This window comes from Bosea sp. BIWAKO-01, from assembly GCF_001748145.1.
In the GTDB taxonomy this organism is placed as follows: Bacteria; Pseudomonadota; Alphaproteobacteria; order Rhizobiales; family Beijerinckiaceae; genus Allobosea.
The window spans coordinates 2382501-2438046 of sequence record NZ_BCQA01000001.1 but is presented as its reverse complement, the minus strand read 5'-3'; the positions used below and the strand labels follow the sequence as shown (position 1 = coordinate 2438046).

General features: G+C 64.8%; 56 protein-coding genes, 1 tRNA gene and 2 pseudogenes (1 of these 59 running past the window's edge). 31 read left to right on the top strand and 28 right to left on the bottom strand.

The window, feature by feature from the left end; translation table 11 throughout:
- The 7 genes from BIWAKO_RS11240 to BIWAKO_RS11210 form a co-directional block, all read left to right on the top strand.
- Window positions 1-939, top strand: partial view of an HlyD family secretion protein gene (locus BIWAKO_RS11240; protein ID WP_069878749.1) — the 3' portion only. 249 nt of this gene lie to the left of the window's left edge; 939 of the gene's 1188 nt are visible here — the last part of the coding sequence; the start codon falls outside the window, past its left edge; it ends in the stop codon at window positions 937-939.
- A gap of 147 nt (window positions 940-1086) precedes the next feature.
- Window positions 1087-2664 carry a DHA2 family efflux MFS transporter permease subunit gene (locus BIWAKO_RS11235; RefSeq protein WP_069882376.1) on the top strand — a complete coding sequence of 526 codons (1578 nt, stop codon included), beginning with the start codon at window positions 1087-1089 and terminating at the stop codon, window positions 2662-2664.
- Window positions 2665-2809: 145 nt separating this feature from the next.
- Window positions 2810-3349: an iron response transcriptional regulator IrrA gene (gene irrA, locus BIWAKO_RS11230; protein WP_069878748.1), complete on the top strand. Its 540-nt coding sequence runs from the start codon at window positions 2810-2812 to the stop codon at window positions 3347-3349.
- The gene (locus BIWAKO_RS11225) at window positions 3346-3633 is read left to right on the top strand and encodes a (2Fe-2S)-binding protein (protein ID WP_069878747.1); all 288 of its coding nucleotides are present in this window, start codon (window positions 3346-3348) and stop codon (window positions 3631-3633) included. The genes irrA and BIWAKO_RS11225 overlap by 4 nt, the downstream gene beginning before the upstream one ends.
- 124 nt (window positions 3634-3757) lie before the next feature.
- Window positions 3758-4243: a bacterioferritin gene (gene bfr / locus BIWAKO_RS11220; protein ID WP_069878746.1), complete on the top strand. Its 486-nt coding sequence runs from the start codon at window positions 3758-3760 to the stop codon at window positions 4241-4243.
- 245 nt (window positions 4244-4488) lie between these two features.
- The gene (hemP, locus tag BIWAKO_RS11215) at window positions 4489-4671 is read left to right on the top strand and encodes a hemin uptake protein HemP (protein WP_069878745.1); all 183 of its coding nucleotides are present in this window, start codon (window positions 4489-4491) and stop codon (window positions 4669-4671) included.
- A gap of 68 nt (window positions 4672-4739) precedes the next feature.
- The gene (locus tag BIWAKO_RS11210; RefSeq protein WP_069878744.1) at window positions 4740-5282 is read left to right on the top strand and encodes an MOSC domain-containing protein; all 543 of its coding nucleotides are present in this window, start codon (window positions 4740-4742) and stop codon (window positions 5280-5282) included.
- A 20-nt stretch (window positions 5283-5302) separates the two neighbouring features.
- Here the strand turns inward: BIWAKO_RS11210 and BIWAKO_RS11205 are convergent, their stop codons facing one another.
- The 5 genes and pseudogenes from BIWAKO_RS11205 to BIWAKO_RS11185 form a co-directional block, all read right to left on the bottom strand.
- The gene (locus tag BIWAKO_RS11205; protein WP_069878743.1) at window positions 5303-6118 is read right to left on the bottom strand and encodes an inositol monophosphatase family protein; all 816 of its coding nucleotides are present in this window, start codon (window positions 6116-6118) and stop codon (window positions 5303-5305) included.
- 200 nt (window positions 6119-6318) lie between these two features.
- Complete coding sequence (locus BIWAKO_RS37095) at window positions 6319-6963, bottom strand: cold-shock protein (protein ID WP_069878742.1); 645 nt, start codon at window positions 6961-6963, stop codon at window positions 6319-6321.
- A gap of 90 nt (window positions 6964-7053) precedes the next feature.
- Window positions 7054-7752: a carbonic anhydrase gene (locus tag BIWAKO_RS11195; protein ID WP_069878741.1), complete on the bottom strand. Its 699-nt coding sequence runs from the start codon at window positions 7750-7752 to the stop codon at window positions 7054-7056.
- Window positions 7753-7823: 71 nt separating this feature from the next.
- Window positions 7824-8140 (bottom strand): annotated as a pseudogene (locus tag BIWAKO_RS37550) (DUF167 family protein).
- 1 nt (window position 8141) lies between these two features.
- Window positions 8142-8432 carry a YggT family protein gene (locus BIWAKO_RS11185; RefSeq protein WP_069882375.1) on the bottom strand — a complete coding sequence of 97 codons (291 nt, stop codon included), beginning with the start codon at window positions 8430-8432 and terminating at the stop codon, window positions 8142-8144.
- Window positions 8433-8550: 118 nt separating this feature from the next.
- Between BIWAKO_RS11185 and BIWAKO_RS11180 the strand changes: the two genes are divergently transcribed.
- The 7 genes from BIWAKO_RS11180 to BIWAKO_RS36620 all read left to right on the top strand — a co-directional run bounded on the left by BIWAKO_RS11180 (window position 8551) and on the right by BIWAKO_RS36620 (window position 17031).
- Window positions 8551-8626: transfer RNA gene (locus BIWAKO_RS11180), tRNA-Ala, on the top strand.
- 416 nt (window positions 8627-9042) lie between these two features.
- On the top strand, window positions 9043-9561 hold the full coding sequence (locus tag BIWAKO_RS11175; RefSeq protein WP_069878740.1) for a lytic transglycosylase domain-containing protein: 519 nt from the start codon (window positions 9043-9045) through the stop codon (window positions 9559-9561).
- A 224-nt stretch (window positions 9562-9785) separates the two neighbouring features.
- On the top strand, window positions 9786-11708 hold the full coding sequence (locus BIWAKO_RS11170; protein WP_069878739.1) for an AI-2E family transporter: 1923 nt from the start codon (window positions 9786-9788) through the stop codon (window positions 11706-11708).
- A 133-nt stretch (window positions 11709-11841) separates the two neighbouring features.
- On the top strand, window positions 11842-12816 hold the full coding sequence (locus BIWAKO_RS11165) for a ketopantoate reductase family protein (protein ID WP_069878738.1): 975 nt from the start codon (window positions 11842-11844) through the stop codon (window positions 12814-12816).
- A 161-nt stretch (window positions 12817-12977) separates the two neighbouring features.
- Window positions 12978-14234, top strand: coding sequence for a DUF763 domain-containing protein (locus BIWAKO_RS11160; protein WP_084651259.1), 1257 nt, complete (start codon window positions 12978-12980; stop codon window positions 14232-14234).
- A 66-nt stretch (window positions 14235-14300) separates the two neighbouring features.
- Window positions 14301-15875 (top strand): S10 family peptidase, encoded by a 1575-nt coding sequence (locus BIWAKO_RS11155; RefSeq protein WP_069878736.1) that lies wholly within the window; start codon window positions 14301-14303, stop codon window positions 15873-15875.
- A gap of 139 nt (window positions 15876-16014) precedes the next feature.
- Complete coding sequence (locus tag BIWAKO_RS36620) at window positions 16015-17031, top strand: PAS domain-containing protein (protein ID WP_069878735.1); 1017 nt, start codon at window positions 16015-16017, stop codon at window positions 17029-17031.
- Window positions 17032-17241: 210 nt separating this feature from the next.
- Here the strand turns inward: BIWAKO_RS36620 and BIWAKO_RS11145 are convergent, their stop codons facing one another.
- From BIWAKO_RS11145 to BIWAKO_RS11120, 6 genes and pseudogenes are all read right to left on the bottom strand, one after another.
- On the bottom strand, window positions 17242-17685 hold the full coding sequence (locus BIWAKO_RS11145; RefSeq protein WP_069878734.1) for a YeeE/YedE family protein: 444 nt from the start codon (window positions 17683-17685) through the stop codon (window positions 17242-17244).
- A pseudogene (locus tag BIWAKO_RS11140) lies at window positions 17682-18088 on the bottom strand (YeeE/YedE family protein). Before BIWAKO_RS11140 ends, BIWAKO_RS11145 begins: the two are co-directional and overlap by 4 nt.
- Entirely contained in the window at window positions 18082-18378 is a 297-nt protein-coding gene (gene bigR / locus BIWAKO_RS11135) for a sulfite-sensing transcriptional repressor BigR (protein WP_069882373.1), read from the bottom strand. The pseudogene BIWAKO_RS11140 and the gene bigR overlap by 7 nt, the downstream one beginning before the upstream one ends.
- Window positions 18379-18410: 32 nt before the next feature.
- The gene (gene blh, locus BIWAKO_RS11130) at window positions 18411-19709 is read right to left on the bottom strand and encodes a bifunctional sulfur transferase/dioxygenase Blh (RefSeq protein ID WP_069882374.1); all 1299 of its coding nucleotides are present in this window, start codon (window positions 19707-19709) and stop codon (window positions 18411-18413) included.
- 80 nt (window positions 19710-19789) lie between these two features.
- Window positions 19790-20485, bottom strand: coding sequence for a L,D-transpeptidase (locus BIWAKO_RS11125; protein ID WP_069878733.1), 696 nt, complete (start codon window positions 20483-20485; stop codon window positions 19790-19792).
- On the bottom strand, window positions 20482-21099 hold the full coding sequence (locus tag BIWAKO_RS11120; RefSeq protein ID WP_069878732.1) for a DsbA family protein: 618 nt from the start codon (window positions 21097-21099) through the stop codon (window positions 20482-20484). Before BIWAKO_RS11120 ends, BIWAKO_RS11125 begins: the two co-directional genes overlap by 4 nt.
- A gap of 176 nt (window positions 21100-21275) precedes the next feature.
- Between BIWAKO_RS11120 and BIWAKO_RS11115 the strand changes: the two genes are divergently transcribed.
- Window positions 21276-21941 (top strand): response regulator, encoded by a 666-nt coding sequence (locus tag BIWAKO_RS11115; RefSeq protein WP_069882372.1) that lies wholly within the window; start codon window positions 21276-21278, stop codon window positions 21939-21941.
- Between the two features lie 10 nt (window positions 21942-21951).
- Window positions 21952-23295 (top strand): ATP-binding protein, encoded by a 1344-nt coding sequence (locus BIWAKO_RS11110; protein ID WP_069878731.1) that lies wholly within the window; start codon window positions 21952-21954, stop codon window positions 23293-23295.
- A 58-nt stretch (window positions 23296-23353) separates the two neighbouring features.
- Here BIWAKO_RS11110 and BIWAKO_RS11105 read toward each other — a convergent pair whose 3' ends face one another.
- Genes BIWAKO_RS11105 through BIWAKO_RS11095 form a run of 3 tightly spaced genes read right to left on the bottom strand, consistent with a single transcriptional unit; the run spans window position 23354 to window position 26015 of the window.
- The gene (locus BIWAKO_RS11105; RefSeq protein ID WP_069882371.1) at window positions 23354-23782 is read right to left on the bottom strand and encodes a DUF411 domain-containing protein; all 429 of its coding nucleotides are present in this window, start codon (window positions 23780-23782) and stop codon (window positions 23354-23356) included.
- Window positions 23783-23802: 20 nt separating this feature from the next.
- Window positions 23803-25254 (bottom strand): ATP-binding protein, encoded by a 1452-nt coding sequence (locus BIWAKO_RS11100; RefSeq protein ID WP_069878730.1) that lies wholly within the window; start codon window positions 25252-25254, stop codon window positions 23803-23805.
- Window positions 25251-26015, bottom strand: a complete 765-nt coding sequence (locus BIWAKO_RS11095) for a response regulator (RefSeq protein ID WP_069878729.1) — start codon at window positions 26013-26015, stop codon at window positions 25251-25253. Before BIWAKO_RS11095 ends, BIWAKO_RS11100 begins: the two co-directional genes overlap by 4 nt.
- A 172-nt stretch (window positions 26016-26187) precedes the next feature.
- Here BIWAKO_RS11095 and BIWAKO_RS11090 point away from each other — a divergent pair, with 172 nt between their 5' ends.
- Genes BIWAKO_RS11090 through BIWAKO_RS11065 form a run of 6 tightly spaced genes read left to right on the top strand, consistent with a single transcriptional unit; the run spans window position 26188 to window position 30505 of the window.
- Complete coding sequence (locus BIWAKO_RS11090; RefSeq protein WP_069878728.1) at window positions 26188-26403, top strand: hypothetical protein; 216 nt, start codon at window positions 26188-26190, stop codon at window positions 26401-26403.
- Window positions 26400-27908 (top strand): TolC family protein, encoded by a 1509-nt coding sequence (locus BIWAKO_RS11085; RefSeq protein ID WP_244523413.1) that lies wholly within the window; start codon window positions 26400-26402, stop codon window positions 27906-27908. Before BIWAKO_RS11090 ends, BIWAKO_RS11085 begins: the two co-directional genes overlap by 4 nt.
- Window positions 27909-27926: 18 nt before the next feature.
- A complete protein-coding gene (locus BIWAKO_RS11080; protein ID WP_069878727.1) occupies window positions 27927-29363 on the top strand; it encodes a multicopper oxidase family protein in 1437 nt (478 codons plus the stop codon).
- 32 nt (window positions 29364-29395) lie between these two features.
- Complete coding sequence (locus BIWAKO_RS11075) at window positions 29396-29884, top strand: cupredoxin domain-containing protein (protein ID WP_069878726.1); 489 nt, start codon at window positions 29396-29398, stop codon at window positions 29882-29884.
- A gap of 31 nt (window positions 29885-29915) precedes the next feature.
- A complete protein-coding gene (locus BIWAKO_RS11070; protein WP_069882369.1) occupies window positions 29916-30209 on the top strand; it encodes a copper-binding protein in 294 nt (97 codons plus the stop codon).
- 8 nt (window positions 30210-30217) lie between these two features.
- On the top strand, window positions 30218-30505 hold the full coding sequence (locus BIWAKO_RS11065) for a hypothetical protein (RefSeq protein ID WP_069878725.1): 288 nt from the start codon (window positions 30218-30220) through the stop codon (window positions 30503-30505).
- Window positions 30506-30625: 120 nt separating this feature from the next.
- On the opposite strand, the gene BIWAKO_RS11060 is transcribed toward BIWAKO_RS11065, so the two are convergent.
- The 4 genes from BIWAKO_RS11060 to BIWAKO_RS11045 all read right to left on the bottom strand — a co-directional run bounded on the left by BIWAKO_RS11060 (window position 30626) and on the right by BIWAKO_RS11045 (window position 34444).
- Entirely contained in the window at window positions 30626-32137 is a 1512-nt protein-coding gene (locus BIWAKO_RS11060) for a tripartite tricarboxylate transporter permease (protein ID WP_069878724.1), read from the bottom strand.
- A 7-nt stretch (window positions 32138-32144) separates the two neighbouring features.
- Complete coding sequence (locus tag BIWAKO_RS11055) at window positions 32145-32618, bottom strand: tripartite tricarboxylate transporter TctB family protein (protein ID WP_069878723.1); 474 nt, start codon at window positions 32616-32618, stop codon at window positions 32145-32147.
- 102 nt (window positions 32619-32720) lie between these two features.
- The gene (locus tag BIWAKO_RS11050; RefSeq protein ID WP_069878722.1) at window positions 32721-33689 is read right to left on the bottom strand and encodes a tripartite tricarboxylate transporter substrate binding protein; all 969 of its coding nucleotides are present in this window, start codon (window positions 33687-33689) and stop codon (window positions 32721-32723) included.
- Window positions 33686-34444, bottom strand: coding sequence for a FadR/GntR family transcriptional regulator (locus BIWAKO_RS11045; RefSeq protein WP_069878721.1), 759 nt, complete (start codon window positions 34442-34444; stop codon window positions 33686-33688). The genes BIWAKO_RS11050 and BIWAKO_RS11045 overlap by 4 nt, the downstream gene beginning before the upstream one ends.
- Before the next feature lie 108 nt (window positions 34445-34552).
- Here BIWAKO_RS11045 and BIWAKO_RS11040 point away from each other — a divergent pair, with 108 nt between their 5' ends.
- Both BIWAKO_RS11040 and rnk read left to right on the top strand, forming a co-directional pair.
- The gene (locus BIWAKO_RS11040; RefSeq protein WP_069878720.1) at window positions 34553-35458 is read left to right on the top strand and encodes a dihydrodipicolinate synthase family protein; all 906 of its coding nucleotides are present in this window, start codon (window positions 34553-34555) and stop codon (window positions 35456-35458) included.
- Between the two features lie 554 nt (window positions 35459-36012).
- Window positions 36013-36441 (top strand): nucleoside diphosphate kinase regulator, encoded by a 429-nt coding sequence (gene rnk / locus BIWAKO_RS11035; RefSeq protein WP_069878719.1) that lies wholly within the window; start codon window positions 36013-36015, stop codon window positions 36439-36441.
- A gap of 23 nt (window positions 36442-36464) precedes the next feature.
- On the opposite strand, the gene BIWAKO_RS11030 is transcribed toward rnk, so the two are convergent.
- On the bottom strand, window positions 36465-37502 hold the full coding sequence (locus BIWAKO_RS11030) for a DmpA family aminopeptidase (protein WP_069878718.1): 1038 nt from the start codon (window positions 37500-37502) through the stop codon (window positions 36465-36467).
- Window positions 37503-37591: 89 nt separating this feature from the next.
- Window positions 37592-38917 (bottom strand): aminotransferase-like domain-containing protein, encoded by a 1326-nt coding sequence (locus tag BIWAKO_RS11025; protein ID WP_069878717.1) that lies wholly within the window; start codon window positions 38915-38917, stop codon window positions 37592-37594.
- A gap of 97 nt (window positions 38918-39014) precedes the next feature.
- Between BIWAKO_RS11025 and BIWAKO_RS11020 the strand changes: the two genes are divergently transcribed.
- From BIWAKO_RS11020 to BIWAKO_RS11000, 5 genes are all read left to right on the top strand, one after another.
- Window positions 39015-39977 (top strand): type 2 periplasmic-binding domain-containing protein, encoded by a 963-nt coding sequence (locus BIWAKO_RS11020; protein WP_069878716.1) that lies wholly within the window; start codon window positions 39015-39017, stop codon window positions 39975-39977.
- 76 nt (window positions 39978-40053) lie between these two features.
- Window positions 40054-40944, top strand: a complete 891-nt coding sequence (locus BIWAKO_RS11015) for an ABC transporter substrate-binding protein (RefSeq protein WP_069878715.1) — start codon at window positions 40054-40056, stop codon at window positions 40942-40944.
- Entirely contained in the window at window positions 40941-41864 is a 924-nt protein-coding gene (locus BIWAKO_RS11010) for an amino acid ABC transporter permease (RefSeq protein WP_069878714.1), read from the top strand. Before BIWAKO_RS11015 ends, BIWAKO_RS11010 begins: the two co-directional genes overlap by 4 nt.
- Window positions 41861-42640 carry an amino acid ABC transporter ATP-binding protein gene (locus tag BIWAKO_RS11005; RefSeq protein WP_069878713.1) on the top strand — a complete coding sequence of 260 codons (780 nt, stop codon included), beginning with the start codon at window positions 41861-41863 and terminating at the stop codon, window positions 42638-42640. Before BIWAKO_RS11010 ends, BIWAKO_RS11005 begins: the two co-directional genes overlap by 4 nt.
- Before the next feature lie 108 nt (window positions 42641-42748).
- A complete protein-coding gene (locus tag BIWAKO_RS11000; RefSeq protein ID WP_069878712.1) occupies window positions 42749-43942 on the top strand; it encodes a M20 aminoacylase family protein in 1194 nt (397 codons plus the stop codon).
- Between the two features lie 140 nt (window positions 43943-44082).
- Here BIWAKO_RS11000 and BIWAKO_RS10995 read toward each other — a convergent pair whose 3' ends face one another.
- The 8 genes from BIWAKO_RS10995 to BIWAKO_RS10960 form a co-directional block, all read right to left on the bottom strand.
- Window positions 44083-44784 carry a GntR family transcriptional regulator gene (locus tag BIWAKO_RS10995; protein ID WP_244523412.1) on the bottom strand — a complete coding sequence of 234 codons (702 nt, stop codon included), beginning with the start codon at window positions 44782-44784 and terminating at the stop codon, window positions 44083-44085.
- 38 nt (window positions 44785-44822) lie between these two features.
- A complete protein-coding gene (locus BIWAKO_RS10990) occupies window positions 44823-46187 on the bottom strand; it encodes an MmgE/PrpD family protein (protein ID WP_069878711.1) in 1365 nt (454 codons plus the stop codon).
- A 15-nt stretch (window positions 46188-46202) separates the two neighbouring features.
- Entirely contained in the window at window positions 46203-47582 is a 1380-nt protein-coding gene (locus BIWAKO_RS10985; protein ID WP_069878710.1) for an MmgE/PrpD family protein, read from the bottom strand.
- 39 nt (window positions 47583-47621) lie between these two features.
- The gene (locus tag BIWAKO_RS10980; protein WP_069878709.1) at window positions 47622-49019 is read right to left on the bottom strand and encodes an MmgE/PrpD family protein; all 1398 of its coding nucleotides are present in this window, start codon (window positions 49017-49019) and stop codon (window positions 47622-47624) included.
- Window positions 49020-49073: 54 nt separating this feature from the next.
- On the bottom strand, window positions 49074-49853 hold the full coding sequence (locus tag BIWAKO_RS10975; protein WP_069878708.1) for an amino acid ABC transporter ATP-binding protein: 780 nt from the start codon (window positions 49851-49853) through the stop codon (window positions 49074-49076).
- Window positions 49853-50953 (bottom strand): amino acid ABC transporter permease, encoded by a 1101-nt coding sequence (locus BIWAKO_RS10970; RefSeq protein WP_084651256.1) that lies wholly within the window; start codon window positions 50951-50953, stop codon window positions 49853-49855. The genes BIWAKO_RS10975 and BIWAKO_RS10970 overlap by 1 nt, the downstream gene beginning before the upstream one ends.
- Before the next feature lies 1 nt (window position 50954).
- Window positions 50955-52214 (bottom strand): amino acid ABC transporter permease, encoded by a 1260-nt coding sequence (locus BIWAKO_RS10965; protein WP_244523411.1) that lies wholly within the window; start codon window positions 52212-52214, stop codon window positions 50955-50957.
- Between the two features lie 66 nt (window positions 52215-52280).
- On the bottom strand, window positions 52281-53324 hold the full coding sequence (locus BIWAKO_RS10960) for an amino acid ABC transporter substrate-binding protein (RefSeq protein WP_244523410.1): 1044 nt from the start codon (window positions 53322-53324) through the stop codon (window positions 52281-52283).
- A gap of 212 nt (window positions 53325-53536) precedes the next feature.
- Between BIWAKO_RS10960 and metC the strand changes: the two genes are divergently transcribed.
- Window positions 53537-54772: a cystathionine beta-lyase gene (gene metC / locus BIWAKO_RS10955; protein WP_084651255.1), complete on the top strand. Its 1236-nt coding sequence runs from the start codon at window positions 53537-53539 to the stop codon at window positions 54770-54772.
- Between the two features lie 76 nt (window positions 54773-54848).
- The gene (locus tag BIWAKO_RS10950) at window positions 54849-55448 is read left to right on the top strand and encodes a glutathione S-transferase family protein (protein WP_069878707.1); all 600 of its coding nucleotides are present in this window, start codon (window positions 54849-54851) and stop codon (window positions 55446-55448) included.
- Window positions 55449-55546: the final 98 nt, after the last annotated feature.

Genomic DNA, 55546 nt, shown 5'->3' with positions numbered 1-55546 from the left:
ATCGTTTCGACTGACGACGCCTATGTTGGCGCCGAGATGGCCACGATCTCGGCCAAGCTCGCAGCCAATGTCGCAACTGTCGCCGTCAAGCAGAACCAGCAGGTCAAGGCCGGCGAGCCACTCGTCACCCTCGACGATGGCGACCAGCGCATCGCACTGGAAAGCGCCCGCGCCAAGAGCGCGACGGCAGCCGCGACGCTGCTGCGCATCGACAGCCAGATCGAGGCCGGCCGTGCCAGCCTGCTCCAGGCCCAGGCGCAGCGCGACTCGACCCAGGCCGATATCATCCGCACCGCCGCCGATTTTGACCGCGCCAACAGCCTTGCCGCCAAGTCCTACGGATCGCAGGCGACGCTGGATGCGGCGACGGCAGCGCGGGACCGGGCCCGCGCCGCACTGGCCAGCGCCGAGGCCGGGGTCTCCGCGGCCGAAGCCAATATCAAGGTGCTGGAGGCGCAGCGCAACGAAGCCTCCCGTCAGATGGACGAGCTGAAGGTCGCCGAGGACAAGGCCGCCCGTGACCTGTCCTTCACCAGGATCGCCGCGCCGATCGACGGACTGGTCGCCAACACCAATGTCCAGCTTGGCGACCTCGTCAGCGCCGGCAAGCGGCTGATGTCGATCGTCCCGCTCGACCAAGTCTACATCGATGCCAACTTCAAGGAGACGCAGGTCGGCGGCCTGAAGATCGGCGACAAGGCAAGGGTCACGGTCGACGCCCTGCCCGATCAGGTCTTTGACGGCGTCGTCAGCGGCATTTCCGGCGGCACAGGTTCGGTGTTCTCGCTGCTGCCGCCTGACAACGCCACCGGCAATTTCACCAAGATCGTCCAGCGCGTTCCGGTGCGCATCACGCTCAGCCCGGAAGCCATCGCGCGCCATGCGCTGCGCCCCGGCATGTCGGTCGTGGTGAAGATCGACCCGCGCCCTCAGGCCTGAACGGAACCACAAGACCCATTCCGGACCGCGCTTAGCCACGATCCGGAATCCATGCAGCCGTAACGCCCACCGATTGCCCCCGGCTTTGCGCGGCCGATGCCGCGTGGCCGGGGTGACGGTCCGGAGCGCCAGGAAGACGAGGCCGTCATGGCCACTGCGACATTGACAGCCGGCACGCCGCCGGCCTCCGACGCCATCCCGATGCGGCGGATCTTCGCCTTCCTGGCGATGGTCTTCGGCATGTTCATGGCGATCCTCGACATCCAGATCGTCTCCGCGTCGCTGGCCGAGATCCAGGCGGGCCTGTCCGCCAGCGCCGACGAGATCGCCTGGGTCCAGACCGCCTATCTGATCGCCGAAGTGATCATGATCCCGCTCTCCGGCTATCTCAGCCGGGCGCTGTCGACCCGCGTCTTCTTCTCGATCGCCGCAGCCGGCTTCACGATCTCGAGCGTGCTGTGCGCGATGTCGTCCTCGATCAACGAGATGATCCTGTGGCGCGCGGTCCAGGGCTTCATCGGCGGCGGCATGATTCCCGGCGTCTTCGCGGCTGCCTTCACCATCTTCCCGGCCTCGAAGCGGCCGATCGTCTCGCCGCTGATTGGGCTTGTCGCGACGCTCGCGCCGACGATCGGCCCGACGGTCGGCGGCTATCTCAGCCATGCCTTCTCCTGGCACTGGCTCTTCCTCGTCAATGTCATCCCCGGCATCGGCGTCACCATCGCAGCCTGGACGCTGATCGATTTCGACAAGCCGCAGCCCGGCCTGCTCAAGCGCTTCGACTGGCTCGGCCTCGCCAGCATGGCCGCCTTCCTCGGCAGCCTCGAATATGTGCTGGAGGAAGGCACGCGGCTCGACTGGTTCCAGAGCCACGAGATCGTGTTCTTCACCGCTCTGATGCTGGTCGGCGCGGTCCTGTTCTTCTGGCGGGCGCTGACACGCGAGGATCCGCTCGTCGATCTCTACGCCTTCACCAATCGCAACTTCGCCTTCGGCTCGCTCTTCAGCTTCACGATGGGCATCGGCCTTTACGGGCTGACCTATCTCTACCCCGTCTTTCTCGGCCGCATCCGTGGCTACGACGCGCTGATGATCGGCGAGACGATGTTCGTCACCGGTCTGTGCATGTTCCTGACGGCGCCCGTCGCCGGCAAGCTGTCGCAGAAGCTCGATCCACGCGTGATGATGATGATCGGTTTCGCCGGCTTCGCCGCCGGCACCTATCTCGCATCCTTCATCACCAAGGATTGGGACTTCCACGAGTTGCTGCTGCCCCAGATCCTGCGCGGCGTCTCGCTGATGCTGTGCATGGTGCCGATCAACAATCTTGCGCTCGGCACCTTGCCTCCGGCCCAGCTCAAGAACGCATCGGGCCTCTACAACCTGACGCGCAACCTTGGCGGCGCGGTGGGCCTGGCCGTCATCAACACGCTGCTGAACACCCGCACCGACCTGCATATCACCCGGCTGCATGAAGCCGTCGCGGTCGGCAGTCAGGTCGCGGAAGAGCGGCTGGCCCAGATGATGCAGCTCTTCGCCGGCTATGGCGCCAATGCCGAGGCGATGGCGCTCGCCAAGATCAGCCAACTCGCCCACCGCGAGGCCTTGGTCATGGCCTTCGGCGATGTCTTTCTCGGACTGACCTGGATCTTTGCAGGTCTGGTCGTGCTGGCCGTGTTCATGCGCAAACCGCCGAAAGCGGCGCCCGCCGAGGCCGGGCACTAGCCGCGCCGGGACCTGGTGCACCGTGTCGCAGTCGGTCCCAGATTGACAACTGCGCGCGATCCCGCCAAATATAGCAATGATATCAGTAGTTTAGATGTTTTCTAAACTACGGGGCCGGCATGCCGGCGATGTGGAAGGCGTACCGATGAGCGTTTTGCCCGTGAAGGATCCCAGCCAGGCCCGTGCTGCCGCGGAACAGATTCCGTGGCCGCAGAAGAGCCCTGCTTCCTGCCCGATCAGCGCGGTGAAAACGCGGCTACGCAATGCTGGCCTGCGTCCGACAAGGCAGCGCATGGCGCTGGGCTGGTTGCTCTTCGCCAAGGGCGACCGGCACGTCAGCGCCGAGATGCTCTATGAGGAGGCGCTGCGCGCCCGCGAACCTCTGTCCCTTGCGACCGTCTACAACACGCTGCGGCAGTTCTCGGAAGCTGGCCTGCTGCGCCAGGTTTCGGTGTCCGGCCCCAAGACCTTCTTCGACACCAATGTGTCGGAGCATCACCATTTCTATAACGAGGATGACGAAACCGTCGTCGACATCCCTGGCTCGGAAATCCAGGTTTCCGGCCTGCCCGTCGCTCCGGAAGGCATGATGATCTCGTCCGTCGAGGTCATTGTCCGCCTGCGCAACGCCGATGGCGCCGAAGTCGAGACGCGGGTCGCCACCGGGGCTGGGCACCACGCGTGATCGTCTGCTCCTGCAACGTCCTGTCCTGCCGGCAGATCAAGGGAACCATTGCCCCCGATGGCACTGGGCCGGTGACGGCTGGCGAGGCCTATGACTGTCTGGGCTGCAGCCCGGACTGCGGACGTTGCGCCCGAGCCGTCAGGGCCATTCTTGCCGAGGCCCGCGCCGCCTGCGCCAGCCAATGCCATTCCTGCGCCAGTCGCGACGTCGAATGCGCGGTGCATGTCTCCGTCACCCAGATGATGGACGGACTGGCCGTAGAGGAAGACACGATCGCAGCCTGAGGCTCCGCAGCTGCGGTCTACGTCGATATTTCCCAGCCCCGGCGACACTTATCCCTTTCATTCTCCGGATTGCCGCTCTACATTAGGATCATTCTAATGTGATGCGAGCCCGAGGAGAGCTACGATGAAGGGTGACAAGAAGGTCATCGAATACCTCAACAAGGGGCTCCGCTCCGAGCTGACCGCGATCAATCAGTACTGGCTGCACTACCGGATGCTCGACAATTGGGGGCTGAAGGAGATGGCCAAGACCTGGAAGAAGGAATCGATCGAGGAGATGGTCCATGCCGACCGTTTCGTCGACCGCATCCTTTTTCTCGAGGGCTTCCCCAATCTGCAGACGCTTGATGCGCTGCGCATCGGCGAGAACGTCAAGGAAGTGATCGAGTGCGATCTCAAGGCCGAGGTCGAGGCCCGCGCGCTCTATCAGGAGGCTGCCAAGTATTGCCGCGAAGTCGGCGACTACCCGTCCGAGGACCTGTTCAAAGCACTGATGAAGGATGAGGAAGGTCATATCGACTTCCTCGAGACCCAACTCGACCTGATCGAGCGCGTCGGTATCGAACTCTACACCCAGAAGCATATCGGCGGACTCGAAGCGGACCACTGATCCCTGAAGCATTCCGACGCCAGTCGCGAGCCGGACCTGCCCCGCAGGTCCGGCTTTTTCGTAAGGAAGCAGTTGTTCAGAGTCGGAACAGGACCACCCGCCTTGACGACGCGGTTGAAAGCGACCTAATTCATAGGCTGATACCGACGTAGTTTGTAATGATTATCGTTCAATACTGAAGCTCTACGGAAGATCAGCGCCGAACCTTATCTGCCTTGAGCAGATTATCGACTTGGATCGCTGCGATGAATTCCGTTCCGCCATCTGATCTTGCTGGCAAAACAGCCCGTCTTCCCGAACAATCGGACGTTCCGGTCGTCGACGTCCGTCAACTGGTCGGCACTGGACGCGAGGTCATCCTGATGCATCTTGGCGAAGCCTATCGCCTGCGCGTCACCGCCCGCGACCGGCTCATCCTGACCAAATAGCTTCCCGCTCGCCAAGCCACGCGCTCCGTGCCAGAGAGCCTGCGAAGCGACCTCGCGGAGGCAGGCGAATGTCAATGAAGGTTGTCTCGGTCGGGCGGGATGCGGGACATGCATTCAGCAAGCCCATCGGAGACAGCATCCGGCTCCTGACCGGCCTGGGCGTCGAGGGGGACGCGCATTGCGGCATCACCGTTAAGCACCGCTCCCGCGTCGCAATCGACCCCTCGCAGCCAAACCTGCGCCAGGTTCATCTGATCCATGCCGAGCTTTTCGACGAACTGAAACTGGCTGGCTTTGACCTCGCGCCCGGCGACCTCGGCGAGAACGTCACCACCTGCGGCATTGATCTTCTGGGGCTGCCTGTCGGTGCCCGGCTGCAGCTTGGCAAGACCGCCAGCATCGAGATCACCGGCCTGCGCAACCCTTGCGCCCAGATCGAGGCGTTCCGTCCCGGACTCCTCGCCGCTGTCCTCGGGCGCGATCCCGAGGGCCGCCTCGTTCGCAAGTCCGGCGTCATGGCGATCGTTCTGGCAGGCGGCGAGATTCGTCCGGGCGATGCCATCAGCCTGACCCTGCCTGCCCTGCCGCATCGCGCGCTCGAACGGGTCTAGTCGAGCGCTCGCAGCCGGGACTAGATCGCCCCTGAGAGCCCACGCCAATCGAGGAGCGCAGCGTCGGCAGCTTGCCAGTGATCAGGCGTACGGGCTGCCAATAGGCCATGACCGTCTTGTCCGGCGCGATAGGGTGAACCATCCCAGCGCGCGATGTGGCCGCCAGCCTCGCTTAGGAACAACGCTCCGGGCAGATGATCCCATGGCAGCGTCCGCCAGAAGACGGCGAAATCACGGTCGCCAGCGGCTATGGCAGGATACTCGGCCCCCGCGCAAAGCAGCGGTGGTACGATCAGGGGCACGCGATCCAGGCGCGGCTCGATGGCCTCAAGCACGTCAAGCGGTAGGAAACGGGTGGAATTCGAGCCCGTCCGTAGTGTATCCGGCTTCCCACCAGCGACCACGGGCACTCCATTGATCTGCGCACCGCTTCCCAGCTCCGCGACATGAAGCTGGTTCGACAGCGGGTCGAGCATCCAGGCTGCGACGGTCTCGCCTTCGCGTAGCAATGCGAGCATGACAGAAAATGGTCCTCGGCCGGAAACAAAATTTCCCGTGCCGTCCAGCGGGTCAATCAGCCACACGGTGCCCTGACCGAGAGCGTCAGCCAATGCAGGGGTCCGTGCACAAGCTTCCTCGCCCACGATCCTGGCGGACGGATCGAGCAGCAGCAATTGTTCGCCAATCAACCGTTCCGCATGGTGATCGGCAGCAGTGACGAGCTCTCCCGGCGACTTTTCCACGATGTCGCGCGCGGTCAGATTGCGAAAGCGTGGCAAGATCGCCTCTGCAGCTGCCTCATGCAGGATTGTCGATACTCTTTCGATCAGACTCATCGATCTCGGCTCCCTATGTTGGGCTTTCCTTCCGGGTCTCGTCGATTCGACAAAGTCCGCCTACCGCATGTCGGCCAAGCCGGCACCGCGTTTCAAAGGAAGCCCTTCCGAACCGTCGTCTGATTTGCCAACACTGGCCGCGAAACAAAAAGGCCCGCCGAACCGGCGGGCCTTTCTTCAAACCGCGTGAGAACGCGCGATCAGATGAAACTGACGTTCGCAGCTTCCGGGCCCTTCTTGCCGGCGCGGATCGAGAAGCGCACGCGCTGCCCGTCCATCGGCGGCTGCAGGCCGCTGCGGCTCAGCGAGCTGACATGCAGAAACACATCCGGCCCGCCATTATCCGGCGCGATGAAGCCGAAGCCGCGATCGGAGTTGAAGAACTTCACGGCGCCGTCATAGGGCCCTTCCATCGGGGCGTTGTTGCGATCGCCATAGCCGCCACGATCGCCGCGGTCGTAACCGCCGCCACCGTAGCCACCACCACCGCCATAGCCGCCGCCACCACCGAAATCGTCACGCGGCGGGCGCGGCGAGAATGGACGCGGAGCGCGCTCGCCACGCGGGGCGGCGGGCGTCGCGGTCGAGGCATCGATCTCGTGCACGGCTACGACCTGAAGACCGCGGCGGCCTTCGCCGAGATCGGCAACGATCGTCGCGCCCGGCTGCAGATCCTGCGGATCGAGCGGACCGATGGACGAGACATGCACGAAGACGTCGCCGGATCCGTCGGCAGGAGAGGCGAATCCGAAGCCCTTCTCAGGGTCGAACCACTTGATCTTGGCTTCGATATTTTCGTGGGTGACGAAGGGAGCGGGAGCCGAGGGCTTACGACGATCGAACATGCGAGCTTCAAAAATCAGTGACCGGGAAGCGACAATCTAGCGCAAGCCGCGCCCGCCGTCATCGGGGGCGGAGCAGCTAAATTTTCGCCTTCATTCGGCTTCGCTGCAGCGGATAGTCTGCACCTTTTTGGGCATCTCGCCAATGGCCGGAAGGAATTGTCCGGTCGCGGGATCGAGCACCATCAGAACACCCGTCGCGACCGCGAAATAGGCGCCGTGCAGCTTCAGCCGGCCCTTGCCCTCGAGTATGCTGATGCAGGGAAAGGTCCGCAGATTGTCGAGCGACTGCTGGATCGATGCCAATGCCAGGCGCTCGACATAGCCATCCAGGTCCTCGTTGCGGCCGCGGCCGCCACTGCGCTGGGCCGCCGGATTGATCAGCGCGATCCATTTTCCGATGAAGTCGCCGGGCGAAAGCGGCCCTTGCGCATCATCGGCAAAGGCCCGGATGCCACCACAGCGGCCATGGCCCATGACGACGATATGCTCGACCTTGAGCGCCTGAACGCCATATTCGAGCGCGGCCGAGGTGCCGTGCATCTGGTCGTCGGGCGAGAATGGCGGAACCAGATTGGCGACGTTGCGCACCACGAACATCTCGCCGGGGCGCGCATCGAAGATGGTCTCGGGCGCGACACGCGAGTCGCAGCAGCCGATCAGCATGATTTTGGGAGTCTGGCCGGTCTCGGCGAGCTCCTCATAGCGGCTCTTCTCATGCGAGAAACGTTCATCGAGGAAGGCACGATAGCCTTCCGTGAGCCGATCAGGAAAAGACTGGGGTATGTCCATCGCCCCTGTTCGGACAGGAAACCGCTGCATTCGTCAAGAGATTTGTGCAGCGCGGGAGGAGCGAAGGCTCGCTAGCCCGATGCGAGGAACTGTTCCAGGCGCGCCGCGAGCAGGTCGGCTTCTCCCGCGATCAGCAGAGTCTTGAACCGCGCCGTACTGCCCGCAGCAAGCGTCACCGCAGAGCGCGAGACCGACAGGCTGCGTGCCAGCAGGGCGACCAGTGCCGCGTTGGCTCCCCCTCGCTGGGCGCGGCCCGCACCCGTGCCTTGAGCACGGCGCGGCCGTCGGCGAGGACCTCGATGCCATCGACCCCGTCGCGCCCACCGCGCGGGGTCAGCCTGACGCTCAGCCGCAATCCCCCGGGCGTCGCCGTCCAGGGAACGGCCATCTCAGAATACGGCAGGGTACAGATAGCGCTCGATCACGCGCTCGATGAAGAAGATGAGCAGCAGCAGGATGATGGGCGAGATGTCGATACCGCCGAGATTGGGCAACATGTTCCGGATCGGCCTGAGCACCGGCTCGGTCACCCGATAGAGGAAATCCCAGACCGAGGAGACGAACTGATTGCGGGTGTTGACGACGTTGAAGGCGATCAGCCAACTCAAAACCGCTGATATGATGAGGAGCCAAGTGTAGATGTTCAGCGCGAGCATCACCACGTCGAGAACGGCACGCATCGACATTCCTCTTGTCGTCTTAAGGCTGGTGACGCGGAAAGATTTCGCCATCGCCGAAAAACTCCCGGCGCAGGCGATTGACATTCACGCGACGCAAGGCCTAGAAGGCCAGCGCCTTGGGGCTGTAGCTCAGATGGGAGAGCGCTGCAATCGCACTGCAGAGGTCAGGGGTTCGAATCCCCTCAGCTCCACCAGGCTTTTCCTGGTGGAATTCGGCTAGCAAACCAAAGACTTGACGTGTTCGCGCGTCCGGCTCGTCGTCAGCGACGCACCAGTTCACCACCGCGCTTTTTTGCTGTCCTTTCCCCGCGTTTGGTTGGCGGTCGGATTGCTTCATGGAGCTAACCCACTGGCCGGATGACACTGGCGGATAGCGCAGCCCGAATGCTCCAACTGGTCGCGCCCACGAAATCCCCGAAGTAAGTATCGAGCGTCGTTGAGCGAGACGCCACCCGTCACGTGTCGCCGCAGAGGCGCCGCAAGTCCGCGAATTTTGGACCCCAGGGTAGGTTGAGCCTAGGATCAGGTGCAATTGGCGTTCCCGTGAGCAGGTTGATCAGCGATGGAGGCCAGATTGCAGTGGCAAAGACGTCTTGTTGCAGCCGGTTTCATGCTGCTGTCTGCCGGGCTTGCAGGATGCACCGTCACCGACGAAGCCTCCATGGAGGTGGCGCAACCGCTCGCTTACTCCGGCGAACAGCCCGTTGACCCGCAGCCAGCCTCGGACCGGGCAGGAATCGACCGGCTCATCGAACGACATTCCGCGCGTTACGAACTCCCTGCGGATTGGGTCCGTCGAATCGTCAAGCGCGAAAGCAACTATCGCCCGACTGCCCAGAAGAATGGCCATTTGGGCCTGATGCAGATCAAGCACGCGACGGCGCGGAGCATGGGTTATGCTGGCCCAGCGGCGGGGTTGCTCGATCCCGAAGTCAATCTCACCTACGGGATCAAATACCTGCGGGGAGCCTGGCTCGTGGCCGATCGCGACCAGGCCCGTGCCGACCGCTACTATCGGAACGGGTATTATTACGACGCCAAGCGGAAGGGGCTTCTCGAAGCAACCGGTCTCGGCAAGGACCGTACGCGATCATCCAAATCCCGCCACGCGACGGACAAAGCCCCCTGATTCGTTAGCGAAACGCGGCCATCCGCCTGCAGGCACCAGTCCTGCGCCGTCTCACGCCGGGACGGGCTTCAGCATATCCGGATCGTTCTCGAACACTGAGAGGCGGGGTGCGACGGCAAAGCCTTGGAACATCGGGTGCGATCTCCCGTTCAGCACCGGTGACCATCAAGCGTACCCCCTCTTTCGCGGTGAGTGGACGAACCGTGGCTGACGAGCATCAACTTATGCGTCCCGTCGCCGCTCTCGCGCCCGCCCGGGCGATCGATGGTGGCCTTGGCAATGTCGCCATTGGGGCCTTGATCGTGACTGCGCTCTATCTCGGGCGCGATGTCTTCGTTCCAATCGCCCTCGCTATCCTGTTCAGTTTTGTCCTCGCGCCGCTCGTCAAAGGGCTCCAGAAACTGCGGGTTCCACGTTCGCTCGCCGTCATCACTGTCGTTCTCATCGCCTTCTCGGCGCTCGGCGCCTTGACCGTGGCCATGGTCAATCAGGCAACCCAGCTCGCCGGAGAGCTCCCGGTCTATCAAAGCACGATGCGGGAGAAGATTGCTTCGCTCCGGGGCGCCGGCCCGGGCAGCGGTGTCCTCTCGCGCGCCGCGGATGTCCTGCAGGATCTGGGCAAGGAACTCGATAGGCCAAAAGCGAACGAGGGATCGTCCTTGAATTCCCCGGTCCGCCCCCCTGACGCGCGGCCAATCCCCGTCGAGGTCCACCAGCCGGAGCCCGGCGCCCTGGAGACGCTGCGCGCCTTTCTAACCCCTCTCATCCACCCGCTCACGACCACGGGTATCGTCCTGATCTTCGTCGTCTTCATCCTCCTGCAGCGCGAGGATCTGAGAAACCGGTTCATCCGGCTGACGGGGACCTATGACCTCCAGAAGACAACGGCTGCATTCGACGACGCCGCGCGCCGCCTCAGCCGGCTATTCCTGACCCAACTCGTCCTCAACGCCGGCTTCGGTCTCGTGATCGGCACCGGGCTCTGGATGATCGGCGTCCCGAGCGCCCTGCTCTGGGGCATTCTCTCGGCGATCCTTCGCTTCATTCCTTATCTCGGCGCCATCCTCTCCGCGATTTTCCCAATGGTGATCGCTGCATCCGTCGATCCCGGCTGGACCATGCTGGCCTGGACCGCCGCGCTGTTTCTGGTTGCCGAGCCGCTCGCCGGGCATGTTGTCGAACCGCTGGTCTATGGCCGCTCGACCGGCCTTTCGCCTGTCGCGATCGTCGTTGCGGCCACGTTCTGGACGTGGTTGTGGGGGCCGATCGGGCTGGTTCTTGCGACCCCGCTGACAGTTTGCCTAGTGGTCCTGGGCCGTCATGTCGAACGGCTCGAGTTTCTCGATGTCCTCCTGGGAGATCGGCCAGCACTGTCCGCTCCCGAGATCTTCTACCAGCGCGTGCTCGCCGGGGATCCCGCCGAGGCAGCGGACAAGGCCGAAGAGGTTCTCAAGGAGCGCTCCCTCTCCATCTACTATGACGAAGTCGCCCTGGAAGGTCTGCGGCTGGCAGCCAACGACGCGGCACGCGGCGTCCTTGATGCGACACGACAGACGCGCATCCTGGAAACTGTGCGTGAAGTCGTCGATGACCTCGCCGACCATGATGACCGCAATCCTGCAGTCGGGGAAACGACCAACGACCCCGAGGCAGAAGCAGCGATCGCAGAAACCGACGAGGCCGAAAGTTCGGCCGACCTGCCGATTCTGACATCCGAAGACCTGGGTGAGGCCTTCCGCGGCGAGGACAGGGTGGTTTGCATCGCCGCCCAGTCGGAGCTCGATGAAGCTGCCGCCCTGATGCTGGCTCAGATCCTCGGCAAGCATGGGCTCCCTGCCCGCGTGTTGCCTGCAGACACGCTCTCGACGAATAACCTCGCCGCGCTGGCAGCGGATCAACCCGCCCTGATCTGCCTCTGCTATCTCGACGGCACGAGCTCCGCTCATATGAAATACGCCATCAAGCGCCTGCGCCGCAGGCTGCCATCCGCGATCATCATCCTCGGCAGCTTGGCCCCGGCGGCCGGTTCGGCGGCTCAACTCAAGGCCTCGGTCCTCGCCGACGAGGTCGAAACGAGCCTTCGCGGCATGAGCAACGCCTGTTTGACGCACGCGATGCGCAATAGACCTCCATCGCCAGATGGCTGAGTAGGCCCAACATCGGAATGTCGGCAAACTTGGCGACCATGTCCGCCGGACATTCGCGCCAAGATGGCCCTGCGCTTTCGCACCAAGCGCTCTCCCCTATAGTCGTGGCGATCGTCCATCAGTGAGTGGAAACATGCGCGTAGCAATCGTTGGAGCAGGAGCGATCGGCGGGGTTGTCGCCTGGCATATGACCCAGGCGGGTCAGCGGCCCGTCATCATCGCGCGTGCCGAGACTGCTGCTCTGCTCGCAACCGAGGGCCTGACGCTCCAATCTCCCTCAGGGACAGAAACCGTGGCGGCGCAGGTCGCCACCGATGCAATCTCCGTGGGGGTCCAGGACCTCGTTCTGGTCGGGTTCAAGGCTCATGACTGGGCGAGCGGTCTCGATTCAATCCGGCCACTGATCGGGCCATCGACGATCGTTCTGCCGATGCTGAACGGCATTCCCTGGTGGTATCTGCAAGGTCTGGGAGCGCAGTTCGGCGACCGGAGGCTGGCATCAGTCGATGCGAGCGGTGCGATCGAGGCCTCCATTCCGGCCGATCAGGTTCTCGGCTGCGTCGTCTATATCGGTGCAAACCGGCCCGCGCCGAACGTCATCGCCTGGAACGGCAGAAAGCGTCTTGTTGTCGGCGAGCCATTGAAGCCGCGCGACAGCCGGCTGGCAGACGTCGTCGCGTTGTTGAGAGCGGGCGGGGTCGATAGCGAGCAGACCGAGGATATCCGGACTGAGGTCTGGCAAAAGCTGCTCGGCAATGCAGCTTATAATCCGCTTTCGGCCGTGACGGGGGCGACGGTCGACAAGATCGTGGGAGATCCTGCGGTCAGGGCCGTCGCAAAGTCGATCATGGCGGAATGCGTCGCGGTTGCCGCCGCGCTCGGAATCGAGAATCTGCCAGAGCTCGAGGCGCGCCTCGAACTGCCTCCGACATTGATCGGTGTGAAGACCTCCATGCTGCAGGACATGGAGGCGGGGCGCCCGCTGGAACTTGGCGCGATTGTGGGCGCTGTTGCGGAACTCGGTCGCCGGACGGGCGTGCCAACTCCCCTGATCGCGTGCGTCGGCGCCCTGGCGGCCAATGCCTGGCAGCAGCGATGGGGACGATGATCGGGGCGAGGTCGGAACTTTATCCCGCCGCGGCGAGACCGACCAAACGCTTGGGATGAGGGAGCGGCAGGACCAGCCGCCTCGACAAGGATCAATTTCTGTAGAAGACGGAGATCGGCGGGGCTATATCAAGTGTTCCTCTTTCGTTCGCGAGACATCGCATGACCCGGCGATCCGGCAGCGCCGACCTTCCGCTCCACCATGGCCGCGTGCCCGCCTGGCTCGGCCGGCGCATGACGCAGCTGGGCGCGGTCATCTGCGCGGCGATCATCCATCATTATGGCCGCGACGAGTTGCTGCGGCGGTTGGCGCATCCATTCTGGTTCCAGTCCTTCGGGGCGGTGATGGGAATGGACTGGCACTCGTCGGGTATCACCACCAGCGTGATCGGCGCGCTCAAGCGTGGGCTGACCCCGCTGTCGGGCGAGCTGGGCCTGCATGTCTGTGGCGGGCGGGGCAGCCATTCGCGCCAGACACCGGCCGAGCTCGAACAGATTGGAGCGAGGGTCGGGTTCGACGGACAGGCGCTCGCCACCGCGAGCCGGCTGGTCGCCAAGGTCGACAGTGCCGCCGTGCAGGACGGCTTCGACCTTTATCTCCATGGCTTCTTTGTCGGGAATGACGGCCATTGGGTCGTGGTGCAGCAGGGCATGAATGGCGATGGCGGCCTCGCCCGGCGCTATCACTGGCAGTCTGAAGGGCTGGGCAGTTTCGTCGAGGCGCCACATGCCGCCATCGATGGCAAGAACCAGGGCAGCATCATCAACCTGACCGACAGGCGCGCCGCGCTCTCCCGCAAAGGCCAGATCGATCTGCTGCGCGACATCGGACCGTCGGGGATCGTGAGGGAATTTGCGGCGCTGGAGCGCGACCGGGCGCCGCCGGTCCTGTCGCCGGCGCAGCTTTCCCTACCTCATCTCGTCATGCCGGCACATCACGAGGTCAGGCCCAAGGACGTCATCGCGCGACGGCTCCACGGTGCGCTCGCCGCAGCCGCCGACAGCGCGCCCGCCGATTTCTCGGAATTGCTGCTCGTGCCCGGCGTCGGCGCCCGCACGGTCCGTTCGCTTGCGATGGTGGCGGAAGTGATCCATGGCGCGCCGTGCCGGTTCGCCGATCCTGCGCGCTTCTCTCTCGCCCATGGCGGCAAGGACAGACAGCCCTTCGCCGTGCCCACCAAGGTCTACGACCAGACGATCGCGGTGCTGAAATCCGCCATCGATCAGGCAAAGCTCGGTCAGGACGACAAGCTCGCTGCCATCGCACGGCTGGACCGGGAAAGCCGGCGTCTGGAACGCGTCGTCAGCGGCCTGACGCTGGACGAGTACGTCACGCAGGAGAGACTACGCTCCGCGGAGTATGGTGGCCGGAGCGTCTTTGGCTGGGAGCTTCAGCACGGGACGCTAACGGCTTCGTGATGCGATGTTTGGCAAGTTCCAGGCTGTATCCGCTTAAGGTCGCGGGGACCGTCATTGGGGCTCTTCATGAGATTTCGCGCGCTTGCAGCACTTGCCCTCGCCGGACTCTTCGCTTCGGCTCCCCTGGTCTTTGTGGATCAAGCGCGTGCGCAGGAGACTGCGCCAGCGCGGCGAGATCAGGCCCAACCGGATGCGCCGGCCAGCCGACAGGATTCACGCGCCGTCACCGGCCAGGGCGTGGCCCTGCCGCAGCCTTCCGTCACGCGTCACGAATTGACCCTGCCCGGTCGTACGCTGCGCTATACGGCCACGGCCGGCGCGCTGCCGGTCAGTGATCAGTCCGGCCGCAAGCTCGCCGAAATAGCCTATATCGCCTATGTCCTCGACCGGGGTCAGGGCGTCCCCGCCTCGTCGCGTCCGGTCACATTTGCCTTCAATGGCGGACCTGGTGCCGCCTCGGCCTATCTCAATCTCGGCCTGATGGGGCCGAAGCGGCTGCCTTTCGGCCGACAGGGCGACGCACCGTCCATGCCGCCCCTCGTCGTCGACAATGCCGATACCTGGCTCGACTTCACCGATCTCGTCTTCATCGACCCTGTGGGCACGGGTTTCAGCCGCTTCGTCGCCGGCACCGACGACGCGCGCGGGCTGCTCTGGTCGGTAGAGGGGGACTACAAGTCGCTTTCACGCTTCGTCACCAACTGGCTGCGGCTGAACGAGCGCCTCGCTTCGCCGAAATTCCTCGTCGGCGAGAGCTACGGCGGGTTCCGCGCACCCAAGATCGCCAGCGAGTTGCAGACCGGAGACGGTGTCGGCGTCTCCGGCATCGTGATGCTCTCCCCGGTGCTCGACTTCACCTACCAGCGCGACGCCGGCAGTTCGCCGCTTCGCTGGGTGGTGTCGCTCCCGGCGATGGCCGCCGTGAAGCTGGAACGCGAAGGCAAACTCTCGCGCCAGACGCTCGCAGAGGCCGAGAACTATGCTGCCGGCGACTATCTCGCCGATATCCTGAAAGGACCGCGCGACCGCGACGCAACCAAACGCCTGGCCGACAGGGTCTCAGTGCTGACAGGGCTCGACCGGGCTCTCGTGGAGCGCATGGGAGGCAAGGTCGATGCAAGCACCTTTCTGCGCGAACTGGACCGCAGCAAAGGGCTGGTCGGCAGTCCCTATGACGGAACCGTGGCCGCCCTTGACCCCGATCCCGAAGCCGCACGCGGCAGGTTTCCGGACGCCGTGCTGGGCGCGATCACCGCTCCCCTGACGAGCGCAATGCTCAGTCACTATGCGAGCGATCTGAATTGGCGGCCCGAGGGGCGCTATTTCCTTTTGAACGAAGAGGTCAACCGCCGCTGGAGTTATGGCCAGGGTCGCGGCGACCGCGAATCCATCCGCGAGCTCCGCAATGTGCTCGCGCTCGATCCACGCCTCGAGGTCATCGTCGCACACGGGTTCACCGATCTCGTCACGCCCTATTTCGAGACCAAGCTGCTTCTCGATCAACTGCCTGCCTTGGGCGATCCTGCCCGCGTCAAGCTGCAGGTCCTTCCCGGCGGGCACATGTTCTATTCGCGCGACGCCTCGCGCGCGAATTTGCGCGAGGCGGCTCGCACCATGATCGAGGCCCGCCAGGGATTGTGACGAGGAGCCGGGGCCCGCGCTGAAGCTCCGCTTTCCCAGCTGATCACAGCGAATGCTGCCACGCCATGTCCAATGACATTGCGGGTGGCCAAGCACGGCGACATATAGGATTCTGCGCCGATTGAGCCGGGACAAGACGTTGAACAATCTAGGTGAATCGGCCGAGAGCAAACTTCGCGCCCGCGAAGCCGAGCTCGCACGGATCCAACGTATCGGGCAGATCGGCGGCCTGGAGGTCGACCTGCGCCACGGCGAATTCAAGAATGTCCGCTCGCCAGAGTATTTAGCCGTCCACGGATTACCGCCGGACGCGATCCATGAAAGCCACGAGGCCTGGGTTGCCCGGATTCATCCCGATGACCGCGAGCGTGTGGTGGGCCATTTCCTCGCCACCGTTAAGAGCCCTGCCACCGAGTACGAAGTCGAGTATCGCATCGTCAGGCCAAGTGACGGCCAGACGCGCTGGATCCTCGCAAAGGCCGAAATCACCAGGGACGCGCATGGCGGCGCGGTTCGCCTCGTCGGGGCCCATATCGACATTACCGCGAGGCGCCGCGCCGAAGAGCAGCGCGAGCTGATTGCCCGTGAGCTTTCGCATCGAATCGCGAACATCTTCACCGTCGTGAACAGTCTGGTGCGGATGGCGGCCCGCTTCGAGCCGGCGAGCAAGGGCTTCGCCGAGAAGCTGCAGAACCGGTTCCAGGCCCTGCATCGCGCCCATGCCTTCGTCGTCAACAAGGAGATCGGCGACGGTGGACTGAAGCTGTTACTGTCCCGCCTGCTCGACCCTTATCGGGAGGGCCAGGCAGATCGCGTGACCATTCAAGGAGAGGATGCTGCAGTCGGCCCAAGTGCAGCGACCGCGCTGGCGCTGATTTTTCATGAGTTGGCGACAAATGCGGTCAAGTACGGTGCGCTGTCCAGCGAAGGCGGGTCCGTGTCCGTTTCCACTGAGGTTCGGCAAGACCAGCTTGTCTTGACCTGGCAGGAGGCCGGGGGCCCCGGCTTGAGTGCACCATCCGGACAGCCCGGCTTCGGGAGCGTCCTGGTCGGACGGGCGGCGCAATCTCAACTCGGCGCCAAGATGCAATACTTCTGGCTGCCCACCGGCTTGGTCGCAGTGATCGAGGCAGGGCTTGCCGACCTGCGTTGCTGATCCACCCCGCCCTCCCCACGGCAAGGACGACCTGGCGTGGAGCGACAACCGATGGGACCGGCAGAACCCTTCTCGCGATGGAGGCAAAGAGGGTCGCCTGTGCGCGGAAGGTCCGCGATTTTGCGCGATGGACCCCAGTTTGACCCGCGTCCCGCAGCGCCTGAAACCGGCCTGATCGGACCATTCCGATCGCGCCGGACACAGATGGAATTAAGCGCGAACGGCACCGACGGCGGCGAAGCGATCGTGAAACGTCATGCCGGCCAGCATGGCCGCAACGAACAGAACGACCGGCAGATACCCCATGGAGAGGGCAGCAATCGCTGGCCCCGGGCAGAAGCCGGCCATGCCCCAGCCGAGCCCGAACAGGGCAGACCCCAGGATGAGCCGCCGATCGACCTGCCCGGGCGGCGGGATATGGAAATGCTCGCCGAGGACAGGCCGCTGCATCCGCCGCACCAGCGCCATTGCGCCCAGCGCAACGGCAAGAGCGCCGCCGAGCACGAAGGCGAGGCTCGGGTCCCAATGGCCGCTCCCGATATCCAGAAAGCCGATGACGCGGGCCGGGTCGAGCATGCCCGACAAGGCGAGGCCAAAGCCGAACAGGGCGCCGGCGACAAGGGCAACGAGAAGGCGTGGCAGGGGCTCTATCATCCGACGAGCCTCACGAGCGTGGCCGCAACGATTCCGGCGGCCAGGAAGGTGATGGTCGCAGCAATCGAACGGCGGGAAAATCGCGCAAGCCCGAGGATGCCGTGGCCCGATGTGCAGCCCGAACCCATCCGCGTGCCGAAGCCGACCAGCAGCCCGGCGATCAAAACGACGGGCAAGGAGGCGACGATCGTCACCTGCGGCCAGCGGCCGAAGGCGACGGCGAAGAGAACCGGACCGGCAACGAGCCGATCAGGAACGCGGCGTTGGCCGGCACCTGCGCGCCCTGCGCCAGCCGGCCCACGATGCCGCTGATGCCGGCGATGCGACCGTTGAGAAGCAGCAGCAGCGCCGCAGAGAGCCCGATCAGCATGCCGCCGAAGAGTGAGGGCCAGTAACTCATGATTGCGGGACCTCCGGCTCGCAGAAGATGTCATAGAGCGCGCGGATCAGCAGCGCCGCCTTGTCCGCCGTCAGGCGATAGAAGATCTGCTTGCCCTCCCGCCGCGTCTCGACGATCCCCGCCTCCCGCAGCACCGTGAGCTGTTGCGAGAGCGTTGGCTGGTGGATGCCGAGCCGGCTTTCGAGCGCGCCGACCGCGTATTCTCCCTCGGCAAGCATGCAGGCAAGCCTCAGCCGCACCGGATGGGCCATCGTCTTGAGCAGTCCCGCGACCTCCTCCGCGCGGGCCGCCATATCGACCGGCTTCGCAGTCTCGCTCGACAGGCTCACCAGGCCGCCCCTTCCAGCGCATCGAGCGGAATCCTGAGATAGCGCCGGCCATTGTCTTCCGGTTCCGGCAAGCGCCCGCCACGAATGTTCACCTGCAGCGCATGCAGGATCAGCTTGGGCATCGGCAATGTCCTGTCGCGTGCCTCGCGCAGCGCGACGTAGCCCGCCTCGTCCATCCCCGCGACATGCGGATTCGCCCGCTTCTGCTCTGCGACCGTGCTTTCCCAGCACGGCTCGCGTCCGCCCGGCCGATAGTCGTGGCCGGTGAAGAGGCGCGTCTCGTCGGGCATGGCCAGAATTCCCTGGATCGAGGCCCAGAGTGCTTTGGCGCTGCCACCGGGGAAATCGGCCCGGGCACTGCCGGAATCCGGCATGAACAGCGTGTCATGGATGAACGCCGCATCGCCGATCACATAGGTGATCGAGGCCAGCGTATGGCCGGGCGAGAACAGGACATGCGCATCGATCGAGCCAAGCTTGAAGCGGTCGCCATGAGCGAACAGCCGGTCCCATTGCGAACCATCCGTCGGCAGAGCCGGCCAGTTGTAGAGCTTCTTCCAAAGCTTCTGCACCTCGACCACATGCTCACCGATACCGGTCTGCGCCCCGGTCTTCTGCTTCAGATAATGCGCAGCCGAGAAATGGTCGGCATGGGGATGGGTGTCGAGAATCCACTCAACCGTCAGTCCCTGCTCCGCGACATGCGACAGGAGCGCATCGGCGCTCGCCGTGCTGGTCGCGCCGGATTTCTCGTCATAGTCGAGCACCGGGTCGATGATCGCACAGCTCTTCGTCGCAGGGTCGGAGACGACATACTGGATGCTGCCGCTGCGTGGCTCGTAGAACCCCTTGACCTCAGGCCGGCCGGGCACCGCCCGGGCAGCGAGCCAAGCCTGCGCTCCCTTGAGGTCGAAGCCGAGGCGTTCGCCGAATGCCCGAACATCAGCCGCCTCGAGACGCCCGTCGAGGACCTCGCCCAGCGCGTGCAGCGTCAACGCGCGCGTTCCGGATTTGCAATGGGCGAAGACCGGTCCGGATGCGGAGGCGACTGCTCTCTGGAATGCCCGCACATTGGCCTCGGTAATGGTCGGCCCGGTGACGGGGATATGCGCATAAGCAATCCCGGCTTCAGCAGCCGCGGACGCCTCGGCCTCGGTGCCGGGCTGCCCGGCTTCCTCGCCATCGGGCCGGTTGTTGACGACCGTCGCAAAGCCTTCGCCTGCGAGCTGCCCAAACTCGGCAAGCGAAGGCTGGCCACCAATGGTGAGCCTGTCGCTGATCCTGACGGTCGGCATGGCATCGCTCCTCTTGCGGGTCTTCAATATACAATATCATATAATGTATATTGAAGACCCGCAAGAAGCACGTCATGCGGTCAGAGCACCACCACCCTGGAGCCACCGGCAACGCGATTATACAGGTCGATCACGTCCTGGTTCATCATTCGAATGCAGCCTGACGAGACGGCCTCGCCGATCGTCCAGGGCTCGTTGGTGCCATGGATGCGGTAGAGCGTGTCCTTGCCGTTCTTGAACAGATAGAGCGCCCGGGCGCCGAGCGGATTGCGCGCGCCGCCGGCCATGCCACCGGCCCATTTCGCGTAGCGGCCGGGCTCTCGCCGGATCATATCCGGCGTCGGCGTCCAGCGCGGCCATTGTGCCTTGCGCTCGACGCGCGCCGTCCCGGTGAATTCTAGCCCCTCCTTGCCGACGCCGACGCCGTAGCGCAGCGCCTTGCCGCCCTCCTGCACGAGATAGAGGAAGCGCGCTTCGGGATCGACGACGATCGTTCCGGGCTGTTCACGGGTCGGGTAATCGACCAGCTGGCGCATATAGGCCGGCTTCAGATCCTCGAGCGAAACGGCGGGAACGGAGAAGCGTTCAGTGTCGAGCGCCGCATAGCGCTCTGCCGCCAGCGGGTCGACCGTCGGGGTCGCATTCACGATCTGCGGCGGCGGTGGTGAGACCGTCGTGCAGGCGGCGGCCAGAAGCGGAAGACCGACGACGGAGAGGAGCATCCTGACCGCCTTGCGGCGCGACGGCAGCATCGCCGGGCGAACCTGCCGCCTCATCGTGCCGCCTGCCTTCCGCGTGCATCGGCGACAACCTGCTTGAAACCCTTGTAGTCGAGTGTCGAGGTCCGGAACGGCCCGACCAGATAGGTCGGCGTGCCCTGCAGGCCCAGCGAATCCGCTTGCGCCAGATTGCGCCGCAGCTGTGCCGTGATCTTCTCTGCATTAGCATCGAGATCGGCCTGCAGGCGGTTCATGTCGATGCCCGCGCCCTTGACCGCCGCCAGGATCGTGTCCTTCGAGCTCAGCCGGCCGGGAAGCCCCATCAGGGCCTTGTGAACGGCCTCGTAGCGCCCCTGATAGCCGGCACCGAGCGCGATCTGCGATGCAAGGACCGAGGATTCGCCCAGGATCGGCCATTCCTTGTAGACAAGGCGGATCTTGCCATCCTCCCTGACGACACGCGCGAGGTCGGGGGCGGATTTCTTGCAGTAGGGGCAGTTGTAGTCGAGGAAGGCGACGATCGTGACATCGCCCTTCGGGTTCCCGCCAGCCGGTGCTTCGGGATCATTGAGGATGCCTTCGACATCGATGATCTGGGCCATCGCCATGGGCGTGATGAAAGGCGCAGCGGCCAGCACGGCCGCAATACGAATGAGGTTTCTGCGATTCATGCTGGGTTCCGCTCAGGGTTCCGGGTCCGGATGGACGAATGAGGTCTGGCACCGCACGGCACGCCGGACGGCGTGGTGATGCACTGCGCAAAGAGTGCGTCCCGGGTCGGAAATCCACCTTAAGCCAGCCTTAAGCCGCGCCAGCGAGGGAGGCGTGGCCAATGGAGAGAACCGAAATGCGTATCCTCGTCGTGGAGGATGATCCTGTTCTGTCGGACGGCCTGAAGGTCGGGCTCGGGCTTGCCGGCGCAACGGTGGACCGCGTCGAGACCTGCGCCGAGGCGCTGGCCGCGCTCGCAACCTCCCGTTTTGACGCCGTGGTGCTCGACCTGATGTTGCCCGACGGGTCCGGGCTCGACGTGCTGAAGGAGATGCGGGGCAGCTCCGACCGCACGCCCGTACTTCTCCTGACGGCGCTGGACGAGGTCGCGGACCGGATCCGCGGCCTTGATGCCGGCGCTGACGACTATCTCGGCAAGCCCTTCGACCTCGACGAACTGGCGGCCAGGGTGCGCTCCGTGGCGCGCCGAAACGCCGGCCGGGCCGCGCCGGTCATGGCTGCCGGTGCGATCATCCTCGACCCCGCAACGCTTGCCGCCAGCGTCGCCGGCACGCCCGTCACGCTTTCCCGGCGGGAATTCGCGGTGCTGTCGGCTCTGATGGAGCGTCCTGGCGCCGTCCGCTCTAAGGGAGAAATCGAAGACCGGCTCTATGGCTGGCAGGAGGATATCGAGAGCAACGCCGTCGAGGTCCATATCCACAATCTGCGTGCCAAGATCGGCCGCGACGCGATCGAGACCGTGCGCGGCCTCGGCTACCGGATGAGACAGGTGACGAAATGAGGCCTGGGCCATGACCTCCCTGCGCACACGCCTCTTCGTCATCCTGATTGCCGCCACCGGGCTGATCTGGCTCAGCGCGGTCGCCTGGATCTATCTCGACAGCCGATCCAAGCTGGAGCATGTGCTCGACACCCGCCTGCAGGAGGCGGCGAAGATGGTGCATTCGCTGGTCGACACCGGCCGGATGCCGGAGACCGCGATCGCCGGATTACCCGGTGCGACGGTCGAGCCGGCATTCTATGAGCGCCAGCTATCCTGCCAGATCTGGTCGCTCGACGGCCGGCTGGTTGCCCGTTCCAGCGGCGCGCCGGGCTCCCAGCTGACCGATCAGGCCGCCGGCTTCTCCGATCGGACGGTCGACGGCGAACGCTGGCGGGTCTACGCGGTCGAAGATGCCCAGAAGGGCATCCGCGTCATGGTCGGCGATCGCATCGGCTTGCGCCATGGATTGGTCAACGACCTGATCGCCGGGCTTCTCGCGCCCGCGCTGCTGATCGCCCCGCTGCTCGGCCTGCTGATCTGGCTCAGCCTCGGCCGGGGCTTGCGCCCGCTTGCGACCATGGCTGCGGAACTCAAGTCGCGTGACGCCGAGGACATGCGCCCTCTGGCGGCGGCTGAAGCCCCCATCGAGGTCCGGCCGCTCGCAGACGCGCTGAACGGCCTGTTCGACAAGGTCGCCGCCGCCCGCCGCCATGAGCGCGAGATCACCGCCTTCGCGGCCCATGAATTGCGAACCCCGCTGGCCGGCTTGAAGACGCAGGCGCAAATCGCGCTGGCCACGACCGACGCCACGATCAGGGAAGGCGCGCTGCGCCAGATCCTGATCTCGGTGGACCGCACCGCCCGGCTCGTTCGCCAGTTGCTGACGCTCGCAAAGCTCGAGACGGAACAGCAAGGTCCAGCCACAGGCCGTATCCGGATCAGCGGGCTGCTCGCCGAGATCATCGACAGTACGCCTCCGGCGGCCGGCATCGACGTCGAACTCGATCCTGGGCTCGCAGTCCTGGAAGTACCGGGCGACCGCGAGAGCCTCGCCCTGGCGCTGCGCAACCTGCACGAAAACGCCATCCAGCATATGCCGCGCGGTGGCACCGTGTCATGGCGTCCTGCCGCCGACGGTCGCGGTGTCGCGGTATGCGACCAGGGCCCCGGTATCCCGCAGGAGGAGCTCGGTCTCGTCACGCAACGCTTCTACCGCGGTCGCCACAAGAGCCCGACAGGCACGGGGCTCGGCCTGACCATCGTCGACATCGCCGCCAGGCGCATCGGAGCGCTGCTCGTGCTGAGCAACCGCACCGACGGCCCGGGGCTGCAGGCGGCGCTCCTCTGGAACGAAGGCTCACTGCGACGCTAAAGCATCGGCCCGAAGAGCGGATGCGCTCTTCGGGCCGATGCAAACACAGCAGGTTAGGTCAGTGCTTCGCGAAGACCGTCGTCTCGCCATCTGCCCCGACCAGAAGCGTCTCATACCGGTCCGGCGTCACGCCCTCGACCTCCATGCCGGGAGATCCGACGGGCATGTCGGGGACCGCCAGGCCGATTGCAGCCGGCTTGTCCTGCAACAGCTTGCGGATGTCCGGGGCCGGCACATGGCCTTCGATGAAATACCCCTCGATGATCGCGGTATGGCAGGACTGGACGTTATCGGGCACGCCGATCTTGCGCTTGCTCGCCGCCATGTCCTTGCTTTCGACGACCTTGGGCGAGAACCCCGCCTGTTCGAGATGCTTGACCCAGGACTTGCAGCAGCCGCAGCTCGGGCTGAGATGGACCTGGATGGACTGGGCCGCCGCCGGAGCGGCGAAGAGCGCGAGCGTCAGCGCGGTAGCAAGGGTTTTCATCGTTCTCTCCAGATAGAAAGTCATGAGCGGACCGGGTTCGCAGCCGGCAAGGGAAAGCGTCCCGTCGTCAGCGCATCCGCGAATTGCTGTTCGCTGGCCGCGAGCGTCGGCAACGTCACCGTGACCCGGAGGCCTCCTTCCGCCCGGTTGGCGAGCAAGATCTCGCCGCCATGGGCATGAATGACGGCGCGCGCGATCGTCAGACCGAGACCGGTCCCGCCGGTTTCCCGGCTGCGCGATTCCTCGAGCCGAACGAACGGCTGGAAGGCGCGCTCGACCTCGTGTTCGGGAATGCCCGGCCCGTCATCCTCGATGATGAAGCTCAGGCCGGTCGGTGTCTCCGAGATCGCGATCGAGACCTGATCGCCATATTTCACGGCGTTACCGATCACGTTCCAGAAGGCCCGCTTCAAGGCGAGCAACCGACCGAGCACGCGGCCATGACCGAGGCCGCTGAGCGTGATCGTGCGCCCCTGATCGATATGGTCGTCGACGATGGTTTCAATCACCGAGACGATGTCGAGCGGGCGGATCGCCTCGCTGGAGACGCCGCCGCGCAGGAATTCGAGTGTCGAATCGATCATCGCCTCCATTTCGGAGAGGTCGGCATCGACCAGGTCGCGCGTCGCCTCGTCCTCCATCAGCTCCGAGCGCAGCCGCAGGCGCGTGATCGGCGTGCGCAGGTCATGCGAGACCGCCGCCAGCGCCTGCATGCGCTCGGCGACGAGGCGCTGGATGCGTTCGCCCATGGTGTTGAAGGCGCGAGCGGCCCGGCGCACCTCAACGGGGCCGACCTCGCTGAGCGGTGTCGGGGCCTGGTCGAGGCTGAAGCGCTCGGCTGCCAGCGCGAGGTCGCGCAACGGCCGCGTCGCCCAGCGCAGCAGCAGCACGCCGATGACGATGATCGCCACGCCGAAACAGATCATGATCGCCAGCACGTTCCAGTCGGCATGCTGCGCGGCCCCGAGAGTCGTCGAAGAGAAATTGACCCAGGAGCCGTCGTCCAGCCTGACCGAGACCAGCATCATATGGCGACCGGCATCGCCCTCTCCGGCGCTTCCCTCTCCGGTACCCGGCGTCCCACCATCGGCATAGCCGAGGCGAAACGACTCCGATGCCAGCTCGGGCGCGAGCTCCTTCAGCCGTGCCGCCATCGCCTGCGTGCGCTCGGTTCTCGGCGCGGAGCCGAGGACGAGGCTCACATTGCTCCAGTGCACCTCCAGGCTCGCACTCGACAGATCATGGGCGACGCGATCGCGCTCGGCAGCGTGCACGTTGCCGGCGATCGCGCGCTTGATCGTGACGATGCGCTCCGCCAGAGCCTTGTCGCGCTGCACATTGGCCATGCTGTCGACACTGACCCGATAGGCCCAGTAGCCGGCGAAATGGAAAGCGAGCAGCGCCGCAACGAGGATCAGGATGGCGCGGCCCGCTACGGTGTCGGGCCAACGCGGACGGAAGGACCTGCTCATGCCGGTTCACCCTCGCGCGCCTGCACGGTCGGCGTGAACATGTAGCCCGAACCTCGAATTGTCTTGATCAACTGGCTGCCATTCGTATCCGCCTCGAGCTTGCGGCGCAGGCGGCTGATCTGGACATCGATCGTCCTGTCGAAAGGGTCGTCACTGCTGCGCGTCTTGGCGAACTGCATCAGCACCTCTCGCGAGAGCACCCTGTTGGCGTGTTCGGCAAAGGCAAGCAGCAGGTCGAACTCGCCGGTCGAAAGATCGACCAGCGTTCCCGACGGCGACAGCAATTCGCGGCGGCGCAGATCCATCGTCCAGCCGTCGAAGCCGATCTGCTCGCTGGCGCGATCACTCGGCTCGCCCCGGCGGATGCGCGTGCGCCGCAGCACGGCCCGAACCCGCGCCAGCAGCTCGCGCGGGCTGAACGGCTTGGTCACATAGTCATCGGCGCCGACCTCCAGCCCCTGTATGCGGTCGCTCTCCTCGCTGCGGGCCGTCAGCATCACGATCGGCACCGGCGAGATCGCGCGGATATCGCGGCAGAGTTCGATCCCCGAACGGCCCGGCAGCATCAGGTCGAGAATGACGAGGTCGATCTCGCTGCGCTTGAGGATGTCGAACATCGAATCGCCATCGGCAGCACCGCTGACCTGATAACTGTGCCGCTGCAGGAAACGCGCGACCAGCAGGCGGATCTGCGGGTCGTCATCGACCACCAGCACATGGCCGTGATCCTCGGCCTGAACGCTTGCAGGTAATGGGTTCAACTTCGGACTTCCGACTGGACGGGCCAGGAGTGATCGGTACGCGGCTCAAGGGTCAAGATAACGCCTGCTTGCGGCAAATGCGCGGATCGCTTCGCAACAATTTGTAACGGACGCGGCCGGAGCGCCGTTGCTAGTCAGAACGTCACCACGCCGCTGGAGACGCCGAATCGCGATGATTGCAAGACCACTCCTCCTCGCAACCCTTGCGATCGTGCTCGGTGCCTGCGCCGGCAAACCGCTGCCCGACTATCTCGCACGTCCGGCCGACCCGAACGTGAAGGTCCCTACCCCTGCCTATCAGAGCGTCACCGCCGGCAGCACCGTGCTGCGGCCGGCCGAGCCGAAGGACTGGCGTGAACTCAATCGGCGCGTTGGACCGCAGCCATGACCGAAGGACCGATCACTGGGGCCACGCCTGCGCCCATTCCCTTCCGGTCGATCATGCTCTTCCCATCGGCTTCCCGCCTTGCCCTTGTCGCCGGCATGGCCGCGCTCCTGGGCGGTTGCGCGACCTTCTCCGCCGATGGCGGCATCGCCCCGGCGCAGAATCTCGCCTTCAGCGAGCTGAAGAAGGACGTGGTCAAGATCAATGACGCCGAGGCGGCGATCAGCGCCAAGGCGCGCGTCGACCAGTTGCTGAGGAAGCCGCTGACGGCCGATTCCGCGGTACAGATCGCGCTGCTCAGCAATCGCGGCCTGCAAGCCGCCTTCAATGATCTCGGCATTGCCGAGGCACAGATGGTCGCGGCGAGCCTGCCGCCCAATCCCCGTTTTGGCATCTCCAAGCTCTCGGGACGGTTTGAACTGGAGATCGAGCGCCAGGTCGCAGGCAGCCTCTTCGCGCTTGCGACATTGCCGGCGCGCGCCGCAATCGCCCGCGAGAAATTCCAGACCGCACAATTGCGCGCCGCCGAAACCGTGCTGACGCTGGCAGCCGACACGCGCCGGCAGTATTACCGGGCCGTCGCCGCCAATGCGCAGGTCGGCTTCTTCGAGCAGGCCAAGAACTCCACCGACGCCGCCTCCGAGCTGTTCAAGCGGCTCGGCGAGTCCGGCGGCATCAACAAGCTCGATCAGGCCCGCGAATTCGCCTTCGACGCCGAACTCGGCGCCCAGCTCGCCCAGGCACGCCTGCTGCAGCGCCAGGAACGCGAACGCCTCGTGCGGCTGCTTGGCCTATGGGGCGATGAGCTGAAGTTCCAGATCCCCGTCAATCTTGCGCCTCTTCCGCAAATCCAGAGTGCCAGGACCATCGAAGCCGAGGCCCTGCGCAAGCGGATCGACCTGCAGATCGCCCGCGGCGATCTCGACGCGCTGGCGAAGTCGCTTGGTCTCACCAACGCAACCCGCTTCGTCAACGACGTCGATCTGCTTGGCCGGCGCACCTATGACCGTGGGCGCAGGGCTCTGGCCGATGGCGACGTCGAGCGGGAGACGAAGCGCAGCACCACGCTCGAACTCGAGATCGAGATCCCGATCTATGATTTCGGACAGTCGCGCGTGGTCCAGGCCGAGCAAAACTATATGCAGGCCGCCAACAAGCTAGCCGAGAAGGCCGTCAATATCCGCTCGCAAGCACGCGAGGCCTATACCAGCTATCGCGCCACCTATGACATCGCCCGGCAATACCAGAACAACGTCCTGCCGCTGCGCAAGATCATCCAGGACGAGTCGCTGCTGCACTATAACGGCATGCTCGTCGATGTGACGCAGCTCATCACCGACGCGCGCGGGCGCATCCTGTCGAATGTCGCCGCGATCAATGCGCGTCGCGATTTCTGGATTGCCCACACCGACCTCAAGCACGTCGTGATCGGCGGTGGCGGCACCGGAGGCGGTGGAGCTACGGCCGCCGCGAGCACCGGTGGCGACGGCGGCGGCGCAGGCCACTAGCGAGCAAGGAACGACACCATGACCATGTCACGCAGAGGCTTCATCGGCTCGTCCGGCCTCGTCCTTGCCGGTGCGACGGCCGTCTCCGGCCGCACCGCCTTCGCTTCGGTGCCCGAGGCGCCGACCATGACGGAGGCCTCGACCCAGGCACCACTGGTTCCAACCAGCGGGCCGGATTACCAGCCGGTCGCCACCTTGAACGGCTGGACCCTGCCCTGGCGGATGAACGGCGACTGGAAGGAATTCCATCTCGTCGCCGAACCGGTCGAGCGCGAGCTCGCGCCGGGCATGAAGGCCTATCTCTGGGGCTATAACGGCCAGTCGCCGGGCCCCACCATCGAGGCCGTGGAGGGCGACAAGGTCCGCATCTTCGTCACCAACAAATTGCCCGAGAACACGACGATCCATTGGCATGGCCAGCGTCTGCCCAACGGCATGGATGGCGTCGGCGGGCTGAACCAGCCACATATCCCGCCCGGCAAGACCTATGTCTACGAGTTCCTGCTGCGGCGCTCCGGCACCTACATGTACCACCCGCATTCGGACGAAATGGTCCAGATGGCGATGGGCATGATGGGCTTCTTCGTCGTTCATCCCAAGGACCCGGCCTTCCGCCGCGTCGACCGCGATTTCGTCTTCCTGCTCAACGCCTTCGACATCGAGGCCGGCTCCTATGTGCCGAAGGTCAACACGATGCTCGACTTCAATCTGTGGTGCTGGAACAGCCGGGTCTTCCCGGGGATCGATCCCTTCGTCGTGGCGAAGAACGACAAGGTGCGCATCCGCTTCGGCAATCTGACGATGACGAACCACCCAATCCACATGCACGGCTACGAGTTCAAGGTCTCCTGCACGGATGGCGGCTGGGTCGACCCTGCAGCGGCCTGGGACGAGGTCTCGATCGATGTCGCCGTCGGCCAGATGCGCGCCTTCGACTTCGTCGCCGATGAGCTCGGCGACTGGGCGATCCATTGCCACAAGTCGCACCACACCATGAACGCCATGGGCCACTCGGTGAAAACCTATATCGGCGTCGGCAAGAAGGACATCGCCAAGCGGATCGCCAAGATCGCACCAGGCTATATGCCGATGGGCTCCAACGGCATGGGCGAGATGGGCGCGATGGAGATGCCCCTGCCGAACAACACCCTGCCGATGATGACGGGTTTCGCGCAGTTCGGCCCGGTTGAAATGGGCGGCATGTTCTCGGTGGTGAAGGTCCGCGAGGGCCTCGCCAAGAACGATTACAAGGACCCCGGCTGGTTCAAGCACCCGGAAGGCACCGTCGCCTACGAATACAAGGGCGCCAAGCTGACCGAGGCACCCCGTGCGGCTGCGCCCGACAGCGGCGTGCAGTCAGCCGACTGGCGCGTGAAGGATCCACGCAAACCCCGGCTCGGCCCGGATGGCAAGCCGCTGCCCGCGGCCAAGGCCGGCGGCCATTCCAACCACTGAACGTCCATCGACACCCCTTCGGGAGAGGAACCATGTCAAAGCAGTTCACGAAACTCGGCTTGGCGGCTGTGGCCGTCATATTCTCCGCCGCGGCAGCGCTGGCCGGTCCTGGCGGAGCCGGGCATGGCCATGGCGACGAGACCGCCTATGGCAAGCCGGGTGATCCCAAGAAGCCGGCCCGGTTGATCCAGATCGCCATGGCCGAGCGTGACGGCAAGATGCAGTTCATCCCGGACAGGATCGAGGTCCGGCGCGGTGAACAGATCCGGTTCCAGCTGCGCAACAATGGCGAGCTCGATCACGAGCTGGTCGTCGCGACGCTCGAGGAGAACCTCAAGCACGCCGTCGAGATGCAGAAGAATCCCGACATGGAGCATGACGATCCGAACGCCAAGCGTCTCTCTCCCAAAAAGACCGGGGAGATCGTCTGGCAGTTCACCAAGGCCGGGCAGTTCGATTTTTCCTGCCTGATCCCTGGCCACCGCGAAGCCGGAATGACCGGCACCATCACCGTCAAGTGACGCCTGCAACCCTCAAATCACGATGGAGATCATGATGCGCAAACTTCTCACGATCGCGCTTGTCAGCGGCAGCCTCGCTGGCGCGGCCCTGGCGCAGGACGCAGCCCTGGTGAGTGCCACGGTCAAGAAGGTCGATATGGCTCAGGCCAAGATCACGCTTGATCACGGCCCGATCAAGAACCTCGACATGGACGGCATGACGATGGTGTTCAAGGCCGCCGACCCGGCCATGCTCAAGGAGCTGAAGGCCGGCGAGAAGGTCAAGTTCACCGCGGATCGCGTCAACGGTCAGATCACCGTCACCTCGCTGCAGAAGGCGAAGTAAGCACAGCGGTGCCCCGCATTTCGGCGGGCAGCGGGCGCGATCGGTTCTTCGCGGCACTCGCTGCCCTCGTCATATCCGCTCCAGTCCCGGTCGCTGCAAGCGACGGCGACCTGCAGCGCGCCCTGCTCGAATCCGGCTGTGCCAACGCCAAGGTCACCAGGCTGCCCGATCAGGGCACGATCGTCATCTACCGGGCGAACTGCCTCAGCACCGAGCACAAGGTGATCGAGCTGGTCTGTATCACAGGTCGTTGGACAGCAAGCAGCCCCTCGTCGGAGGACGAGCGGGACAGGTAGCCGAGCAGCCCCTTGCCGGTCGTTCGCGCGGGGGAAAGCGCACAATGGAAAGAAGGCCGGCAGCGCGATCACCGCTGCCGGCCTTCCTTTTTTGCTTCAAGCGACGTTCACAGGTCTCGTTCACAGGTCTTGCGGCATCGGCCTGGCCGGATGCTTCGGAGCCCGCAGCGAGGCGACGATCGTCCAGGCGATGATCCCGACCGTCACCGCCGCAAGCACCGCCGCGATCGGTCGATTGACCAGGCCGATCAGGCTGCCGTCGGACTTGATCATCGAGTTGATGAAATACTCCTCCAGCAGCGGGCCGAGCACCACGCCGAGAATGACCGGCGCAACCGGAAAGCCGTTCTCCTCCAGCACGAAGGCAAGGGCACCGAAGGCCAGCATCAGCCCGACATCGAAGAGCGAGTTGTTGATCGCGTAGGAGCCGACGATGGCGAAGAGCAGGATGATCGGCATCAGGATCTTGCGGGGCACCTGCAGCACCCGCGAGGCCACCTTGATGATCGCCCAGCCGAGCGGCAGCATCAGCAGATTGGCGATGACGAAGACGAGGAACAGCGCGTAGACGTTCTCGGGATTGTTGACGAAGATCGTCGGCCCCGGCGCCATGTTCTTCATCATCAGGACGCCGATGGCGATCGCGGTGATCGAGTCGCCGGGAATGCCGAAGACGAGAGCGGGAATCCAGGCGCCGGCAAGCGAGCTGTTATTGGAAGCTCCCGCCTCGATCAGCCCTTCGGGGTGACCCGTGCCGAATTTCTCCGGCGTCTTCGAGAAGCGCTTGCTCATCGCATAGGACATCCACGCCGCCATGTCGGCGCCGCTGCCGGGCTGGATGCCGACAACGGTCCCGAGCGCGCTGCCGCGGATGAGCTGCCACGGGTATTGCTTGGTCAGCCGCCACATATTGGCGAAGATCGGCCCCATCTTCTTGATGACAATCTGCGGCGCGCTGCCATCGGCGATCATGTGGCGCATCACCTCCGAGCAGGCGAACATGCCGACCATCATCGGGATCAGCGAGACACCGCCGAGCATCTCGGTGGAGTCGAAGGTGAAGCGTGGCTGGCCAGCCGGATTGTTCATGCCGACAAGCGAGATCATCAGGCCGATCAGCAATGCGATACAGGCCTTGAGCGGCGTCGAAGAGCCAATGAAGACTGCCCCGCCGAGACCGAGCATCACGATCCAGAAGAACTCGACCGAGCCGAAGCCAAGCGCGAAATCGGCGATGGCCGGGGACGCCGCCATCATCACCGCAGTTCCGAACAGCCCGCCGAGAACCGAGAACCAGAGCCCGATGCCGAGCGCCAGTTCGGGCTCGCCCCGCAACGTCATCTGATAGGAATCGTCGACATAGGCCGCCGAGGCCGGCGTGCCGGGAATGCGCAGCAGGCAGCCCGGAATATCGCCGGAAAAGATCGCCATCGTACTGGTCGTGACGATCGCGGCGATGGCCGGGACGGGCGGCATGAAGAACGTCAGCGGCACCAGAAGCGCTGTCGCCATCGTGGCGGACAGGCCGGGAATGCATCCGACAACAAGGCCGTAAATGGCCGAGGCGGTGATGACAGCGAGCACATAGGGATCGAGCACCATCCCCAGCGCTGTGACATAGGCATCGAGCATGGCGACCTCACCAACGGATCGGTTCGAGGGGGCCCCACGGCAGCTGCACGCCGAGACCGAGATAGAAGATCGAATGCATCGCAAGCGCCACGAGTAGGGAGAGCGGAACCGCCAGACCCGGCCGGACACCGCCCGCCATGAACAGCACGACGAGGATCAGCGGCGCCGTGATGAGGAAGCCAAGCGCCTCCGGGAACCAGAGGTAGAACAGCACTGCGCCAGGCACGAGCGCGAGCTTCAGCAGTGCAGCAGGGCTGCGCGCCCAGCCGGCCAGGGCCAGCATCGGGCCGCGGTCGACCGCGCGAGCGCCGTTGACCCCGAGGATCACGGCGCAAAGTGCCAGCAGTCCGGACAGGATCAGCGGGAAGGCAGAGGGGCCCAGCGGCTGCTGCGAAGGGTTCGGCAGATGCCAGGACGCCGTCGCGACGAGCGCGGCCAGCCCGAGAAACACCAGCCCGGCGAAAAGATCGTTGAATTTCATGCAGACCTGCCCGACGCGAAGGACACGATGGGGTGGATGCGGCGCGCCAGAGCCGGCGCCGCATCATGCTCCGGCAGGGGGCCGGGCTGGAATTGGCGGGAACTACTGGCGCAGGCGCAGACCGAGCGCGCCCATGATCTCGCCATTGCGCTTGTGCTGCTCGGCGAGGAAGCTGCCGAAGGCCGGCCCCTTGGCAAAGGCATAGCCAAAGCCGCGCTCGGCCAGGAAGCTCTTGTAGCTGTCGGAATTCGCCACCTTGTCGGTCGCCTCGACAAGACGGGCAGTGACCTCGGCCGGCAGATTGGCGGGCGCCGCAAGGCCGCGCCAGGTGCCACCCTCATAGTCCTTGCCAATCGCATCCTTGACCGTCGGCACCGACGGGAAGGCGGAGATCTTCTCCTTCGAAAGCACGGCTAGCGACTTGACGCGGCCGGCATCGATCATCGGCTTGCCCTCCGGCAGCGACGACGGGACGATCTGCACGCCACCGGAGGCCAGCTCCTGGAAACCAGGCGCCGCACCCTGGCTCGGCACGACGACGACGCTCTTCGGGTCGATGCCTTCGAGCTGCAACAGTCCGGCAAAGGCGAGGTGATAGGCGGCGCCTGCCGCCATGCCGGACATCTTGAAATGGCCGACCGGCTGCTTGCGGATGTCGTCCAGCGCCGCGCGCAGATTGGCCCAGGGGCTGTTGGACGCGACGTTGAACGCGGCGGAATCGAAATTCACCAGCGCCAGCGGCGTCAGCTTCTCATAGGTGAAGGGTGCGGTGTTCGACCAGTAGAAGGTCGTCACCTCGGCGGTCGCCAGGCCGATCGTGTAACCGTCTGGCTTGGCGTTGACGATCTCGGTATGACCGACGACGCCTCCACCACCGGTGCGGTTGACAACATTCACCGGCTTGCCGAGTTCCTTCTCCAGCCCCGCCGCAAGGATGCGGGCAACAGCGTCGGTGCCGCCCCCGGCGGCCCAGGGCACGATCAGGGTCACCGGGCGCTCCGGCCAGGCGGCGGACGCGGCAAGGCTCGTCGCCGTCATCGCTGCGGCGAGCATCAGTGTCTTGAATGTCATGGCGTTTCTCCGAAGATGGATTTCTTGAGATCCGGCGGCGTTATTGCGCCGTCCGAGAGCAGGTGCCCGTAGGTGTAGCCAAGCAGGACTTCCATGGCTTCGCGCGCCTGCTTTGCGTCGCGGGCCTCGATCGCGCGTGCGACGGCGGCATGGTTCGGCAGGTTGCCGGTGAAGACGCCGACGGTGATGTCGAAGATGGCGCTCAGGATCGCATCGATTGCGCCGCGAAAGCTGCGCAGCACCGGGTTATGCGTCGCCTCGAGAATGGCGAGGTGAAAAGCCTTGTCCGCCGCAATCGCTGCCTGCGGGTTGAATTGGCCGTCGTCCATCGCGGCAAGCGCGGCATTGATCCGCCAGACGTCCTCAGGCGTTGCGCGCTGCGCCGCCAGCGCCGCCGCCGCAGGCTCGATGATCGCGCGGGTTTCCTCCAGTGCGAGCAGCAGGCTGCGGTCGAGCCCCCCGCCGGTCCGCACCCATCCCAGCACATCGCTGTCGAGCAGCATCCAGTCCTGGGCGGGACGCACATGCGTGCCGTGGCGAGGGCGGACGCTCACCAATCCCTTCGCAGTCAGCGTCTTCATCGCCTCGCGAACGACGCTGCGGCCAACCCGGTAATGCGCCTCCAATTCGTGCTCGGGGGGCAGCACCGCCCCCGGCGCGATCTCGCCGCGCACGATGGCGGCCCCGAGCGCGGCGACCATCGCGCCGATCTTTCCGGGCTTCGCGCCTTTCCGCATGCCATGAGCCTGGGACATTCGACCCTCCATATTCATGAAATTGCCACGCTCGGGTTTCGCTTGCAACCATTCATCTGATGTTTAACATCTGATCTTCGAAACGACACGCTATCGTGAGGATACGAGATGGGCTTCGCGCCGCCGTTCGCCGGCATTCATGCCATGGTCTATGCCTTGTTCGACGAGCAGGAGCGGCTTGACCGGGCATCGATGCGCCGCCAGACGGAGCTCTGCCTTGCGCTTGGCGTGCACGGCATGGCCGCGCTCGGCCTCGCCACCGAAGTGTCAAAGCTGACCCAGTCCGAGCGCCTGGCGCTGATGGAATGGGTTTCCGAGGATACCGCCGGACGCGTGCCGCTCGCCTTCACGATTTACGGCACGTCCGTCGCGGAACAGATCGAGCAGGTCAGGGCAGCCGAGGCTGCGAAGGCCGACTGGGTCATCCTGCAGCCGCCGATGGTCGGCAGTTTTGGAGCAGCCGAATATATAAGCTTCTTTGGTCGGGTCGCTGACGCAACCTCGCTGCCCGTCGCGATCCAGAATGCACCAGCCTATATGGGGCGCGGCCTCTCTGCCGAAGACATCCGCGAACTGGTATCGCGCCATCCGAATATCAGCCTGATCAAGGGTGAAGGCCCAGCCGTGGAGATTCGGCAGCTGATCACGACCACAGAGGGGCGGCTTCCGGTCTTCAACGGTCGCGGCGGCCTCGAACTGGTCGACAACCTGCGCGCCGGCTGCGCGGGCATGATCCTGGCCCCCGACACGATCGATCATTCGCTCCGCGCCTATAACCGCTTCATGGCCGGAGACGAGCCCGGCGCGGAGGCCGCCTATCGCGACGTCTCGCCTGCAATCGTCTTCATCATGCAGTCGATCGAGAGCCTGCTCTGCTATGGCAAGCGCCTCTTCGGCGAGCGTGCCGGCCTTGTCATTCACGACCGGTCCCCCGCTCTGCGCTCGACGGAGTTCGGTTTGGAGCTCGTGCGGCGGCACGCCACGCAGCTCGGCCCCTACAGCGCTGCGGCCTAAGGCACCGGCCCGAACAGTGGATCGCGGCTTTTCGGGAAAGCCGACGCAAACACAACACGTTGGATCATCGGCCTGCATACCACCCGGTCCGATGATCGAGCGTCATGATCGGGCCCAGACGGAAGTCGCCCCGCCTGCCTTGCCCCGTGTTTCAGGGCAGCGTTGCCGTCCGCGACCGCGGCCTTCCGGCAGGCTTGTGATTTGACAATTCGGGCAGCGAGCCTAAGTCATGAGACATGATGGCGCGCTTCTCCAATTTCCGTCGCGGCCTGCACCGGGCAGGTAACCTGATCGCGGGCAACTAGCCCCGGATTCGTCGCGCCGCGCGCCTCGGGTTCGGGGCGGTCGGCCTTCCGGCGCCGAATCGGCATCATTCCGGACTAAAGGTCGAAGCGGGCAACGCCCCGCAAACCCATCCATCAGCGCAAGCGACTAAGGCGTCTGCCGAAGGCAGAGAGCCGCCGACGCCATTGTCCGGCCGTGCAAGCTCGCCTGCGCGCAATTTTCCACTGGTACGCGCTGCCTGCGGGCGCGCATTCATTCAGGACGTTCACATGACTAACCGGACCTCCGGCGGGGCAAAGCCCCGTATCACCCTGACCGCAATCGACCACGAGAAGCTCACCCAGCTCGCGATTGCCGCGACCAACACCTTTCCCGACGTCGCGGCGGAACTCGCGGACGAGGTGGCGCGCGCCCGCGTTCTCGCGAAGGGGCGCCAACTTGCAGACGCCGTGCGCATGGGCAGCGAAGTGCTGTTCCAGGACGAGGTCACGGGCAAGACCACGACCGTCACCCTCGTCTATCCGCCCGAGGCCGATATCGCCCAGGGCAAGATCTCGATCCTGACCCCGATCGGGACCGCCCTGATCGGCCTCTCCGTCGGGCAGTCCATCAACTGGACGACGCGCAGCGGCGATGTGAAGCGGCTGACAGTTCAGGCCGTCCGCGATCCGGCCGATGGCGCGGCGCAACCGGCCTGATTGCGGCCGGCGACAGCGAGCCCTCAGGAGCGGGCGAGAACGTCGGCGAGCGAAGGCCTCGCATGACCGTCTCGCCCCGCCACTGCTGGCGCGGCGAGCATGGCGTTGAGGACGGCCTCCTGCGTCGCCTCGGCGGCCGCGCGAAACGGCAGATCAATCCGGTTCTCGTTGAGCACCACCATGGGCGCGAGATCGGCGCGTTCATGATGGCTGATGCGGCCGGCCGTGCTGAAGGCCAGCGCGATGTCGCCGCTGCCATTGCCCCAGAATGCACCGAGCCGGGCCAGTCCCGCACCGCACCGTCTTGCAACGCGCGTCAGCTGCCGCGATTCCATCGGAATATCGGTCGCCACCACGATGATGACGGACCCACGCTCGGGCACGGCGGCGTGCGGCATGGCGGGCGGAACGGGCCGGCGCCCATCCGGCAGAACCAGGTCTCCCGCATTGCCAAAATTGGCCTGGACCAGCACGCCGAGCGTATAATCCTTGCCGTCCAGCCTAAGCAGGCGGGAGGCCGTGCCGATGCCGCCCTTGAAACCAAAGGCGCTTATCCCGGTCCCACCGCCGACGGCGCCTTCTTCGACCGGGCCGACCGTAGCGGCATCGAGTGCCGCGAAGGCGTCATTCTCGGTCAGGACGCGCGCCCGGATGTCTGAGAGAAAGCCGTCATTGCACTCGAGCACGACCGGATTGACGGTGCCGGTCGTCCGGCCGATGTCGGGATTGGCCGCAAGCGCACGCGTGACCAGGGCATTGAAGCCCGTCCCGACCGACAATGTGTTTCCCAGCAGGAGCGGGGTCTCGATCTGCCCGAGTTCGGCGACCTGCACCAGCCCGGCACTCTTGCCAAAACCGTTGATGACGTCGACACCGGCGCGCAGCTTCTCGCGAAACGGATCGTCGCCATGGGGCAGTATGGCTGTGAACCCGGTTTGGATATCCCCGTCGCGAATGGTCCTGTGACCGACACGGACGCCCGCGACATCGGTAATCGCATTGAGCGGGCCGGGCGGCAGAGAACCGCAGATCAATCCAAGAGAACGGGCGCGGGCAGGCATGGGCGGCAATCCGGCTGGCTGACGATGCTTCCGGCTATAGCGGAAACCCCGGTATCCGCCAGCAGTGGAACGCAGCCCCGCTCCCGCGATCAGGGGGACCGGGCCAGCGCGATCGCATCCGCCACTTCCTCGTAGCGATCGGTCAATGTCGCCGTCGCGACGCGGATATGGGCGCTGGGCAGGACCGAGAACTTGCTGCCGGGATTGACAGCGATGTTGCGCGCCGCGAGCGTCACCATGGCGAAGGGCTCCGAGATGATCGGAACCCACAGGCAAAGGCCGCTGCCGGGCGCGGTGTGGATGCCGCGCGCGGCCAGTGCCGCTGCCAGACTGTCGCGCCGCTGCTGGTAGACGGTGCGGGCCTTTGCCACGATATCCCGGCTCGCTTCATCGCGCAGCAGCCAGGAGGTAGCGCCCTGGAGCAGTCGGCTCGTCCAGCCTGCGCTGAAGGCCCGATAGGACTGGACCTGTTCGACGATCGCGGCCGAACTCGACAGCACCGCGAGCCGCAGATCGGGCCCAAGGGTCTTCGAATAGGAGACGATATGGATGGTGCGCTCCGGAAACCGCACGCCCAGTGACGCGGGCGGCGCCCCCGAGATGTCGGCAACGCCGTCATCCTCGATGATCAGCGCATCGCTCTCGGCGAGAATGTCGCCGATCAGCGCGAGCCGCTCGGCGCTGACCGTCTGCCCCGTAACCGAGTGCAGTCTCGGCTGGAACACGAAGGCAGCAAGGCGCTCCTGCGCCGCGGCGCGGAGCGAAGCCGGCAGGGGGCCGTGCTCGTCGCAGGCCACAGGCACGATCCTGACGCCGAGATCCTCGAGGATATCGAGCAGCCGCATGGCCGTCGGATGCTCGATCGCGACGGCCGAGCCCGGCGTCACAAGGGCGCGCAGCGTGTTGTAGACGGCATTATAGCCGCCATTGGTGGCGAGGAATGCTTCTGGCCGATAGGGCCAGCGCGCTTCAGCCGCCTCGCGCAGTTCCGGTACGACTCGGCTCCGTTCATAGCTGTTGAGCTTGTCGACCGTTGCGCCATGGGCCAGCGCCTGTGCGAGCGGCGGCAGCAACGCCGTGTCGGGAATGGCCAGCGACAGGTTCAGCACGCCGGCACCATAGTCGCCGGAGCTCGCCAGCCGCTCCGGCTGGGCGATGAAGCGATCGCCGCTGACCCAGGTGCCATTGCGCCCTCGGCCACGAATGATCTTCTGCCGGCGCAATTCGCTCCAGGCCTCGGAGATCGTCGCCGGGCTGACCTTCATTTCATAGGCGATGTCGCGGATCGCGGGCAGCCGCGCCCCGACGGGCAGCGCTCCTGCCCTGATCAGCGCGCTGGTCTCCAGGGCGATGCCCCGGATGCTGCGATCGACGATCGTCCTTGCGAGCCAGTCGGCACTGATCGAGCTGTTCATTCACCGCCATTAAATGTTCAATAACATAATAACATTTGCGCAGTCACTTTTGAACATTTAGCAGTGGCCGTGTCGAGAGCTATTCAGAGTTGCCAACATGGCCGTAACGCTGCGCCTTGCCCTCCGCGACTGGGACTACATGACCCCGCTCGTTCTCGGCGACGTCTCCTCGCCCCGGCTGAGGGTCCAGGTTGATCGTGTCGGCACACTCGTCGGCGACCTGGCCACCGACGAAGCTTACGATGCCGCAGAGCTGTCATTCAGCCGCTATGCCCAGTTGCGCCATGACGGCGACGACAAGATCGTCGGCATGCCGAACTTCATCATGCGCGGCTTTCGCCATCGCTGCATCGTGACCACCAAGGACAGCGCGATCCGCACGCTCGCCGATCTTGCCGGCAAGAAGATCGGTGTCACCGGCTGGCGCGATTCCGGCAACACCTGGACCCGCGCCGCCGTGCGCCGCGAAGGCGTCGGCGTCGAGGACGCGATGTGGTATGCCGGGCGCCTGACCGAAGCTCACCCGATCACCGACCGTCTCGACGGCTTTGGCCGCCCCGGCCGGATCGAGGCCGCTCCGGGTGAGCGCCCGATGGTGGATCTCCTGCGGGATGGCGGGCTCGATGCCGTGTTCACGCCCTTCATGCCCAAGGGCTTCTTCGATCCGGCCTCGCCGTTTCGTCAGGTGCTCGAGGATTTCCGGGCGGCGGAAACCGCCTATTTCCACGAAGTCGGCTACATCCCGGGCATGCACCTGATCGGCTTCAAGGCCGAAATCGTCCGCGACAATCCCTGGATCATGGACGAGCTTAGTGCGTTGATCGACGAGTCACAGCGGCTCTGGCTCGAGAAGCGCGAGAAATACGCCGATACGACACCCTGGATGTTCGACGAGCTGCGCCGTTGCGCCCGCGATCTGCCCGCCTCGTGGAGCGCGAGCGGTTTCGCCGAGAACGAAGTCATGATCGCCGATTTCGCGACCGAACTGCATGAACAGAAGATCCTGCCGCGCCTGCTGACGCCCGCCGAACTTTTCCCGCGGCACGCGCGGACCCACTGACACGCCCGAGAAGCGTTGCGACAGGCCGGCGCCGCCGCCCGGCCTGCAAGTTCAGACAAGAATGGGGAGTAGCACCATGTATTTCAGATTGATTGCCTCGGTCGCCTTCGCCGGATTGACGCTGGCCGGTTCCGCGCTGGCCCAGCAGGGCACGATCGCGAAGCAGACGGTCAACGAGGAGCTGCGGGCGCGCCTGCCTGAGCCCCTTCGCAGCAAGGGCAAGGTGATCTCGGTCAATAACGGCTCCTTCCCGCCCTACGAGATCGTCACCGGTACCGAGATGAGCGGCGCGAGCTCCGACCTCACCGACGCGATCGGTCAGGTTCTGGGCGTCACGATCGAGCATGCGACGGTGGGAGGCCTGCCGGCCCTGCTCGCCGGCGTGAATGCCGGGCGCTACCAGTTCGCCTTCGGCCCCGTCGGCGATTTCAAGAGCCGGCAGGAAGCCAACGATTTCGTCGATTGGGTCCAGGAATTCGTCGTCTTCGCGGTCCAGAAGGGCAACCCCAAGGGCATCACCTCGCTCGACACCGCCTGCGGCAACCGCATCGCCGTCATGGCCGGCGGCTCGGCCGAGCGCGTCATCCAGGTCCAGGCGGAGAAGTGCAAGGCGGACGGCAAGGGCGCCATCGAGGTGCAATCCTATTCCGATCAGCCGAGCTCGATCCTTTCGGTCCGCTCCAAGCGTGCCGATGCCTTCTTCTCGTCGCAGGCACCCCTCACCTATTTCGTCGCGCAGGCCAACGGCCAGCTCGAACTCACCGGTGTCGGTGCCCGCAACGGGTTTGAGGATCTCTATCAGGGCGCGGTCGTTCCCAAGGGCTCGCCGCTCGGCCCGGTTCTGCGCGATGCCGTCAAGATCCTGATCGATAACGGCACCTATGCCGCGATCATGAAGAAATGGGGCCTCGAGAACAACATGCTCAAGGAGCCCGGTCTCAATCTCGGCGGGGCCCTGCCGAAATGAGCGGCGAGCCCGCGATGACCGCGTCGCCCAAGGGCGGCGCCGACGCGAGGGACGTGGCCAACGCGCACGCCCCCTTCCCGATCGGCCGCCTGATTCTCTGGGCGGTCACGGCGATCATCGTCGTCGATTTCGGCTTGATCGTCGCGCGGAACGAGAATTTCGGCTGGCCCGTCGTCGCCGCCTATTTCTTCGACCGCACCGTGCTCAATGGCCTCTCGGTCAGCCTCGGGCTGACGGTTGTCGCCATGGTGATCGGCACCGCGCTCGGGCTCGTCCTGGCGATCGCGCGGTTGTCGAAGGACACGCTCGCGAGCTCCTCCGCGTCGCTGTTCATCTGGTTCTTCCGTGGCACGCCGCTGCTCGTGCAACTGATCTTCTGGTACAATCTCTCGACGCTGTTCCCCCAGATCTCGCTCGCGATCCCGTTTGGGCCGACCCTGGCGAGTTGGGAAACAAACTCGGTCATCACCCCCGTCACCGCCGCCATCGTCGGCCTCGCGCTGAACGAGGCAGCCTATATGGCGGAGATCATCCGCGGTGGCCTGCTTTCGGTCGATCGCGGCCAGGCCGAGACCGCCGAGGCCTTCGGCATGACCAAGGGACGGGCGCTGCGGCGGATCATCATTCCCCAAGCCATGCGCTCGATCGTGCCGCCGACCGGAAACCAGCTCATCAGCATGATCAAGGCGACGTCGCTGGTCAGCGTCATTGCCATGGCCGATCTGCTCTACTCGGTCCAATCGATCTACAACCGCACCTTCGAGATCATCCCGATGCTGCTGGTCGCGGTTCTCTGGTACCTGCTTATCACCTCGATCCTCAATGTCGGCCAGAGCTATATCGAGGCCTATTATAGCCGCGGCGAGCGCCGGGACGGCGCGGCCGCTCCGCTCCCCGCCGTGCAGGAGGCAAGCCATTGACCGCCGCTGCAGCGACCACGCCGCTCGTCAGGGCGCGTGACATCCACAAGTCCTTCGACCATCTCGAGGTCCTCAAGGGCATCGACCTCGACGTGATGCCGGGCGAGGTCGTCGTCATCCTCGGGCCTTCGGGTTCGGGCAAGTCGACCTTCCTGCGCTGCATCAACCATCTCGAAGCCATCAACCGGGGTTTCATCGAGGTCGATGGCGAGCAGATCGGCTACCGGATGCGCAACGGCCGGCTGCAGAAGCTCACGGGCAACGGCATCGCGCGCCAGCGCCGCAAGATCGGCATGGTCTTCCAGCAGTTCAATCTCTATCCGCATATGACGGCGCTGGAGAACGTCATCGAGGCGCCGATCGGCGTCCATGGCATGAACCGCAAGGACGCGACGACGGAGGCTCTCGACCTGCTTGATCGGGTCGGTCTCTCCGACAAGGCGGCAAGCTATCCGCGCCAGCTCTCCGGCGGGCAGCAGCAGCGTGTCGCCATCGCCCGCGCCCTGGCGATCAAGCCGAAGCTGATGCTGTTCGATGAACCGACATCGGCGCTCGACCCCGAGCTGGTGGGCGAAGTCCTGACGACGATGCGCGATCTCGCCCGGCAGGGGCTGACCATGATCGTGGTCACGCACGAAATCGGCTTCGCGCGCGAGGCCGCCGACCGGGTGGTGTTCATGGATGGCGGCAAGATCGTCGAAATGGGCCGGCCGGAGGAGGTGATGGACAATCCGCGCCATCCGCGCACCCAGGCCTTCCTGTCGCGCTTCCTCTGACACTCCGTGTTTGCATCGGCTGTCCCGAAACCCACCATCCACGTTTCGGGCCGATGCTTTAGCCGCAGCATTGCGGCCAGGCCGCATCCGCACAGACCGAGAGAGATCATGCCCGCGCTCGACAACAGCTTCGCCCGCGTCTCCGATTTCGAGGCCATGGAGGCCGATCTCCGGGCGACGCGCCGATATCTGCATGCCAACCCGGAACTCTCCCATGAGGAGGCCGAAACCGCGCGCTATGTTGCCGACAAGCTCACGGCCTGGGGTTACGAGGTAACCCGCAATGTCGGCGGCCATGGCGTCGTGGCGCGGCTGAGCAGCGGCACAGGGACGGGCAGCATCGCGATCCGCGCCGACATGGACGCGCTGCCGATCACCGAAGAGACCGGCCTTCCCTATGCCAGCCTCCAGCCCGGCAAGATGCACGCCTGCGGCCATGACGGGCACACCGCCGTCCTGCTCGGCACGGCCGAATACCTCGCCCGCACGCGTCGCTTCGACGGCACGGTGACGCTGATCTTCCAGCCGGCCGAGGAGGCGGGCAAGATCAGCGGCGCCCAGGCCATGATCGCCGACGGGCTGTTCGAGCGTTTCCCCTTCGATGCGATCTTTGGATTGCACAATCATCCCGGCGCGCCGGAGGGCACGATCCTGCTGCGGTCAGGGCCGATGATGGCCGCCGCCGACACGGTCACCATGGCGATCAGGGGCAAGGGCGGCCATGCCTCGCGCCCGCATCTGACCATCGACCCGGTCGTGGTGGCCTGCCATCTCGTGGTCGCGCTTCAGACGGTCGTCTCGCGCAATATCGACCCGACACAGACGGCCGTCGTCACGGTCGGCACCATCCATGCGGGCCAAGCCGTCAACGTCATCCCTGAAGAGGCCAGGCTGGCGCTCAGCGTACGCTCCTTCGAGCCGACCATCCGGGACCTGCTGGAGGAGCGCATCGTCAGGCTCGCGCGGTCGGTCGCGGAAGGTCACGGCGCGTCGATCGAGATCGACTACGAGCGCGGCTATCCCGTCGTGGTCAATACTGAGGCCGAGACTGCCTTTGCGCGCATAGTTGCGGAAGAGTTGGTCGGCGCCGACAAGGTCGCGACCTGCCAGCTGATTCCCGGCAGCGAGGACTTCGCCTATTTCCTCGAGCACAGGCCGGGCAGTTTCCTGCGCCTCGGCAACGGGCTGAACTCGCCGATCCTGCACAGCGCGCAGTATGATTTCGCCGATGACAGCCTGACCGTCGGCGCCGCGATGTGGGCCCGGCTCGTCGAGCGCTATCTGCAGGCCGCGACACGCTAAGCACTGGCGTGTGAGGTGTGAAGAGAGGTCACCCGGCGAATTTCCCGGCTACCCTGTCTCGATCTGGCCGCGATGCCGCGGCCAGATGCTCACTCCTGGCATGAGGGATCACCCGGGTCGCAGGCGACCTCGTCAACCCTTCAATAGGCCGCGCCCGACTCCATGAGGCGGCTGATCCGGATCAGCTTGGCATTCGTCACATGAGCACGGGCAGCGGCCTCGGCGGCATCGAGATCACGCTCCTTGATGGCCTTGATGATCGCAAGATGCTCCTGCGTGACCTCCTCGAGCCTGCCTTCCTTCTCGAAAGTGGTGCCCGAGAGCAGCGCGATCGTGTCCTGAAGTTCGCCAAGCGCCGGTCCGAGATAGCGGTTGCGAGCGACCTCGTAGATCATCTGATGAAACTTGATATTGGCGATCGCCGCGAGTTGAGGCGTTTGTGCCTCGGCACAACGCTGGGCGAGCGCGTTGAGGATATCGATCTCCGTTGGAGACGCGTGTTCGGCGGCGAAGCGCGCCGCCGCACCTTCCAGGATGGCGCGCAGGCTATAGAGTTCAAGGATCTTGGTTCCGGTGATCTCGGCAATGATCAGACCGCGACCAGGAACGGCCTCGACCAGCCCGCGCGACTGCATCCTTCCCAGCGCTTCGCGGATCGGCGTACGGCTGACCCCGAATTGCTCTGCCAGATCCTCTTCGCGCAGGCGGGTTCCTTGCTTCAGCTTGCCGCTCTGGATGGCGTCGCGGAGCGCCTGGAGGACATAGTCCACCCGGGAAAGGCCATGCGTGGCCTGCTGGGATGAGCCTGCCTCATCGTCAGCGGATTTCAGGCGCGTGTTCAAACGTCAAAACTCCAGTTCGGTCTCTGTCGCGCACCCGGCTATTGAAGCGGGCCGGATGCCAACATGGTCGTTACATCCCTTATGTTCTTGGTCTGCTCCATTCTCCAGATACTTTCGGCTAGAGCCTCCGCCTTGTCGCGCTCAAGCGCACGGCTGGAACAGTCCAGGAATTTCTCGGTCAGTTCACCCCGCGACATCGGATTGTCAGGGCCCCGTCCGAACGGCGTCGAGGCCTGCTCGGTGAGAACCCGTCCATTGCGCAACGTCACGACCACGGTTCCGAGATACTGGTCATCGTTGCTGTGCGCCCGCGCCGTGCAGCGAGACATCAGATCGAGGATCGCAGCTTCGGCATAGGCGCCGTTCTCGAAATGGGCGAGACGGATCTGTCCGTCAGCCAGGGCGCGACAGGTCAGATACTGAACGCTGAACTTGGCGTCGAGCCCATTCTTGATCTCAGTGCGGTTGGTATGCGCCAACCGGCGCACATGGGTTTCGGTTTCGATGGCGGCGATGTCGGCAAGCGCGAAGGGACCGTGCGCCTGACGCAGCTTGAGTGCAGCATCGATGGCCGAATGGGCACTTCCGCAGCACGGGTGCTGCTTGATGGCAATGCCCGGCTCGAGCGTTTCCAGGGTTCCGCCCCAATCGGCCAGCATCGCGTCGGCATCATAGAGCCCCTCGCCGTTGAACAGATTGAAGAAGCCCTGAACCTGCTCAAATGCGTCAGCCGATGCCGAGAAGCCAGACTTCGCCAGCCGGGCGGCGTAGAGCCCGTTGCGCGCGGCCAGGCCGGCATGGAGCGGCTTGGCAGCGGTTCCGAAATTCGCCTTCACGCCGCTCGACAGCGAGACGGCGATCGCCAAGGCGCGAGCCAGCGCCTCGTCATCCAGCCTCAACATCCGGCCGCAGGCGGCGGCGGCGCCGAAGACGCCGAGCGTGGCAGTGGGATGCCAGCCCTTCTCGTAATGGCAGGGCAACAGGCCCCGCGCCAAACGGGTCTCGGTCTCTATTCCCGCGATATAGGCCCGTAGCAGGCTTGCTCCATCAGCCTCGATCTCTTCGCCGAGAGCGATCAGGGCGGGCAGGACCGGCACCGAGGGATGGCCGCCCATGGTGGTGCTGCAATCGTCGAAATCGAGTGCATGAGCCGCTGCCCCGTTGATGAGGGCGGCGTCGAGCGCGCTGGCGCGCTCCTGGCTGCCATAGATCACGCAGGGTCCACTCTGCGAGCCGATGTCGAGGACCCGGGCCGGGATGCGGGCGGCCGGCTCGTGGGCGCCGGCAAGCGCGACCCCCAGCGTGTCCAGCAGCGAGCCCTTGACGATCTGGAATGCCTCTTCCGGCAAGGGGCCATCGGCCAGCCGGTTGATGCGCGTGGCGAGTTCGAGTGCGAAGCTCATAATGGTTCCTGTCGATCAGGCGGCGGCGCTGAGGGCTGCCCGCGAACTCGTCATGCTGATGGCGAGGTCCCGGACGGAGGGCTGGGCCTCGAGGGTGACCAAACGGTCGAATAGCGGGCCGACCTGCGCCGCATCCAGGCTGCGGCGCGCGCAATCCTCGAACTTCGCACGCAGCATCGGAAGCGGCAGAGGGATTTCAGGACCACGCCCGAGCGGCGCAGGAACAGAGTGTTCCAGCGCCGTACCGTCCTTCAGACGAACTGAAACCGTCGCTCCATAATCGTTGGAGTCATCGTCATGGGCCTGCGTCTCGATACGCTCCATGGCGGCCCTCACATGCGGGTCGCGATAGGCCGTGCCTTCGAAATGCTCCAGGGAAACGCGCCCGTCGACGAGGGCACGCGCCACGGCATATTGCAGGCTGAACTTGGCGTCGAGCGGGTTCTCGGCCTTGCGCATCACATGCGGCAGCAGGCGGCGGCGATGCATCGTCACCGTCACCTTGGCGATCTGAGAGGCCTCGATCCGATGCTCGCCGGCAATCGCAAGGGCGGCGTCGACTGCCCCATGAACGCTGTAGACGCAGGCGTATTTCTTGATCGAGATGCCGGGTCCGTCGAGGTCCAGCGGTGCGGCCCAGCCCTCCAACATCCGCTGGGCATCGTAGTTGCCGGCGCCGTTGAACACCTCGAGGAAGCCCTGGGGGTGCTCGAAGGCGACGGGGCTGGCGTCAAAGCCTTCCGATGCGAGCAGCGCGGCGAACAGGCCGTTGCGGGCGGCAAGCCCAGCATGCAGCGGCTTGGTCTGGCTACCGAAATTGGATTTCACGCCCGAGGCGAAGGAGACGCAGAGCGAAAGCGCGGTCGCGAGCGCCTGGTCGTCGAGCTTGAGCAACCTGCCGCACGCGGCCGCGGCGCCAAAGATGCCGAGCGTCGCCGTGGGATGCCAGCCCTTCTCGTAGTGATGGAAGTTGACGCCGCGCGCGATCCGCGTCGCGGTCTCGACGCCGACGATATAGGCGTCGAGCAGATCCTTGCCGGTCAGGTCCTGTTGCTCGGCGAGTGCCAGGGCCGCTGGAACAATGATGACGGTCGGATGCCCGGCAAGGGATTTGCTGGTGTCGTCGAAATCGAGCGCATGGCCGGACGTGCCGTTGACGAGTGCTGCATCGAGCGGGCGCAGGCGCTCGCTTGCCCCCAGGACAGAACAGCCGCCGGCCACAGTCCCCACCGCAAGACCGGCAAGCGCCAACGCGGTCGTGCTCTCCGGCGCACCGGCGAGCGCACAACCCAGCATGTCGGCAATGGCGACCTTGGCGGTCTCCCGTGCTGTCCGTGAAAAGCTATCGGGATCGAGTGCGTTGGCTCTGCGGGCGATTTCGAGGGCAAGGCTCATGATGTGATCCAGTGTCGTGTCGGGGTTCGCCTGATCGCGTCAGGCAGGAATACGAAGCGCCGGAGCCCGTTCCCTGGGCGGCGCGGCCCGCTCGATCGTAGTGAGAAGCGAGCGCAGGCGGCTGCCTCCGTCCAATGACAGCAAGGCATCGAGCAGGCGCTCCGTGGCGTCGGGTTCCAGGACCCGCCCGGCGCAATCCTGGAATTTGCCGGAGAACTCGGCCTCGCTCATCGGGTTGAGCGGGCCGCGCCCCATGGCCACCGAAGCGCTGGCGCTGCGCTGGCCGCCGTCTCGCAGCGTGATGGTCACGCGACCGGCGGACACATCGTCTTCGTCATGCGCAAGCAGTTCGGAACGGCCCATCACCGCGCGCAATCGGGCACGGTCATAGGCGCCCGGCTCGAAATCCTCGAAGCGGACGGACCCCTGTTCCAAGGCGCAGGCGGTGACGTAATGCGTACTGAACTTGGCATCCAGCTCCGACTTCGGGTCCGGTCGGTCGATGTTCTTCAGGCGACGCCGATGCAGATGGATGTCGATCCGGGCGATCTCGTCGGTGCCGCCAGCCAGATCGTCACGCAGCTCGGTGGCTGCGGCTATGGCCGAATGGACGAAGGCGCAGCAGGGGAACTGCTTGATCGCAACGCCAGGGTCGAGCAATTCCCAACGCTCTCCCCAGCCTTCCAGCAACGGGCGCATATCGGGTACGCCCGCGCCATTGAAGGCATGGAAGAACCCCATGCCATGCTCCAGCGCGCGAACATTGGCCGTGAAGCCATTGCGGGCGAGCAGGGCCGCCAGCAGCCCGTTTCGATTGGCCTGACCGGCATGGAGCGGCTTCGTCATGGTGCCGGAATTGGCGCGCAGCCCGCTGGCCGACGAAGCGGCAATGGCGATGGCGACGGCCATTGCTTCGTCGTCGAGCTGCAACAGGCGACCGCAGGCGACCGCCGTTCCGAAGATGCCGAGCGTCGCGGTCGGGTGCCAGCCGCGCTCGACATGGAGCGGGTTCAGAACCTGCGCGAGACGCGTCTCCGTTTCGAAGCCGGCTACATAAGCTGCGAGAAGCTGGTCGCCATGACAGTCCAGTCGTTCCGCCAGCGCCAGCAAGGCGGGGACCATCGGCACGGACGGGTGTCCGTCCAAGGTCAGGCTGCAATCGTCGAAATCGAGCGCATGGGCGCTGACGCCATTGATCAGCGCGGCATCGAGCACGCCGACGCGCGTTGCACGACCCAGCAGGAGACTGCCGGACGCAGCATGGCTGGGCTCGACCGTGTCGCAGAGCAGATCGACGACGCCTTCATGCGATCCCGCCAGCATCACACCGATCGTGTCGGCGATGGCGAGCCGGGCCCAATGCCTCACGGCAGAGGGCGCATTCACCAGCGACAGGGCGTTTGCGTGGCGCGCGAGCGCCAGAGTGATATCGGCCATGGGGTCCAGCTTTCGAAGGAGGGCCGCAGCGCCTCCGGACTTCGACTCAGAGGTTCAGTGCTTGAGGACCTGACGGAAGAAGGTGCGAGAGCGCTCGGTTTGCGGATTGCCGAAGATCTCGTCCGGCCGCCCGGTTTCGACGATGCGCCCATCCGCCATGAACACGACGCGATCTGCCACCGTCCGGGCGAAGCCCATTTCGTGGGTGACGACGACCATGGTCATGCCGGTGCCCGCGAGCTCGAGCATCACATCCAGCACCTCCTTGATCATCTCGGGATCGAGTGCCGAGGTCGGCTCGTCGAACAGCATGATCTTCGGCTGCGTGCACAGGGCGCGTGCAATGGCGACACGCTGCTGCTGGCCACCAGAAAGCTGGAGCGGATATTTGTGCGCCTGCTCGGGGATATGAACCCGGCGCAGGTACTGCATCGCGATCTCTTCCGCGTCGCGCTTGGGCATCTTGCGCACCAGCATCGGGGCAAGCGTCAGATTGTCGAGTACGGTCAGATGCGGAAACAGGTTGAAGCTCTGAAAGACCATGCCGACATCGCCCCGGATGGTTTCGAGAGCGCGGTTGCTGCCATCGAGCTCGGTATCATTGACCGCGATCCGGCCCTCCTGATGCTGCTCGAGGCCATTGATGCAGCGGATCAGGGTCGATTTGCCCGAGCCCGACGGGCCGCAGATCACCATGCGTTCGCCGGTGGCGATATCGAGGCTGACATCGTCCAGCACCTGGATGGTGCCGTACCATTTCGAGATGGAGCCGATCTCGATGGCGTTCTTCACCCGAGAGCCCTCGGCGGTCGCGGAGGCATTCTGCTGCAGCATCAGTGATGCCCCTTCTTCATCTGGGCTTCCATGGCGCGCGCGTAGAGCGACAAGGCAAAGCCGAACACGAAATAGACCAGACCGACGAAGACATAGGCTTCGACATAGTATTTGCGCCAAACCGGGTCCTGCATCACCGATGTCGTGGCGTTGAGGATGTCGAACAGGCCGATGATCATCACGAAGGACGTGTTCTTCAGCGCCGCGATGATGTGATTGACGATCGCCGGGAAGGCGATTTTCAGCGCCTGGGGCAGGATGATGACCCGTGTCATCTGCCAATAGCCAAGACCAAGGGCCTGAGCCGCTTCGTACTGTCCACGCGGGACAGCCTGCAGGCCGCCGCGAATGGTTTCCGCCTGGTAGCAGGCGAAGAAGATCGCGATGCCGATGGTGACGCGCAGCAATTTGTCGACACTGCTGCCGGCCGGCAGGAACAGCGGCAGCACGTTAACGGCAACGAAGAGGATGGTGATCAGCGGCACGCCACGCAGCGTCTCGATGATCGTGACGCAGACCGAACGCACCAGCGTCAACGTCGAGCGCCGCCCGAGCGCCAGCAGAACCGCGACGGGGAAGCCCATCACGACCGTCCCGGTGAACATGATCATGGTGAGCGCCAGCCCGCCCCATTCGCTGGTCGCCACTTCCGGCAGGCCAAACACGCCGCCATACATCAGCACGCCGATGGCGGTGACGGTGCAGGCCCAGAGCAGCGCGAGACCGCGCAGATTCCAGAACCGCGGCATCAAGGTGATCGTCAGGATGACCAGGTAGAGGCAGACCGCCAGCGTCGGGCGCCAGTGTTCGCTATGCGGGTAGAGCCCGAACAGGATCGTGCGGTGCTTCTCATAGACGACAGCCCAGCACGCCCCCTTGGCGGCCTGGCAGGCGGCCGGATCGGACGCGACGAAGACCGCATCGAGCACCCCCCAACGCAGCAGGAACTGCCCGATAAAGGCTGCTCCCACGAGCACGACGATCGAGAGCGCGACATGGAAGGGACTGGAGAAGATCCGGTCCTTCAGCCACCAGGCGGCAGTGCGCGAAACACGGGGCTGGCGGCGCGCCGGCGCCGGCAAGAATTGAGCGTCGGCCATCTCAACGCTCCTTCAACGCGACGGCGTTGTTGTAGAGGTTCATCGAAATCGATGTGGTCAGACTGAGGCCGAGATAAATGATCATCATGATCGTCACCATTTCGACCACCTGGCCGGTCTGGTTCATGATCGTGTTCCCGATATTGACCAGTTCGGGGTACCCGATGATCACGCCCAACGAACTGTTCTTGGTCAGGCTGAGGAACTGGCTCGACATCGGCGGGATGATGACGCGCAGCGCCTGCGGCAGGACGATCCGGCTCATGATCGAAGACGGCTTGAGGCCAAGCGCACGCGCAGCCTCGCTCTGGCCTTTCGGCACGGACTCGATGCCGGCGCGAACGATCTCGGCGATGAAGGCACCGGTATAGACGGTGAGCCCGACGACCAGCGCGAAGAACTCGGGCGGGACGGTCATGCCGCCGCTGAACCCGAAACCGCGCAGTTTCGGCATGTCGAATATGATGGGGGCACCAGACAGGAGCCAGGGCAGAATTGTCGCGGCCACGACCAGTGCCAGGGCCGGCGGCAGCGGCGCGACATAGCGCCCGGTGCGCTCGCCATGTCGCCTGATCAGCTTGTAGAGAATGACGGCGGCAACGGCACCGACCAGAAAGCCGATGCCCATCGCCCCATGCGCCGGATGCGGCACCAGGGCAGGCAGGGTCAGGCCGCGATTGCTGATGAAGCCGATCCCGAGGACATCCAGGGCCTGGCGTGGTGCCGGCAGATTGCGGATGATCGAAGACCACAGCACCACATGCAGGATCACCGGCACGTTCCGCGCGAACTCCACGTAGCAGCCGGCCAGTTTGGAGACGAGCAGGTTGCGAGACGCGCGCGCGATGCCCATCACCACACCGACCAGCGTGGCGCAGACGATGCCGACCAATGAGACGTGAATGGTGTTCAGCAGCCCGACCAGCAGCGCCCGGCCGTAGGAATCGGAGGCAGTGAAGGAAACCGGCGTCTCGCTGATATTGAACTTCGCGGCTTCACCCAGGAAGCTGAAGCCTGTGGCGATGTTCTGGCGGCGCAGGTTGGTCGCGACATTGTCGTAGAGATACCAGCCGACGAAGACCAGAACGGCAGCCAGGGCCAGTTGGTAGGTGAAGGTCCGGACACCGGGGTCGTTCCAGTTCCACGAGCGCCGGGGCGGCGGTCGCCGCCGCGGCGAAGCGGGCGCGCCAGGGGCGGTGGCCGTCGTGGCGTGAGCGTGCAGCTCCGCCGTGCCTGCCCTGGCCTCACTCATGATGGTCATGTCGTTTCCGCTGGCTGGGAGAAATTGACGCCGAGGCAATGTCGCGTGCCGTCGCGCGAGCGGGCGTTACTTGATCGGCAGGCCGTAGAGCAGGCCGCCATCCGTCCAGGGCTTGTTCACGCCGCGCGGCAGAGGCAGGGGCGTACCGGCGCCGAAATGGCGCTCGTAGATGTCCTTGTAGCTGCCGACGCTCTTCACCGCCGAGTAGAGCCACTTGTTGTCGAGGCCGAGCTTCGCGCCGAAATCTCCGGTGACGCCGAGCATGTCGCGCACATAGGGATCGCTGGATTTGAGCATCGTGTCGGCATTGGCCTGGCCGATGCCGTTCTCCTCCGCCTCCATGAGGCCGTACATCACCCATTTCACGATGTCGTACCATTGGTCGTCGCCATGGCGGACGGCCAGCGCCAACGGCTCCTTGGAATAGGTACCGTCGAGAATGACATGGTCATCGGGGTTGGGAGCGTCATAGACCCTCACACCCGGCAGCGCATCGCGATCCTTGGCCAGCGCGTCGCAGCGCCCCGCAACATAGGCGCTGGCGAGTTCCTTGTTGTTCTCGATGACGATCGGCGTGTACTTCAGATTGCGCTGGGCGAAGATCCGCGCCACCGACTGCTCGGTCGTGCTGCCAGGCGCCATGCAGATGACCGCGCCATTCAGCTCCTCGATTGACTTGACGCCGGCATCCTTGCGCACGAGGAAGCCGAGGCCAGTGTAGAAAACCGGCGGGCTGAAGTTCAGACCAAGCGCCGTGTCGCGGGTCAGGGTCGCAGTGGTGTTGCGCGGCAGAACATCGACTTCACCCGACTGGATCGCCGGGAAGCGCTGCTGGCTGGAAAGTGCGACGAACTTCACCTTCTCGCCGTCGCCGAAGATCGCGGCGGCGATGGCGCGGCAGAGATCGACCTCGAATCCGACCCAGCGCCCCTTCGCGTCGGGGGCAGCAAAGCCATAACGGCCGGGATGGGCCCCGCACAGCAACTGCCCGCGCTCCTTGACCGTCTTCAGCGTCGCGCCCTGCTCGGCCATGGCCGAACTGGCGGACAAGGCGATAACGGCGCAGGCCAGCAGCGCCTTGCCATGCTTCAGAAAACCCATCCCGAACATGCTTCCATCCCCTGTACTGCGCCGCCATTCGCACCATCGGCGAGCGCTTGTCATCTATTGAATGCGCTTGTATCCAAAGATATACAACTGAGCACGGAGCGCAAGCGGACAGAAGCCCAGTGAGCGAAGAATACCTCCAACCCTTTGTACCAATTGAACAATAAGACCGGAATCGACCGGTTCCCAGGATCGAGAACGAAGGAAGACGCGTGATGAGCAGCACAGACCTGCAGGCGGAACCCGGCTTTGGCGAGCCCAAATCCTCCCAGGGGAATCAGACCGATTCTGAACACGCCTTCCGGCAGGACACGGTCATCTGCCATAGCGGCCGCGACCCTTCCGCTCATTCCGGCGCTGTCAATCCGCCCGTCTTCCATGCCTCCACCATTCTGTTTCCCACGCTTGCGGCGCTTGATGCGAAGGCGACGACGAAGATCCGCTATGGCCGTCGCGGGACGCCAACCAGCTTTGCCCTCGAGGAGGCCGTCTCCGCCCTCGAGCAGGCAGCGGGCACCGTGCTGACGTCTTCGGGCGCGTCGGCGATATCGACGGTCCTGCTGGCCTACGCCAAACCTGGCGCCCATGTGCTCGTTCCCGACTCGGCCTATGGGCCATGTCGCCATTGCTGCAACGAGATTCTCAGCCATCTCGGCGTCGAGACGACCTTCTACGATCCGCAGATCGGCGCCGACATCGCAACGCTCGTTCGGCCCGAAACCTGCTTGATCTGGATGGAAACGCCAGGTTCCCTGACCTTCGAGATGCAGGACGTTGCGGCCATCGTCGCTGTTGCCAAGGCGAGCGGGATCGTGACGGTGATCGACAATACCTGGGCGGGCGGCGTCTTCTTCAAGCCCCTGACGCTGGGTGTCGACATCTCGCTTCAGGCCGGGACGAAGTACATTTCCGGCCATTCCGACATCATGCTGGGCACCATCTCCTGTGCCGAGAGCGTCTATGACCGGATCAAGGCCTTTGCCCTCCGGCTCGGCCTCTGCGTCGGACCCGATGACGCCTACCTCGCGCTGCGCGGTCTGCGGACCATCGGGGTGCGCATGCGGCAGCACCATGAAAGCGGCCTGACGCTGGCACGCTGGCTGGCCACGCGCCCCGAGGTCGAGCGCGTCATGCATCCAGCCTTGCCGCAGGACCCCGGATACGCCCTATGGAAAGCCAATTTCACCGGGGCGTCCGGCCTGTTCGGCTTCGTCTTGAAGGAAAAGGACCGCACACGCCTTGCCGCCATGATGGATGGGCTGAAACTATATGGCATGGGCTCGAGTTGGGGCGGCTTTGAGAGCCTGATGGTCCCGACCAATCCGTCCCCCCTGCGGTCCGCGACCAACTGGGCTGTCGATGGCCAGTCGATGCGCGTCCATGTCGGGCTTGAGGATATTGCCGACCTGATCGACGATCTCGAGCGCGGATTGAAGCGGCTGACGGCCTGATCTCGATCCCCCAACTCCTCACGGCGCGACCGCCAGGAGGTCGCGCCGACACGCTGCTCCCGGAGAATGACAAGCGATGCTCACAGTTTATGGCCGCCATAATTCCTCGAATGTCGCCAAGGTGCTCTGGACTCTCGACGAGCTCGGATTGGCCTACGAGTTGGTCAAGCGCGGCGGCAACTTCGGAGGAACGGACGATCCGGTCTATCGTGCTATGAACCCCCATGGCCGCGTGCCCACTCTCGATGACGACGGGGTGGTCGTCTGGGAGTCGAACGCCGTCGTCCGCTATCTCGCGGCCCAATATGGTGCTGGCCTGCTCTGGCCCGAAGCTCCCGGAGAGCGGGCTCAGGCGGATCGCTGGATGGATTGGGCCTCGATGATGCTGGCTCCCGTATTGGCGCCCCTGCGAAAGCAAGGGCTGACGGGAGACGATCTCAAGGCCAAGCGGGACTCCGCATTCACACAGTTTGCCGTACTCGATCACGCCCTGCTGGATCGCCCGTTCATCGCCGGCGAGCATTTCAGCATCGGCGACATCCCGCTCGGGCCGATCGTTCATCGCTACGTGCTGCTGCCGGGGGACAAGCCGGACTGTGCCAATCTCGAGCGCTACCATCGACAGCTGATGCAGCGCCCGGCCTTCATACGGCATGTCGCCGATGCTCTCAGCTAGGCGATGAGCCCTCGCCGAATTGGGCTGGCATGAGCATGCAGGCATGCGGGCGCTTCGCCATTGCCCACGTGCCACGCACCGTTCCATGCATCATCGCT

Excerpts from the sequence above, each read along its gene's own strand:
- BIWAKO_RS11235 (WP_069882376.1), top strand. The coding sequence starts at position 1,087 with ATGGCCACTGCGACATTGACAGCCGGCACGCCGCCGGCCTCCGACGCC.
- irrA (WP_069878748.1), top strand. The coding sequence starts at position 2,810 with ATGAGCGTTTTGCCCGTGAAGGATCCCAGCCAGGCCCGTGCTGCCGCG.
- bfr (WP_069878746.1), top strand. The coding sequence starts at position 3,758 with ATGAAGGGTGACAAGAAGGTCATCGAATACCTCAACAAGGGGCTCCGC.
- hemP (WP_069878745.1), top strand. The coding sequence starts at position 4,489 with ATGAATTCCGTTCCGCCATCTGATCTTGCTGGCAAAACAGCCCGTCTT.
- BIWAKO_RS11210 (WP_069878744.1), top strand. The coding sequence starts at position 4,740 with ATGTCAATGAAGGTTGTCTCGGTCGGGCGGGATGCGGGACATGCATTC.
- BIWAKO_RS11205 (WP_069878743.1), bottom strand. The coding sequence starts at position 6,118 with ATGAGTCTGATCGAAAGAGTATCGACAATCCTGCATGAGGCAGCTGCA.
- BIWAKO_RS37095 (WP_069878742.1), bottom strand. The coding sequence starts at position 6,963 with ATGTTCGATCGTCGTAAGCCCTCGGCTCCCGCTCCCTTCGTCACCCAC.
- BIWAKO_RS11195 (WP_069878741.1), bottom strand. The coding sequence starts at position 7,752 with ATGGACATACCCCAGTCTTTTCCTGATCGGCTCACGGAAGGCTATCGT.
- BIWAKO_RS11185 (WP_069882375.1), bottom strand. The coding sequence starts at position 8,432 with ATGCGTGCCGTTCTCGACGTGGTGATGCTCGCGCTGAACATCTACACT.
- BIWAKO_RS11175 (WP_069878740.1), top strand. The coding sequence starts at position 9,043 with ATGCTGCTGTCTGCCGGGCTTGCAGGATGCACCGTCACCGACGAAGCC.
- BIWAKO_RS11170 (WP_069878739.1), top strand. The coding sequence starts at position 9,786 with ATGCGTCCCGTCGCCGCTCTCGCGCCCGCCCGGGCGATCGATGGTGGC.
- BIWAKO_RS11165 (WP_069878738.1), top strand. The coding sequence starts at position 11,842 with ATGCGCGTAGCAATCGTTGGAGCAGGAGCGATCGGCGGGGTTGTCGCC.
- BIWAKO_RS11160 (WP_084651259.1), top strand. The coding sequence starts at position 12,978 with ATGACCCGGCGATCCGGCAGCGCCGACCTTCCGCTCCACCATGGCCGC.
- BIWAKO_RS11155 (WP_069878736.1), top strand. The coding sequence starts at position 14,301 with ATGAGATTTCGCGCGCTTGCAGCACTTGCCCTCGCCGGACTCTTCGCT.
- BIWAKO_RS11145 (WP_069878734.1), bottom strand. The coding sequence starts at position 17,685 with ATGATAGAGCCCCTGCCACGCCTTCTCGTTGCCCTTGTCGCCGGCGCC.
- bigR (WP_069882373.1), bottom strand. The coding sequence starts at position 18,378 with ATGGCGGCCCGCGCGGAGGAGGTCGCGGGACTGCTCAAGACGATGGCC.
- blh (WP_069882374.1), bottom strand. The coding sequence starts at position 19,709 with ATGCCGACCGTCAGGATCAGCGACAGGCTCACCATTGGTGGCCAGCCT.
- BIWAKO_RS11125 (WP_069878733.1), bottom strand. The coding sequence starts at position 20,485 with ATGAGGCGGCAGGTTCGCCCGGCGATGCTGCCGTCGCGCCGCAAGGCG.
- BIWAKO_RS11120 (WP_069878732.1), bottom strand. The coding sequence starts at position 21,099 with ATGAATCGCAGAAACCTCATTCGTATTGCGGCCGTGCTGGCCGCTGCG.
- BIWAKO_RS11115 (WP_069882372.1), top strand. The coding sequence starts at position 21,276 with ATGCGTATCCTCGTCGTGGAGGATGATCCTGTTCTGTCGGACGGCCTG.
- BIWAKO_RS11110 (WP_069878731.1), top strand. The coding sequence starts at position 21,952 with ATGACCTCCCTGCGCACACGCCTCTTCGTCATCCTGATTGCCGCCACC.
- BIWAKO_RS11105 (WP_069882371.1), bottom strand. The coding sequence starts at position 23,782 with ATGAAAACCCTTGCTACCGCGCTGACGCTCGCGCTCTTCGCCGCTCCG.
- BIWAKO_RS11100 (WP_069878730.1), bottom strand. The coding sequence starts at position 25,254 with ATGAGCAGGTCCTTCCGTCCGCGTTGGCCCGACACCGTAGCGGGCCGC.
- BIWAKO_RS11090 (WP_069878728.1), top strand. The coding sequence starts at position 26,188 with ATGATTGCAAGACCACTCCTCCTCGCAACCCTTGCGATCGTGCTCGGT.
- BIWAKO_RS11085 (WP_244523413.1), top strand. The coding sequence starts at position 26,400 with ATGACCGAAGGACCGATCACTGGGGCCACGCCTGCGCCCATTCCCTTC.
- BIWAKO_RS11080 (WP_069878727.1), top strand. The coding sequence starts at position 27,927 with ATGACCATGTCACGCAGAGGCTTCATCGGCTCGTCCGGCCTCGTCCTT.
- BIWAKO_RS11075 (WP_069878726.1), top strand. The coding sequence starts at position 29,396 with ATGTCAAAGCAGTTCACGAAACTCGGCTTGGCGGCTGTGGCCGTCATA.
- BIWAKO_RS11070 (WP_069882369.1), top strand. The coding sequence starts at position 29,916 with ATGATGCGCAAACTTCTCACGATCGCGCTTGTCAGCGGCAGCCTCGCT.
- BIWAKO_RS11060 (WP_069878724.1), bottom strand. The coding sequence starts at position 32,137 with ATGCTCGATGCCTATGTCACAGCGCTGGGGATGGTGCTCGATCCCTAT.
- BIWAKO_RS11055 (WP_069878723.1), bottom strand. The coding sequence starts at position 32,618 with ATGAAATTCAACGATCTTTTCGCCGGGCTGGTGTTTCTCGGGCTGGCC.
- BIWAKO_RS11050 (WP_069878722.1), bottom strand. The coding sequence starts at position 33,689 with ATGACATTCAAGACACTGATGCTCGCCGCAGCGATGACGGCGACGAGC.
- BIWAKO_RS11045 (WP_069878721.1), bottom strand. The coding sequence starts at position 34,444 with ATGTCCCAGGCTCATGGCATGCGGAAAGGCGCGAAGCCCGGAAAGATC.
- BIWAKO_RS11040 (WP_069878720.1), top strand. The coding sequence starts at position 34,553 with ATGGGCTTCGCGCCGCCGTTCGCCGGCATTCATGCCATGGTCTATGCC.
- rnk (WP_069878719.1), top strand. The coding sequence starts at position 36,013 with ATGACTAACCGGACCTCCGGCGGGGCAAAGCCCCGTATCACCCTGACC.
- BIWAKO_RS11030 (WP_069878718.1), bottom strand. The coding sequence starts at position 37,502 with ATGCCTGCCCGCGCCCGTTCTCTTGGATTGATCTGCGGTTCTCTGCCG.
- BIWAKO_RS11025 (WP_069878717.1), bottom strand. The coding sequence starts at position 38,917 with ATGAACAGCTCGATCAGTGCCGACTGGCTCGCAAGGACGATCGTCGAT.
- BIWAKO_RS11020 (WP_069878716.1), top strand. The coding sequence starts at position 39,015 with ATGGCCGTAACGCTGCGCCTTGCCCTCCGCGACTGGGACTACATGACC.
- BIWAKO_RS11015 (WP_069878715.1), top strand. The coding sequence starts at position 40,054 with ATGTATTTCAGATTGATTGCCTCGGTCGCCTTCGCCGGATTGACGCTG.
- BIWAKO_RS11010 (WP_069878714.1), top strand. The coding sequence starts at position 40,941 with ATGAGCGGCGAGCCCGCGATGACCGCGTCGCCCAAGGGCGGCGCCGAC.
- BIWAKO_RS11000 (WP_069878712.1), top strand. The coding sequence starts at position 42,749 with ATGCCCGCGCTCGACAACAGCTTCGCCCGCGTCTCCGATTTCGAGGCC.
- BIWAKO_RS10990 (WP_069878711.1), bottom strand. The coding sequence starts at position 46,187 with ATGAGCTTCGCACTCGAACTCGCCACGCGCATCAACCGGCTGGCCGAT.
- BIWAKO_RS10985 (WP_069878710.1), bottom strand. The coding sequence starts at position 47,582 with ATGAGCCTTGCCCTCGAAATCGCCCGCAGAGCCAACGCACTCGATCCC.
- BIWAKO_RS10980 (WP_069878709.1), bottom strand. The coding sequence starts at position 49,019 with ATGGCCGATATCACTCTGGCGCTCGCGCGCCACGCAAACGCCCTGTCG.
- BIWAKO_RS10975 (WP_069878708.1), bottom strand. The coding sequence starts at position 49,853 with ATGCTGCAGCAGAATGCCTCCGCGACCGCCGAGGGCTCTCGGGTGAAG.
- BIWAKO_RS10970 (WP_084651256.1), bottom strand. The coding sequence starts at position 50,953 with ATGGCCGACGCTCAATTCTTGCCGGCGCCGGCGCGCCGCCAGCCCCGT.
- BIWAKO_RS10965 (WP_244523411.1), bottom strand. The coding sequence starts at position 52,214 with ATGACCATCATGAGTGAGGCCAGGGCAGGCACGGCGGAGCTGCACGCT.
- BIWAKO_RS10960 (WP_244523410.1), bottom strand. The coding sequence starts at position 53,324 with ATGTTCGGGATGGGTTTTCTGAAGCATGGCAAGGCGCTGCTGGCCTGC.
- metC (WP_084651255.1), top strand. The coding sequence starts at position 53,537 with ATGAGCAGCACAGACCTGCAGGCGGAACCCGGCTTTGGCGAGCCCAAA.
- BIWAKO_RS10950 (WP_069878707.1), top strand. The coding sequence starts at position 54,849 with ATGCTCACAGTTTATGGCCGCCATAATTCCTCGAATGTCGCCAAGGTG.